The organism is Phyllobacterium trifolii (genome assembly GCF_014192095.1).
In the GTDB taxonomy this organism is placed as follows: domain Bacteria; phylum Pseudomonadota; class Alphaproteobacteria; order Rhizobiales; family Rhizobiaceae; genus Phyllobacterium; species Phyllobacterium trifolii.
In genome coordinates this window covers 57,672-115,342 of sequence record NZ_JACHXN010000006.1, presented here as the reverse complement: position 1 = coordinate 115,342, position 57,671 = coordinate 57,672, and the positions used below count along the sequence as shown (strand labels likewise).

The 57,671-nt window shown below is 56.9% G+C and carries 52 protein-coding genes, 1 tRNA gene and 2 pseudogenes (2 of these 55 cut by a window edge); 22 read left to right on the top strand and 33 right to left on the bottom strand.

What is annotated here, in order from left to right; all coding sequences use genetic code 11:
* The 5 genes from FHS21_RS11095 to FHS21_RS11075 form a co-directional block, all read right to left on the bottom strand.
* On the bottom strand, window positions 1–79 hold the 5' portion of the coding sequence (locus FHS21_RS11095) for a hypothetical protein (RefSeq protein WP_112531114.1). 191 nt of this gene lie to the left of the window's left edge; only the first 79 of its 270 coding nucleotides appear in the window; it begins with the start codon at window positions 77–79; its stop codon lies beyond the left edge, outside the window.
* 2 nt (window positions 80–81) lie between these two features.
* On the bottom strand, window positions 82–2,370 hold the full coding sequence (locus FHS21_RS11090; protein ID WP_112531115.1) for a molybdopterin cofactor-binding domain-containing protein: 2,289 nt from the start codon (window positions 2,368–2,370) through the stop codon (window positions 82–84).
* A gap of 8 nt (window positions 2,371–2,378) precedes the next feature.
* On the bottom strand, window positions 2,379–3,365 hold the full coding sequence (locus FHS21_RS11085) for an FAD binding domain-containing protein (RefSeq protein WP_112531116.1): 987 nt from the start codon (window positions 3,363–3,365) through the stop codon (window positions 2,379–2,381).
* Between the two features lie 3 nt (window positions 3,366–3,368).
* Window positions 3,369–3,923 (bottom strand): 2Fe-2S iron-sulfur cluster-binding protein, encoded by a 555-nt coding sequence (locus tag FHS21_RS11080; RefSeq protein ID WP_376772094.1) that lies wholly within the window; start codon window positions 3,921–3,923, stop codon window positions 3,369–3,371.
* A 204-nt stretch (window positions 3,924–4,127) separates the two neighbouring features.
* The gene (locus FHS21_RS11075; protein WP_162701993.1) at window positions 4,128–4,283 is read right to left on the bottom strand and encodes a hypothetical protein; all 156 of its coding nucleotides are present in this window, start codon (window positions 4,281–4,283) and stop codon (window positions 4,128–4,130) included.
* Window positions 4,284–4,561: 278 nt separating this feature from the next.
* Between FHS21_RS11075 and FHS21_RS11070 the strand changes: the two genes are divergently transcribed.
* The 3 genes from FHS21_RS11070 (at window position 4,562) to FHS21_RS11060 (ending at window position 7,517) form a co-directional block, all read left to right on the top strand.
* Entirely contained in the window at window positions 4,562–5,281 is a 720-nt protein-coding gene (locus FHS21_RS11070; RefSeq protein WP_112531118.1) for a response regulator, read from the top strand.
* A complete protein-coding gene (locus FHS21_RS11065) occupies window positions 5,278–6,720 on the top strand; it encodes a sensor histidine kinase (RefSeq protein WP_112531119.1) in 1,443 nt (480 codons plus the stop codon). The genes FHS21_RS11070 and FHS21_RS11065 overlap by 4 nt, the downstream gene beginning before the upstream one ends.
* A 155-nt stretch (window positions 6,721–6,875) precedes the next feature.
* Window positions 6,876–7,517 carry an adenylate/guanylate cyclase domain-containing protein gene (locus FHS21_RS11060; protein ID WP_162701995.1) on the top strand — a complete coding sequence of 214 codons (642 nt, stop codon included), beginning with the start codon at window positions 6,876–6,878 and terminating at the stop codon, window positions 7,515–7,517.
* A gap of 34 nt (window positions 7,518–7,551) precedes the next feature.
* Here FHS21_RS11060 and FHS21_RS11055 read toward each other — a convergent pair whose 3' ends face one another.
* On the bottom strand, window positions 7,552–8,499 hold the full coding sequence (locus FHS21_RS11055; protein ID WP_183661920.1) for a DUF930 domain-containing protein: 948 nt from the start codon (window positions 8,497–8,499) through the stop codon (window positions 7,552–7,554).
* Window positions 8,500–8,616: 117 nt separating this feature from the next.
* Window positions 8,617–9,270 carry a TerC family protein gene (locus FHS21_RS11050; protein ID WP_112531122.1) on the bottom strand — a complete coding sequence of 218 codons (654 nt, stop codon included), beginning with the start codon at window positions 9,268–9,270 and terminating at the stop codon, window positions 8,617–8,619.
* A 386-nt stretch (window positions 9,271–9,656) separates the two neighbouring features.
* Here FHS21_RS11050 and fae point away from each other — a divergent pair, with 386 nt between their 5' ends.
* Entirely contained in the window at window positions 9,657–10,196 is a 540-nt protein-coding gene (gene fae / locus FHS21_RS11045) for a formaldehyde-activating enzyme (RefSeq protein WP_183661918.1), read from the top strand.
* Between the two features lie 39 nt (window positions 10,197–10,235).
* Here the strand turns inward: fae and FHS21_RS11040 are convergent, their stop codons facing one another.
* Window positions 10,236–10,799, bottom strand: coding sequence for a methylated-DNA--[protein]-cysteine S-methyltransferase (locus FHS21_RS11040; protein ID WP_183661916.1), 564 nt, complete (start codon window positions 10,797–10,799; stop codon window positions 10,236–10,238).
* 284 nt (window positions 10,800–11,083) lie between these two features.
* Between FHS21_RS11040 and FHS21_RS11035 the strand changes: the two genes are divergently transcribed.
* Window positions 11,084–11,602 carry a sigma-70 family RNA polymerase sigma factor gene (locus FHS21_RS11035; RefSeq protein WP_183661914.1) on the top strand — a complete coding sequence of 173 codons (519 nt, stop codon included), beginning with the start codon at window positions 11,084–11,086 and terminating at the stop codon, window positions 11,600–11,602.
* Here FHS21_RS11035 and fhuB read toward each other — a convergent pair.
* The 7 genes from fhuB to FHS21_RS11000 form a co-directional block, all read right to left on the bottom strand.
* Window positions 11,589–13,583 (bottom strand): Fe(3+)-hydroxamate ABC transporter permease FhuB, encoded by a 1,995-nt coding sequence (gene fhuB / locus FHS21_RS11030; RefSeq protein WP_183661912.1) that lies wholly within the window; start codon window positions 13,581–13,583, stop codon window positions 11,589–11,591. The genes FHS21_RS11035 and fhuB overlap by 14 nt on opposite strands.
* Window positions 13,580–14,443 (bottom strand): iron-siderophore ABC transporter substrate-binding protein, encoded by an 864-nt coding sequence (locus FHS21_RS11025; RefSeq protein ID WP_183661910.1) that lies wholly within the window; start codon window positions 14,441–14,443, stop codon window positions 13,580–13,582. The genes fhuB and FHS21_RS11025 overlap by 4 nt, the downstream gene beginning before the upstream one ends.
* Before the next feature lie 4 nt (window positions 14,444–14,447).
* A complete protein-coding gene (locus tag FHS21_RS11020) occupies window positions 14,448–15,227 on the bottom strand; it encodes an ATP-binding cassette domain-containing protein (protein WP_112531128.1) in 780 nt (259 codons plus the stop codon).
* 10 nt (window positions 15,228–15,237) lie between these two features.
* A complete protein-coding gene (locus tag FHS21_RS11015; RefSeq protein ID WP_162701998.1) occupies window positions 15,238–17,394 on the bottom strand; it encodes a TonB-dependent siderophore receptor in 2,157 nt (718 codons plus the stop codon).
* Window positions 17,395–17,580: 186 nt separating this feature from the next.
* Complete coding sequence (locus FHS21_RS11010) at window positions 17,581–18,765, bottom strand: PLP-dependent transferase (protein ID WP_112531130.1); 1,185 nt, start codon at window positions 18,763–18,765, stop codon at window positions 17,581–17,583.
* The gene (locus FHS21_RS11005; protein ID WP_112531131.1) at window positions 18,762–20,174 is read right to left on the bottom strand and encodes an MATE family efflux transporter; all 1,413 of its coding nucleotides are present in this window, start codon (window positions 20,172–20,174) and stop codon (window positions 18,762–18,764) included. The genes FHS21_RS11010 and FHS21_RS11005 overlap by 4 nt, the downstream gene beginning before the upstream one ends.
* Entirely contained in the window at window positions 20,171–21,193 is a 1,023-nt protein-coding gene (locus FHS21_RS11000; RefSeq protein WP_112531132.1) for a GNAT family N-acetyltransferase, read from the bottom strand. Before FHS21_RS11000 ends, FHS21_RS11005 begins: the two co-directional genes overlap by 4 nt.
* Window positions 21,194–21,366: 173 nt before the next feature.
* On the opposite strand from FHS21_RS11000, the gene FHS21_RS10995 reads away from it, so the two are divergent.
* Genes FHS21_RS10995 through FHS21_RS10985 form a run of 3 tightly spaced genes read left to right on the top strand, consistent with a single transcriptional unit; the run spans window position 21,367 to window position 26,978 of the window.
* The gene (locus FHS21_RS10995) at window positions 21,367–21,570 is read left to right on the top strand and encodes an MbtH family NRPS accessory protein (RefSeq protein ID WP_112531133.1); all 204 of its coding nucleotides are present in this window, start codon (window positions 21,367–21,369) and stop codon (window positions 21,568–21,570) included.
* A gap of 39 nt (window positions 21,571–21,609) precedes the next feature.
* Window positions 21,610–25,605, top strand: coding sequence for a non-ribosomal peptide synthetase (locus tag FHS21_RS10990; protein ID WP_112531134.1), 3,996 nt, complete (start codon window positions 21,610–21,612; stop codon window positions 25,603–25,605).
* A 26-nt stretch (window positions 25,606–25,631) separates the two neighbouring features.
* Window positions 25,632–26,978: a lysine N(6)-hydroxylase/L-ornithine N(5)-oxygenase family protein gene (locus FHS21_RS10985; protein WP_376772092.1), complete on the top strand. Its 1,347-nt coding sequence runs from the start codon at window positions 25,632–25,634 to the stop codon at window positions 26,976–26,978.
* A gap of 3 nt (window positions 26,979–26,981) precedes the next feature.
* Here the strand turns inward: FHS21_RS10985 and FHS21_RS10980 are convergent, their stop codons facing one another.
* The 5 genes and pseudogenes from FHS21_RS10980 to FHS21_RS10960 form a co-directional block, all read right to left on the bottom strand.
* Entirely contained in the window at window positions 26,982–27,746 is a 765-nt protein-coding gene (locus FHS21_RS10980; RefSeq protein ID WP_183661908.1) for a 4'-phosphopantetheinyl transferase family protein, read from the bottom strand.
* A complete protein-coding gene (locus FHS21_RS10975) occupies window positions 27,746–28,633 on the bottom strand; it encodes an alpha/beta hydrolase (RefSeq protein WP_112531136.1) in 888 nt (295 codons plus the stop codon). Before FHS21_RS10975 ends, FHS21_RS10980 begins: the two co-directional genes overlap by 1 nt.
* A gap of 166 nt (window positions 28,634–28,799) precedes the next feature.
* Complete coding sequence (gene msrA, locus FHS21_RS10970; RefSeq protein WP_112531137.1) at window positions 28,800–29,309, bottom strand: peptide-methionine (S)-S-oxide reductase MsrA; 510 nt, start codon at window positions 29,307–29,309, stop codon at window positions 28,800–28,802.
* A gap of 62 nt (window positions 29,310–29,371) precedes the next feature.
* Window positions 29,372–29,557, bottom strand: a complete 186-nt coding sequence (locus tag FHS21_RS10965; protein WP_112531138.1) for a hypothetical protein — start codon at window positions 29,555–29,557, stop codon at window positions 29,372–29,374.
* A gap of 69 nt (window positions 29,558–29,626) precedes the next feature.
* Window positions 29,627–30,922, bottom strand: a pseudogene (locus FHS21_RS10960) (cytochrome c biogenesis protein DipZ); the annotation flags it as partial.
* A gap of 239 nt (window positions 30,923–31,161) precedes the next feature.
* Between FHS21_RS10960 and FHS21_RS10955 the strand changes: the two are divergent.
* The 4 genes from FHS21_RS10955 to FHS21_RS10940 all read left to right on the top strand — a co-directional run bounded on the left by FHS21_RS10955 (window position 31,162) and on the right by FHS21_RS10940 (window position 34,966).
* Window positions 31,162–31,902, top strand: a complete 741-nt coding sequence (locus FHS21_RS10955; protein WP_112531140.1) for a response regulator — start codon at window positions 31,162–31,164, stop codon at window positions 31,900–31,902.
* Window positions 31,899–33,245, top strand: coding sequence for an ATP-binding protein (locus FHS21_RS10950; protein ID WP_112531141.1), 1,347 nt, complete (start codon window positions 31,899–31,901; stop codon window positions 33,243–33,245). The genes FHS21_RS10955 and FHS21_RS10950 overlap by 4 nt, the downstream gene beginning before the upstream one ends.
* A 168-nt stretch (window positions 33,246–33,413) precedes the next feature.
* Entirely contained in the window at window positions 33,414–33,833 is a 420-nt protein-coding gene (locus FHS21_RS10945) for an organic hydroperoxide resistance protein (protein ID WP_112531142.1), read from the top strand.
* Window positions 33,834–33,916: 83 nt separating this feature from the next.
* Window positions 33,917–34,966: an alpha/beta fold hydrolase gene (locus tag FHS21_RS10940; RefSeq protein WP_112531143.1), complete on the top strand. Its 1,050-nt coding sequence runs from the start codon at window positions 33,917–33,919 to the stop codon at window positions 34,964–34,966.
* A 57-nt stretch (window positions 34,967–35,023) separates the two neighbouring features.
* Here the strand turns inward: FHS21_RS10940 and FHS21_RS10935 are convergent, their stop codons facing one another.
* Window positions 35,024–35,668: a CDP-alcohol phosphatidyltransferase family protein gene (locus FHS21_RS10935; RefSeq protein WP_112531144.1), complete on the bottom strand. Its 645-nt coding sequence runs from the start codon at window positions 35,666–35,668 to the stop codon at window positions 35,024–35,026.
* Between the two features lie 200 nt (window positions 35,669–35,868).
* On the opposite strand from FHS21_RS10935, the gene FHS21_RS10930 reads away from it, so the two are divergent.
* The 3 genes from FHS21_RS10930 (at window position 35,869) to FHS21_RS10920 (ending at window position 37,666) form a co-directional block, all read left to right on the top strand.
* Entirely contained in the window at window positions 35,869–36,369 is a 501-nt protein-coding gene (locus FHS21_RS10930; RefSeq protein ID WP_112531206.1) for a hypothetical protein, read from the top strand.
* Between the two features lie 77 nt (window positions 36,370–36,446).
* The gene (locus FHS21_RS10925) at window positions 36,447–37,088 is read left to right on the top strand and encodes an alpha/beta hydrolase family protein (RefSeq protein ID WP_183661905.1); all 642 of its coding nucleotides are present in this window, start codon (window positions 36,447–36,449) and stop codon (window positions 37,086–37,088) included.
* A gap of 215 nt (window positions 37,089–37,303) precedes the next feature.
* Window positions 37,304–37,666 (top strand): DUF2147 domain-containing protein, encoded by a 363-nt coding sequence (locus FHS21_RS10920; protein WP_112531207.1) that lies wholly within the window; start codon window positions 37,304–37,306, stop codon window positions 37,664–37,666.
* Between the two features lie 47 nt (window positions 37,667–37,713).
* Here FHS21_RS10920 and FHS21_RS10915 read toward each other — a convergent pair whose 3' ends face one another.
* Complete coding sequence (locus tag FHS21_RS10915) at window positions 37,714–38,754, bottom strand: glutamine synthetase beta-grasp domain-containing protein (RefSeq protein WP_112531208.1); 1,041 nt, start codon at window positions 38,752–38,754, stop codon at window positions 37,714–37,716.
* Window positions 38,755–39,252: 498 nt separating this feature from the next.
* Here FHS21_RS10915 and FHS21_RS10910 point away from each other — a divergent pair, with 498 nt between their 5' ends.
* Window positions 39,253–39,951: a DUF899 family protein gene (locus FHS21_RS10910; protein WP_112531146.1), complete on the top strand. Its 699-nt coding sequence runs from the start codon at window positions 39,253–39,255 to the stop codon at window positions 39,949–39,951.
* Window positions 39,952–40,016: 65 nt separating this feature from the next.
* On the opposite strand, the gene FHS21_RS10905 is transcribed toward FHS21_RS10910, so the two are convergent.
* The 10 genes and pseudogenes from FHS21_RS10905 to fdnG form a co-directional block, all read right to left on the bottom strand.
* The gene (locus FHS21_RS10905) at window positions 40,017–40,643 is read right to left on the bottom strand and encodes a hypothetical protein (protein WP_112551808.1); all 627 of its coding nucleotides are present in this window, start codon (window positions 40,641–40,643) and stop codon (window positions 40,017–40,019) included.
* 35 nt (window positions 40,644–40,678) lie between these two features.
* Window positions 40,679–42,073 carry a selenium-binding family protein gene (locus FHS21_RS10900; RefSeq protein ID WP_183661903.1) on the bottom strand — a complete coding sequence of 465 codons (1,395 nt, stop codon included), beginning with the start codon at window positions 42,071–42,073 and terminating at the stop codon, window positions 40,679–40,681.
* 263 nt (window positions 42,074–42,336) lie between these two features.
* Entirely contained in the window at window positions 42,337–42,825 is a 489-nt protein-coding gene (locus tag FHS21_RS10895) for a hypothetical protein (RefSeq protein WP_112531148.1), read from the bottom strand.
* Between the two features lie 26 nt (window positions 42,826–42,851).
* A tRNA-Sec gene (locus tag FHS21_RS10890) sits at window positions 42,852–42,947 on the bottom strand.
* A 129-nt stretch (window positions 42,948–43,076) separates the two neighbouring features.
* A pseudogene (gene selB, locus FHS21_RS10885) lies at window positions 43,077–44,906 on the bottom strand (selenocysteine-specific translation elongation factor); the annotation flags it as partial.
* Window positions 44,903–46,354 (bottom strand): L-seryl-tRNA(Sec) selenium transferase, encoded by a 1,452-nt coding sequence (selA, locus tag FHS21_RS10880; protein ID WP_112531150.1) that lies wholly within the window; start codon window positions 46,352–46,354, stop codon window positions 44,903–44,905. The pseudogene selB and the gene selA, both read right to left, overlap by 4 nt.
* Window positions 46,355–46,362: 8 nt before the next feature.
* Window positions 46,363–47,280, bottom strand: a complete 918-nt coding sequence (gene fdhE, locus FHS21_RS10875) for a formate dehydrogenase accessory protein FdhE (RefSeq protein ID WP_112531151.1) — start codon at window positions 47,278–47,280, stop codon at window positions 46,363–46,365.
* A gap of 50 nt (window positions 47,281–47,330) precedes the next feature.
* Complete coding sequence (locus tag FHS21_RS10870; RefSeq protein ID WP_112531152.1) at window positions 47,331–48,026, bottom strand: formate dehydrogenase subunit gamma; 696 nt, start codon at window positions 48,024–48,026, stop codon at window positions 47,331–47,333.
* Window positions 48,023–48,967 (bottom strand): formate dehydrogenase subunit beta, encoded by a 945-nt coding sequence (fdxH, locus tag FHS21_RS10865; RefSeq protein WP_112531153.1) that lies wholly within the window; start codon window positions 48,965–48,967, stop codon window positions 48,023–48,025. Before fdxH ends, FHS21_RS10870 begins: the two co-directional genes overlap by 4 nt.
* A gap of 9 nt (window positions 48,968–48,976) precedes the next feature.
* Window positions 48,977–52,063, bottom strand: a complete 3,087-nt coding sequence (gene fdnG, locus FHS21_RS10860; protein WP_112531154.1) for a formate dehydrogenase-N subunit alpha — start codon at window positions 52,061–52,063, stop codon at window positions 48,977–48,979.
* 131 nt (window positions 52,064–52,194) lie between these two features.
* Between fdnG and FHS21_RS10855 the strand changes: the two genes are divergently transcribed.
* The 6 genes from FHS21_RS10855 to FHS21_RS10830 all read left to right on the top strand — a co-directional run bounded on the left by FHS21_RS10855 (window position 52,195) and on the right by FHS21_RS10830 (window position 56,813).
* Entirely contained in the window at window positions 52,195–52,353 is a 159-nt protein-coding gene (locus FHS21_RS10855) for a hypothetical protein (RefSeq protein WP_162701999.1), read from the top strand.
* A gap of 190 nt (window positions 52,354–52,543) precedes the next feature.
* Entirely contained in the window at window positions 52,544–53,641 is a 1,098-nt protein-coding gene (locus FHS21_RS10850) for a transglutaminase-like domain-containing protein (RefSeq protein WP_376772099.1), read from the top strand.
* A gap of 38 nt (window positions 53,642–53,679) precedes the next feature.
* Window positions 53,680–54,741 (top strand): selenide, water dikinase SelD, encoded by a 1,062-nt coding sequence (selD, locus tag FHS21_RS10845; RefSeq protein ID WP_112531156.1) that lies wholly within the window; start codon window positions 53,680–53,682, stop codon window positions 54,739–54,741.
* Between the two features lie 85 nt (window positions 54,742–54,826).
* The gene (locus FHS21_RS10840) at window positions 54,827–55,117 is read left to right on the top strand and encodes a DUF1236 domain-containing protein (protein ID WP_112531157.1); all 291 of its coding nucleotides are present in this window, start codon (window positions 54,827–54,829) and stop codon (window positions 55,115–55,117) included.
* Between the two features lie 427 nt (window positions 55,118–55,544).
* Window positions 55,545–55,913, top strand: a complete 369-nt coding sequence (locus tag FHS21_RS10835) for a hypothetical protein (RefSeq protein ID WP_112531158.1) — start codon at window positions 55,545–55,547, stop codon at window positions 55,911–55,913.
* A gap of 459 nt (window positions 55,914–56,372) precedes the next feature.
* The gene (locus FHS21_RS10830; protein WP_112531159.1) at window positions 56,373–56,813 is read left to right on the top strand and encodes a hypothetical protein; all 441 of its coding nucleotides are present in this window, start codon (window positions 56,373–56,375) and stop codon (window positions 56,811–56,813) included.
* 417 nt (window positions 56,814–57,230) lie between these two features.
* Here the strand turns inward: FHS21_RS10830 and repC are convergent, their stop codons facing one another.
* Window positions 57,231–57,671 carry the final stretch of a plasmid replication protein RepC gene (gene repC, locus FHS21_RS10825; RefSeq protein WP_112531160.1) on the bottom strand. 858 nt of this gene lie beyond the right edge of the window, so only the last 441 of its 1,299 coding nucleotides appear in the window; its start codon lies beyond the right edge, outside the window; it ends in the stop codon at window positions 57,231–57,233.

Genomic DNA, 57,671 nt, shown 5'->3' with positions numbered 1-57,671 from the left:
CCAAATATTTATGCCCGAGATTGTTCGTCCTCTCGATCCGGTCGCGGACATATTCAGGAACACCATCAACCTCTCGCATGGTCAACTCCTGTTTGCTCTGGATGTCTGAACCGGCAGCCCGGGCAATACCTTGTCCAAGGTGATCGGAAACTCGCGAACGCGCACTCCGGTCGCATTGAAGATCGCATTGGCGACAGCAGCGCCTGCGCCGCAAACGCCCAATTCTCCTATTCCCTTGCTACCAAAGACATTTGCGTTGTTGTCGGGCTCCTCCAGAAAAACCACGTCAAGGTCCGGGACATCCGCATTTACCGGAACATGGTATTCGGCGAGATCGTGATTGACGAAGTGACCGTATCTCGGATCAAGAACACTCTCTTCCATGAGCGCCGCGCCGATCCCCCAAACCATGCCTCCGATAATTTGCGAGCGCGCCGTTTTCGGATTGAGGATGCGACCTGCACCAATGACGCTTAGCATGCGGCGGATCCGTATCTCGGCTGTATCCAGATCGACTTCTATCTCGACGAAATGTGCACCGTAGGCGTGCTGGGAATAGTTTCGGTAGTTTTCGCCGGCTGCCTCTACGGCCCCTTGAGCATCCAGTCCTTGCGGCGCGACACGATTGATGAGGTTGGCAAGGTTTTCCGAACGATCCCCTATCCTGATTTCTCCGTTCCTGAATTCGGTTCGATCGAGATTCGAACCATAAAACGGTGATCCCGGCACCTCTTTTGCAACCTTTGCTATTTCTTGCTTCAACGCTTCGCAGGCATTGTGGACGGCGGAGCCGGCGCTCGCCGCTCCCCACGACCCGCCGGATCCCGCCGTGCGCGGAAAATGGCTGTCGCCGAGTTGGACATCAATTGCGGAAAGGGGAAGACCGAGGCTGGTAGCAGCGATCTGTGCCAGGATGGTATAAGTGCCCGTGCCGATATCGGTCATATCGAGCTGAACTTTTACCTGACCGTTCCCGTCGATGCCTATCCGGGCTGCCGACGCGCCAAGGTAGTTGGGCCGGATCGCAGCCGCCATGCCAAGACCGATCAGCTTGCGTCCTTCTCGCACCGTACCCGGCTTCGCCTGTCTTTGCTCCCATCCAAAGCGACGCGCGCCCTCTTGCATACAGGCGACGAGGTTGCGTGTGGAAAACGGAACGTTGCGCTCCGGATCTACCTCGGGCTCATTGCGGATACGCAATTCGATCGGATCAATACCGATCTGATCAGCCAACTCGTCCATGGCAGATTCAAACGCGAGCATGCCTGGCGCTTCGCCCGGCGACCGCATCCACTCACCGCGGTTTGTGTCCAGACCAACCAAACGATGCCTCGTGATCCGATTTGGAGCCGCATAAAGGGATCGCGCAAACACGGCCGTCTGTTCGCAGAATTCTTCGAACCGGGAGGTTGCCGAACAGACCTCATGGGCAATGCCGGTTAGCTTGCCACCACGGTCGGCGCTCAGCCGGACCGACTGGATCATTTTTGCGCGGTGACCCGCATTTGCAAACATCTGTTGCCGCGTCAGCGCAATCTTGACCGGGCGTTGGAGTTCCCTAGCGGCGAGCGCGGCAAGAATAGTATCGGCATGCACGATCAATTTCGAGCCAAATCCGCCTCCGATAAAGCGACTGACGAGATGCACCTTGTCAGGCGGGATTTGCAACGTATTGGCGATACCGGCCTGGAAATTCGCAAGGGTCTGGGCACTCGTGTAAATTGTCACTTCATCGCCGGACCAAGCTGCGAGTGTGGCATGCGGTTCCATCGGATTGTGATGTTCGTAGGGTGTCGTATAGATTGTATCGACCTTGACGTCGCTATCAGCAAACGCTGCCTCAAAGTCGCCAATAAGTGAATCCGTTTGAAAACCTGCATTGGTGCGCTGCGGCGCATAGGCATCCGCAAGGTGCCTGCTTAGATCATACGCACCGCGCTCGTCTTCATATTCGATCGCAATAAGTCCGGCGGCACCTCGTGCAGCCTCAAACGTTTCTGCCACGACCAGGGCAACAGGCTCGTCATAGTAGCGAACGCGGTCAGTCGAGAGGAAGGGTCGCGGACGGGTAAAGACCTCACGCACCGCTGGCGTGACAGCCGGACCAAATGCAGGTTGTGCCGGTGCATTCTTATGAGTCATCACACGGAGGACACCCGGCATTGCCTCGGCCTGCGCAGTATCGATCGCAGAGATGCGGCCGCGCGCGATGCCGGCCCCAAGAATATAACCATAGGCAACCGGATCATCTGCCTTATGCTCATAAGCGTAGACGGCCTGTCCCGTCACCTTAAGCGCGCCATCGACGCGATCGACCGGCTGGCCGATCCAGGTCTTTCCGGTATTCGCTATTGGTGTCGAATCGGACATGATCTTCCTCATCCGCGTTGTGAAGCAGCAGCAAGCGCGTGTTGTATCGTCCGCTTTGCCAAGGGGATTTTGAAGTCGTTTTCGCCACGACCAACGGCATTTGCCAATGCAATCTCCGCCGCCTGCTCAAACACTTCGGTCGAAACCTTCTCGCCGAGCAGGATTGTTTCGGCTTCGGGAGTGCGCCATGGTTTGGCGGCAACGCCGCCCAGTGCAAACCGCGCGCCTGTAATTGTCTCGCCTGCAACGTCGACAATTGCTGCGACCGATACGAGTGCGAAGGCATAGGATGCCCGGTCACGAACCTTGCGGTAGATATGCCTCCCGGGTTGGACCGGCGGCAGGATAACCGCCGTTATCATTTCCCCAAGCTTGAGCGGTGTTTCGATATCGGGCGTTGTTCCGGGCAGTCGGTGCAGATCGCCGATAGGGATTTGTCTTGTCACGCCTTCGGTATCGATCGTCTCGACAGATGCGTCGAGGACCAGCATGGCAACCGCCATATCCGACGGATGTACCGCAATACAGGCTTCACTTGATCCAAGCACAGCGTGCATGCGGTTGAAGCCATGGAGCGCTGCACACCCGGAACCAGGCTTGCGCTTGTTGCAAGGCATATCGCGATCATAGAAGTAGTAACAACGCGTCCTCTGCAGCAGGTTGCCACCTGTCGACGCTTTGTTGCGGATTTGCGCGGAAGCGCCCGCAAGCAGCGCTTGTGCCAGGACCGGATAGTTAGATCTTATTCGTGGATCAGCGGCGAGCGTGCTGTTACGCACCTGCGCACCGATACGCAGGCCGCCTTCTGCTGTTTCTTCAATTTTATTGAAGGGCAGATGGTTGATGTCGACCAGATGGGCCGGCCGTTCGATTTCCAGCTTCATGAGGTCGAGTAGATTCGTGCCGCCACTGATGAACTTGGCGATTGGTGTACCAGCGGCACCTGCCAATGCATCGCGCAGTTCGCCTGCCCTTTGATAGGTGAAAGGTTTCATACCTCAAACCTCTCTGGCTACGTCGCGGATCGCAGCGACAATATTGGGGTATGCGGAGCAGCGACAGATATTTCCGCTCATGCGCTCGCGTATCTCCGCATCAGTCAAGGAGACGTTCGGATTGGAAAGCGTCTTGCTGACATGGCTTGGCCAGCCGTCTGCCGCTTCTTGCAACATGCCGACGGCCGAGCAAATCTGGCCGGGTGTGCAGTATCCGCACTGAAATCCATCATGTGCAATGAATGCAGCCTGCATGGGATGGAGATCGGTGCCCTTCGCAAGGCCCTCAATAGTCGTGATAACGTCACCGTCATGCATTACTGCCAGCGTGAGGCAGGAATTGATCCGTTGGCCGTCAACGAGCACTGTGCATGCTCCACACTGTCCATGATCGCAACCTTTCTTGGAACCGGTCAGACCAAGATGATTGCGCAACACATCGAGCAATGTCGTACGGGGATCCACGCCAACAGAATAGTTGCGCAAGTTGATGTTCAGGGTCAATTCCACCGGATCAACGACCCTTATGCCGGCATCGTCATCCCCAGTGGTAGGCATTTGTTGGCTCGTCGCTGGCAATCCAGTTGCAAGCAAGAATCCAGCCGCTGCACCGGATTCCAGAACGGTTCGGCGTGTCGGACCCGTTTTTTGAGACTCTTCATTCATTGCTTCCACTCCTTGGAGACGACAACGGTCAAGGGAAACGTACCGGCAGACCGATGGCCCGCCGGCACGAGCTTCTGAGCGTTCGGGACTAAATCATCAGCTCGGCTGCTGGTTCGTATCGGAGCTTGATGGCGTTTGCGGAGCCTGCTCTGTCTGCGTATTGGCGGAGTTGAGCTTCTGGCACGCAAGCGCAGTTCCGGCTGAGAACGCAATACCCACTGTTGCGATGGCGGCGATCAGATATTTATTCATGACGATCTCGCTTTCTGATTAGTCGATGGACTGTTTCATTGACATCAGACAGCGTATTTGCGGTTTGTCGCAGAGTTGTGCCGTACCAAGGGCAGAGTTGTCGCAAAGTATCGCAGGATTGCGTGACGGGACATTTCGCTACAAATTACCAGCATCAACGCGACGGCCAGGTAGCCAACCCGATATTGCTTGACAAACTTTGATACAATTTTCCGGATACCGGAAAACTACTTCGAGTGATATTTCACGCGTGTGCATTAAAGTCAGGGACGTGCCCGATGGAATCCGTACCCCATATCGCAGTAGTCGACGATCACCGGGATATCCGCGACCTTGTTGGCAAATATCTCACTCAGCAAGGATATCGCATCAGCGTCGCTGAAAGCGGGTCCGCACTGAGACGACTGCTCGAACGCAACGCTCCGGACCTTATCATTCTTGATATCATGATGCCCGGGGAAGACGGCCTGTCGGTTTGCCGGCAGCTACGCCGTTCGACCGAGCTGCCGATCATTTTCCTGACTGCCATGGCCGATGATACGGACCGCATTATTGGTCTGGAGCTTGGAGCCGACGACTATCTCATCAAGCCCTTTAATCCACGTGAGCTGCTCGCGCGGATCAGGGCAGTCTTACGGCGGGTCAATAGCCTGCCGCCACAGCGCGAAATGCCCAAGGCAAAGACGATCAGTTTCGAGCGCTGGAGTCTGGATGTCGGACGCCGGGAATTACTGGGGGGCGACGGCGTTGGCGTCCCGCTCAGTACGGCAGAATTTCGGTTACTCAAGGCCTTTCTCGAACATCCCGGAATGGTGCTCAGCCGCGATCAGCTTATGGACCTGACCGTCGGTCGCAGTGCCGATTCATTCGACCGGAGCATAGACAACCAGGTCAGCCGGTTACGCAAGAAAGTCGAGGTCGATCCTAAGAATCCCTCAATTATCAAGACACACTGGGGCGGTGGCTATAGTCTTTGCGCAGAGGTGGAGCGGGCATGAAACGGTGGTGGAAGCGCAGTCTGGCGGCACAATTCATAGGCTTGATGCTGCTCGCGCTCGCGCTCTCCCAGGCACTCAGCTTCTTCGTTTCCTGGGACGAGCGGGGTAAAGCACTGCAGGCGGCCGCGAAGGCAGAGTTTTTCAGCCGAACGGCTTCCCTTGCAACGCTGCTCGAAACCATACCAGCGGCGTTTCGCAACGATGTCCTGGATGCAACCGGCACCGGCTACAGCCGGTTCTGGCTATCCTCTCAAGCGCCGGTGGACGCGGACGCGTGGCGTCGCGAGGCATGGGTGCAATTGTCAAAACCCATGCCAAATCTAAAAGCCCTGAAGTTCAAGATGCCTGGAGCAGCTACATCAACCGCCGCAGAAACTGCGCGGCCTGAACCTTCGCCCTTCCAGGCGCTGGCTGCACAATCTGATTCATGGACTACACTTGGTCCGCATGTCTGGACGATACCGCAGCCAGCAAAATTTCTCTATCTCGGCCATTCAAACGGAATGGGGCTAGCCGTTGAATTAAGCGATGGTACCTGGCTGAACACGGCCTATGCCAAATCAGTTCCAAATTCCATCTGGAACGTCCAGTCTCTATCGTCCCTTGGTATAACTGCTGCAATTCTTTCGCTGATCGGTGTCATCGTGGCCAGGCAGATCGCAAGTCCGATGCGTCGCCTTGCCATGGCAGCTGAAGCCTTGGGGCGCGGTGAAAGTGTAGAACCGCTTCCGGAAGCAGGACCTGACGATATCCGTCAGACTGCCGAAGCATTTAATCGCATGCAATGCCGGTTGCATCGCTTTGTCGAGGACCGAACCCGGATGCTGGCCGCCATTGGTCATGATCTGCGAACGCCACTTACATCGCTCCGCCTGAGGGCGGAATTTGTCACAGAACCGGACGTGCAACAGCGAATGCTCGCGACCATAGACGAGATACAAACGATGACGGAAGCGGCCTTGGCGTTTGCGCGAGAGGAAGGCACGGTTGAGAACACACGTGCCATGAATATCTCTGCGCTGGTCGAGAGCATTTGCGACGACATGGCGGAGCTCGGTCAGGACGTCAAGTTTCTTGAAGGCGAAAAGATAGTCTACCGATGCCGACCCGATGCTTTGCGACGCGCCTTCCGCAATTTAATCGAAAATGCGGTCCGCTATGGCGAAAGGGCGCGCGTCAGCGTCGGGAAGCGGCATGAGGGCATCGACATCATCGTCGAGGATGATGGACCAGGCATACCGGAAACCGCATTCGAGGACGTATTCGCTCCGTTTTTCCGGCTGGAGCAATCCCGCAACCGGGAAACCGGCGGGGTCGGTCTCGGTCTGTCGATTGCGCGGGCAATCATTCATCATCACGGGGGGGAGATCGCTCTTCACAATAGCGGTAGCGGCTTGAGGGTGGTGGTTGCGCTTCCTGCTGCTCAACGAATTTCCTGAAATATATGTATCGAAATGTAGCAAGGTACCCAATCGTTACGGGTGGGGTCAAAAACGCGTGCCTCCCGGCAAACCTCTGCGACATCTCGCGCGCAATATACGCCTCATAACTGAATATGCAGGTCTCTTGCACATTCACAAATGAGGATGTCAAAATGTTACGCGTTGAAAATCACGCTGGCCGCAGCAGTTTTTCTATCCCTTTCGAAATGGATAACCGCGATGCGAAATTGGTTTTCGCCTCTGTGCTTTTTGCAGATATCAAAGGCTTCACACGTTTTTGCCAGGCCGTCGATCTATCCTCGGCATTCCACGCTCTTTCAGCATTTCATCGGCGGATGGCACAGGTAGTCTCACGATTTTCTGCGACTGTAATCACGAACACCGGCGATGAAGTCATGGCAGCGTGGTGTGGCACACCGTCCGCTGTATCGTCGAAAGCGCTCCGATGCGGGTTTGCTATGCTTGAGTCTGTGGAGGCCTGGAACCGCGAAGATCGTTCCCATAGACCGAGTTTGAATATTGGTGTGGGCCTTCATGCTGGACCAGTTGTTCTGGGTGAGATCCCCGGTTTGTCTGAACGACGAATGAGTGTGTTCGGCGATACGGTGAATACTGCAAGCCGCCTCGAACAGATGACGAGAGCCTATTCAACTGATCTGATCGCCTCCGACGAACTGGTGCGGCTGGCATCCGCAATCACACCAGTGGAAAGTGACGCCAATCGGCTTCACTCAGCGATAACCGCAAAGGTTCGCGATCGGGCTGGATTGCTTTCAATCCGCATCTCTGCGTGAGGCCCCAAGTCGCCTCACCCACCGTCGCCGACAACTAGTCTGCGGGCAGTTTGCGTGCGGGCCAATCGTTTCTTGGTACCGCGTTGCCAATCGTGAAACTGAAGGAAACGACTTCCATCGCTGCCGCATCGACCTGGCATTTGAAGTCCAGATTGTACCAGTTGGACCTGTTTCGAAATGCCCCCACCCGGGAATTCAATCCACCGCTCGCGATGGTTCGGCCGGACGGGCTATATGCCAGCAAGTCGGCATCAGGCCTTTGGTTGCGAACCTGTTCCAATGCCTCATTGCCGCATAATTGCAAGATGCGCTGGTTTCGGGGCAGATTTCCTATCGCCTGTCTCACCCTCGGGTCCGACAAGACATTGGGTGAAAACAGTTTCTTCGCTTGGGTAAGTCTGGGCGGCTTTTGCTTGCTGCTCTGGGGCTCTGCCGGCTTCTTCTGTGCAGGTGCCTTCTGACTTTGCGCGAGTGCTTTTGCATCCGCCGCTTGTTGTGCAGTAGGAGCTTCGTCCTTGCGCGGTACGTCGCCCCTATCCGTCACGGGAAGATCAAGCTTGGGCAGGTCCGTCTTGGTGCTGGCCGTTGGCTTTTCTGCAGGCGGCTGCGTCTCTGGCTTTGCCGGAGAGGCATCCTCAGACGTTGAATCGGCGCTTTGAGGCGCCTCCTGCTCCTCGGGGGGTAGTTGCGGCTCAGTCACCTTCTGGTCAGTTTTGGCTGGAGCCGACTCAAACACTTGTGGTGGCGGCGGAGCTGGAGGTGGTGGCGCTGCTTGTGGTTTGCTCTTGGCAGGTTTGCTTGGTGCCGTCGCCGCCGGCGGCTTGAGCGGCGCCGGAGGCACGACCTCGACTTTGATAGCTTCTTCCGGTGGCTTCGGCAGCGCCTCGGACAGCCGGAACAGCAGCAGAAATGCCACCGACAGATGCAGGGCAACAGACGCTAGTGCGCCCCATCCGCTCCACGGCTTCTTATAGTGTTGCATTGCTCAGACGATACCGGACCCGCATCTTTGAAACCTAGGCTCTAGCAGGGTCGGCAACAAGGGGCCGTAATCCAATAGTCGAATTGCCGGCGGCGCATTGCGCCACCGGCAAATCAATCAGACGCTGGCGTATGCGAAGACCTCATTGGCTCCGCGATAGATCATCTCCAACGACACGTAGAGAATAATCAGCAGACCGACATAGGCGATCCAGCGGTGACGCTGGAGCAGGCGCGCAATGAAGCTTGCGGCAATACCCATAAGGGCGATCGACAGGATCAAGCCAAAGACAAGTATTTCAATGTGATCACGCGCTGCGCCGGCTACAGCCAGCACATTGTCGAGCGACATCGAAACATCGGCGATGACGATCTGCCATGCAGCTTGCGCGAAAGTCTTGCGCGGAGCCCCCGCAGCAATTTTCCCGTCACCATCAATATCCCCCCGTAGCAGTGCCTCATTGGCTTCGGTCTCTTCAGCATGGGTGGTGCGAAGCTCCCGCCACATTTTCCAGCAAACCCAAAGCAGGAGGATACCGCCCGCAAGCAACAGACCAATGATCTGCAGCAGTTGGGTGGTGGCGATCGCAAAAATGATACGAAGCACCGTGGCTGCGATAATACCGAGGAGAATGGCTTTGGCACGCTGATCCTTTGGTAGACCAGCGGCGGCAAGGCCGATGACGATTGCATTGTCGCCAGCCAGGACCAGATCCATCATGATGACCTGGAGTAGGGCTGAAAGTGCGCTGGCACTGAGAAGTTCGCTCATGTGGTACCCGTTTTCCATAATTGGGGGCGCCCAAATTCCGTGAAATATCCGAAATCACAAAGCAACGGCAATCTGCACTTTCGTTTGGAATGCGGACTGAACTGTGAAAAAATTACGGTCGATTGTATTCCAGGAAACCAGGCCATCCAGTTGAACACTCAGTCCGACATCGCAGCTCCAAGAACTGCCAGAGGGGCCCGGCCTGATGTGCCATTCCTATTCGAATCGCGCCGCGAACTCAAGGGGGCAATATCCGGAATCGAAATGTGGCTGAGGTTTGATCCGACTCACACGCAGTATTGCCGCGGCGCAATGAGCGACTTTTCGTCCGCTGGACCGGTACCGAGGATGCCGATAGGTTCTGCCTGCAATCGAGAGGGAAGCACATGACTGATATTTGGTTTCGTACGGGTGTAGCAACGGTTCTGGCTGCGGAGGGTCAGGTGACCGACGCCATGCCGGAGGTTGTCATCGGCTCGGTCAGGGGTCCGGTCGGGCAGGCATTTGCGTCGATGATGGGACAGGTCAAGGGTCATACACGCATGTTCGTGGTGCGGGATCTCAACCAAGCGGTACGGCCGGCCACAATGATGACCACCAAGGTCACGATCAAGAACATGGCATATGCGGAACTGCTTGGCGGGGTCGTCCAGGCGGCGATGGGCGATGCGATCGTCGACTGTCTGATCGAAGACATTCTCCCCCGCGATCAAGCCGATGACCTCTGCATGATCATTACCGTTTGGCTCGATCCCCGCTGCGTCGAGGACGAAAATCTCGACCACAAGGATCTTTACCGTACCAATTACGAAGCAACAAAGCTCGCAATTTCCCGGGCAATGACCGGCAGACCCACGGTCGAAGAACTCATCGCCAACCGCAAGACGGTCAAACATTACGCGCTGGAAGGCATCATCGATTATTGATCGGCCAGGGGCGCCCGCGGACTGCCTGGCTCCGATTACTTAGAACCCAAACGATTTCTGCGCTGGTTGCGGTGTTTCGAAACGAACACCCTCCAGCTCGAGCATGCGGGCCTTGGCGACGGAGCCTCCGGGCGCGGAAAAACCGCCGACTTTGCCACCGGCCGCCAATACGCGATGGCAGGGAATAATCAACGGCACCGGGTTCTTGGCCATGGCCTGGCCAACATCACGCGCGGCTTCCGGTCCTGCGCCAAGCTGCTTGGCCAAGGCACCGTAGGTCGTCGTATGGCCCCAACCCAACTCCCGTGCAGCAGCATAGATTTGCTCGAAAAATCCGTCCTGCTCGCCCAAATCGAGCTTGAAGTCGAAAAAATCAATCTCTTCGCCCTCGAAATAGCGCTTTGCCGCGGCCACGGCTTGAAGCACTTGCTCAGAGGGTTGGCCAGGTTCAGCGCCAGGTAGCCTGCGGAGCAGCAACCGTTCTGCTGCGTCAGCACTTTTTGTCGGCAACTGAAAGCGTGTGATCCCGATATCGCTCCAGGCGATACCGCAGAAGCCACCCGCGGTTTCGAAGATAAGATAATGCTGCACTGTCTGGCCCATCGCACCGCCCTCGCGTTTCAACTGCCATAAAAATCGTGCAATCGGTGTGCGAATTCAACCCGATTCCTGCTTCGTGCGAGTCCCAGGTTGTTGGAGGTCGTCGAAAAGATGTGCGAGAGCAGTATCTAACTATTTTGACTTAATAACTTGACTCGTTTTATCATATTATTTTATAGCTATCCCCGCAACATCGCTGGCAATTTTACTCGGGCATTTTAAATAAAAATGCGCGGACGAAAGCCATTTTATTCCTCATTGCAATCGTCTATCAAGAAGATATCAAAATGAGAAAAGAAATAAATCTATATGACGACAATATTCTTGTCGATGTATTGATACGATATAAGCCAAAGCTCTTGAAAATCGCTGAAGGCGTTCTGCATTCCCGCACGCAATCAGAAGATATATTTCATGATGCTGTCATAAAGGCATGCACCATGCAGTCCAGTTGCGTCCGTTGTCCGGTCGGCTATGCTTGCCGCATGGTCTACAATCTGGCTTTGGACGAGGCCCGCAAACGGTCCTATGAAAAGCTCAACATGACACCCGTCGACGGTATGGATTCCATCCCTGCCCCGAGTGTCAGCGCGCTTGACTGTCTGGTGAGCACTGAAACTCTGTGGGAAGTACTGAACTCATTAAACACTCTGCCGAAGCGCACCCAGGACGCATTTGTCCGCCATCGCGTCGACGGCATTCCGCAGAAAGATATTGCGGACGAATTGGGCGTATCCAGAACGCTCGTCAACTTCATGATCAAAGACGCGCACCGCGCTTGTCAGCAAACCCTTAATGCCGCTTAGACAAACGGCGGCCGCGGATAAGTAGCAACGCAAACACTGGTCCGCCCAGCAGCGTAGCGACAAGCCCCGTCGGCAATTGCCACGGGAAATAGGCGGTGCGGCCGATGAAGTCGGCCGTTGCCATTAGCATCGCTCCGCATAGTGCCGAGCCTATCAGGTGCAGCAGGCCGCGCGTTAGCCCAAGCCGCTGTGCGAGATGCGGAGCCATCAGGCCGACGAAGCTCAACGGACCCACTATCAGGGTAGCCAAGGCTGTCAGCAGCGCGGCTACGGCAAGGATCAGGATCTGCAGCTTCTTCACATCAACGCCGTGTGAATGGGCCGATAAATCACCCAAAGCGAATTGTTGCAGCGGGCGAACGAGGAGCATAACCGTGATGACGCCAACGATTGCCAGTGCCGATATTATCAATGACATGGCACTACTCACCCCGTAGGTCGAGCCCGCCATCCAGCTGATCAGCGACAGGGCCCGCGGGTCGCCTGAGGCGAGGACGACGGAGATCAACGCCGTCAGAAATGCTCCCAGCGATACACCGAACATCAGGAACTGGTTACCGGAATGCGCCGCGCGGCTCATCGCGAAGAGGATAGCGAGAACTGTCCCGGCACCCAAAAAACCGCCGACAAGTCGATGGCTAATGGTCGGTTCTGATACAACGAACAAGATACAAAGTAATCCGAACGCCGTTCCGGCACTGACACCCAGAACCTCCGGACTTGCCATGGCGTTGCCGGTCAGACGCTGCAACAGGCTGCCGGCAAGCGCCAGCATGATACCCGCGGAAGTTGCGGCTACGAGTCGAGGAAGCCGCCATGGCAACAGGAATTTCAGTGTCGCGCCAGTGCTGCTTATCCACGATCCGTCGACGCCCCTTCCGACAAATATCGCGACCATTGCAACGGCCAAGACAAGACCGGCAAGCGTCGCTATCAGTATCAGGGGCCGACTGCTTGCGGCGGGGGACGATCCGCTTTGAACCGCCGTTTGCAGCGAACCGCCACGCTTCAACATCACGAACAGAAGTACCGGCACTCCGATCAGCGCAGTCGCCGCACCAGTCGGAACATAACTTCCTGTTTTTGCGGTATAAATTTGCATGATCTGATCAACGATGATCAGCAATGCAGCGCCGATGAGCGGAGCAACAATGAGCCGGGTATTGATCCGCCGGGCGCCAACCGCCCTCGCGATCGCAGGTGCAGCGAGGCCCAGAAAGCCGATCACACCCACAGCGCTTACCGTGAACGTTGTCAGTGCCACGGCGACAAACAGTGCAGCGGCCCGGACGAATTGCAGTTTGACTCCAAGACCTTGCGCTGCCTCACCAAGCGTCAGGACACTCAACTGCCGGACCAGCAGCAGCGCAAGTACGGTGCAGCCGACAACTTGCGGGAAAAGTCCGGCAACCGAGCGCCAGTCGTTCTGGTTCAACGATCCGCCACCCCAGACGAACAGACCTGACAGATAATGGTCGTTCATCAGCGTCAGCAGCGTAACGATTGCCGTACAGTATAGGCCCGTAACCAGGCCTGTCAGGATGACGGCAATCGGCTGAAACTTGAATCGCCATGCGACGGCGAAGACGACGGCCATTGCGGCGAAGCCACCAAAAGCCGTTGCCGTGTCGCGGCTCCAGCCGAGAAGCGCCGGAAACCAAAGCATCGCGACACCGAGTGCGAGCTGGGCCCCTGCCTCCACGCCCAAGGTCGAAGGTGAAGCGAGCGGGTTGCGCAACACATGCTGGAAAAGAACACCGGATAACCCTAGTGCGAAGCCGCAGACGCAAGACATCACCAGCCGTGGCAATACACTATAGTGCAGAAGGACTGCCTGGCTGTCACCGACTGACGGCAGCGAAAAGACAGCACGTACTCCGGTGCTGCCGATCAACGGACCGAGGTTGAATGCAGCGATGGCGGCGGCGATGCACCACAACAAGCCGGTGGCGAACCATGGACGGGCAGCAATATGTTTCATGCGCTGCCTTCGACGAGCAATCGGGCAAAACGGGTTGCCGCAGGCAGTGTGCCGAACATCAGAACGCTCGCCATGCGCTGGGCATGTCCTGACTGCGCAAACGGCATGCTTTGCCAAAGGGGACTACCCGGCAAGTCTGCAAGCACATCCGGTGGTACTGGATCCATGTAAAAAAGCCGCGCGTCGCCAATATCAAACAGATCGGCCATACCGATATCGCCGAATCCCCATTCATTGGTTGGCCGCGTCCAGGCATTCTCCAGCTCAAGACGATCGAACACATCCTGAAAAATGCCGCCGGGCCCATATATCCGGATATTGCGTTCATCGATAAACGTGATGACTGCGACCTTTCCGAGATGGCTGGTCGCCGCCCGTGCTGCACGCAATTTTACCTCCGAGCTATCGATCAGCGCTTCCGCCTCTGTCGCGCGCCCGAGCACACGGCCGAGTTCCCGCGTCGCGTCAATGATATGGGGAAACGGTGATGACCCGAGTGCGTGTATCGGGAACGATTTGACCGGCGCGATCTGCTCCAGCTGGGGCCTGACCCATTCAAGATACGGCGTCGACACAATCAGATCGGGTCTCAACAGCTGCAACAGCTCCATGTTGATCTCATGGGAGGAGCCGAGATTGGCCACGTTCGGCGGCAAAGCTGGTTCCACCGTCCAGTTCGCCCATCCCGTCGTGTCAATCAGTCCGATTGGTGGCACGCCAAGCTCAATCAATGTCTGCGCCAGACCATAGTCCAGCGAAACAACTCTCGGAGCAGAACTTGCGCCCTGCGCCTTTGCCGGCAAACAACCAAGCGTTGCCGCCACACCAAACAGAAAGTCGCGTCTGCGTATCGGGGACATTGGCTTAGAGGACGTAACTGATGGGCGCTTGCGTTTCCGGATGCCGGAATATCCCCATGCGCACGCCATAGATCGCATCGAGCCTGTCCGCAGTAATAAGCGTCTCGGTCTCGTCGTGAGCCACGAGCTTGCCGCCGGAAAGTGCAATCAACCGGTCGCAATAGCGCGCTGCCATGTTGATGTCATGCAGAACGATGAGCACGGACCGACCGTGGTCGTGCGCCAGCTTCTGAATCAGGCGCATCACCTCGATCTGATGATTGATGTCGAGAGCCGAGATCGGCTCGTCAAGAAGCAGGCACTCGGTGTCCTGGGCGACCAGCATCGCCAGGAAGGCACGTTGGCGTTCACCGCCGGACAGAGTATCGACAATACGATCAGCCATCGCCGTCATGGATGTCAGCTCCAGTGCTTCCCCAACTTTGGCCCTGTCGTTGCTGGAGAAACGTCCAAGCGCTCCGTGCCAGGGGTAGCGGCCAAGAGCAACGACTTCCCTTACGGTCATGCCGTCGGTGTCGGGAGTCTGTTGCGGCAGATAGGCAACCTTCCTGGCATATTCCTTGGACCGGAACGATCCCAGCGCCTGCCCCAGACATTCGACGCTGCCGTGCGTTGGCGACTGAAAACGCGCCAGTATCTTCAGCAGCGTGGATTTTCCGGACCCGTTATGGCCAAGGATACCGACCACCTCGCCCTGTGGAATGTCCAGCGTCAATGGATGGAGCAGTGTCCGTCCATCAACGTCGTAACCGATACCATTCAACGAAAAGGCGGATCCGTTCATTACATGCTCGCTAGAACTTGGCCGAAAGCGTCGCTTTGATGGCCCGCCCTTCGCCATAGATGCAACTGGTATTGCTACTGTCACCAGCGCAGGTCGAATAATACTCTTTGTCGAACACATTGTTCGCCTTCAGCGACCCCTTCCAGCCGTTCTTCTCATAGCTGATAGCTGCATCGACCAGAGTATAGGACCCGACCTCGATCTGATTGGCGTTATCACCGAAGGAGCTACCGACATAGCGAACGCCGGAACCAATATTCAGGCCTTCGAATGCCCCGCTCTCGAAGGTGTACTTCGCCCAGAGTGACGCTTGATGTTCCGGCACGAGCGCCGGCCGATTACCAAGTTCACCGTCGACGTTGCTGGATGTGATTTCCGCATCAAGATAAGTATAGCTGCCCGTGAGGCTGACACCGTGGAAGAGGTTCACGACGGTCTCGAGCTCGAAGCCGCGATGGCGCACCTCGCCCGTCTGAACGTCGAATCCTAGATTATCGGGGTCTGGCGTCAGCACGTTGGACTTGGTGATCTCGAAAACCGAGCCGGTGACCGTTCCCGGGAAATAGTCCGGCTCATACTTCACGCCTGCTTCGTACTGCTGACCCTCGGAAGGCGAGAATGACTGACCGGAGAAGCCTTGACCGATGGTTGGTGTGAAGGATTCGGAATAGCTGATGTAAGGCGTCAGGCCGTTATCGAACAAGTATCCGAGACCTACCTTTCCAGAGAAGGCACTGTCAGATTGCTCGCTGGTTGAATTGCTCAAGCGATCAAAGGTCTTGTCTTCCACCCAGGACTGGCGTCCACCCAAAGTGAGCAACCAGTGATCGTCAAATTTGGTTTGGGTTTGAGCGTAGAGTCCGATCTGATCGACGGTCTGGCGACGATCGACATAAATTGGGGGAGAGGGAACATCGATACCATATATCGGATCGTTGATATTGAGGCTTGGTCCTTCCGCCTCGAACCCGTTCTGACCGTCAACAGTCTGGCGGTCGTATGAAAAACCCATCAGCAAGGTGTTCGTGATGCGCTTGCCTTCATAATCATACTGAACTCCATTATCGACGCTGAAGAGTGTTGCCGTTTCGTCAACCGTAAAGGCCGTACGACCCATCGTGTCATCGTCGATCATGTTCGAATAGTAGAGGTGCCTGTAATCTGTGTTCTGCTGCGAGTAGCGGAGATTTTGCCAGATTTTCCATTCTTCATTGAAGCTGTGCTCGAACTCATAGCCGATGGAGCCGTGGTCTGCATCGAAGCGGTCGAAATTCGGATCAGATGTGGTGAAGCTACGAGAGAATTTCGGAATATTCGGGAAGTCCGGACTTGCGATTGGCAGGAACGTATTCGGCGTCAGTTTATCCCACTGGTAGTTGGCGAGGATTGTCAGCGACGTGTCGGCGCTGGGTGACCAGGTGATTGCGGGTGCGATGAACACCCGGTTGTTCTTGGAAAAATCCGTTTGGGTCTGCCCATCGCGGAAAAGACCCGTCAGGCGATAGGTCCACACGCCTTCCTTGTCGAGCGGACCGCCCAAATCAATCCCCGTCTCATAGGTGTTGAAGGATCCGTAGCTGGCATAGGCGCTGTAAAGCGGGTCCTGGGTCGGCCGCTTGGTCACGAGGTTGACAATGCCGCCAACCTCATTCGAGCCATAGAGGACGGATGCCGGTCCCTTGAGCACCTCCACTCGTTCCAGGCCGTATGGCTCGGCTTTGAAACCAGAGAAGTCGATGGCCTTTTGCGGCAGACCGTCGCGATAAACAGCGTATGGACCAATGTCAAAGCCACGGATCAGGAATTGATCGAAGCGATCATCAACGCCCCAGGGCGAGGCCGTGACGCCGGAAGTGTAGGCAATCGTATCCTCGATTTGCTCTGAAAACCGATCATCCATCTGCTCTCGGGTAACAACAGAAATGGATTGGGGGATTTCACGGATCGGCGTGTCGGTCTTGGCACCTGTCATCGTATTTTTGGCGATATAGCCTTTGTCAGGGCCAACAGGACTGGTATCGCCATCGATGACAATGGTGTTCAGCTGGATTGAGGGCGCTTCCTGGGCAACGGCGATATTTGCCATCATCAACCCGGCAATCGACGTCGTCACCAGCAATCGGGCACGACGCTGCCGCCTTGATGAACTGGCTTCGGTCCAAATCACTGCCCTGCATCCCCGCATGACACACCCCTTGTAAAAGCTTGACTCTGCTTGATAATTTACATGAGTTCTGTACTCATGTTTAAAGATGACTACATTTGTCATCTTATGTGAGTCAAGGCGCGATCGGTAAAATGCCGATTTTTTTGACGCGCCCTGCCCAATCGGCAAGAGGCTGTGGCCTCAATGCTACAGACGCGCAGCATGCAGCGCTTGCTGGATATCGCTCCAGATCACTTCCGGCTCCTCGAGACCGACCGCAAAACGTATGGTTTGCGGATTGACGCCGAAACGAACGAACGAGGTAATGCGATCGGGAATTTGCAACGCAGCCTTTGCAGGGACCACAAGTGTTTCCGGTCCGCCCCAGCTGACACCAAGCCGGATATGGCGCAAAGCGTTGACGAAACGCGCCACATCAATATCGGGGCTCAGATCGAAGGCGAACAGACCGGAAAAACCTGTCAGCGTCTTCTTGCCCGGATGGTCGGAAAAAGCCGGATGACGGACGAGCGCAATGTCCGGATGTTGCTGAAGATGCTTGGCGAGCACGAGCCCGTTATGCATATGTTCCTTCAGCCGCACCTTCAATGTCCGCATACCGCGCAGGAGCAGCCAGGCTTCGAAGGGCGAGAGCTTTGCACCGATATACGGGTAGGTCGAGCTGTTGATCTTGGCGATCAAATCACGCGGACCTACAACCACGCCGGCAACCGTATCGCTGTGGCCGCCAAGATATTTCGACGCAGCGTGAATGACGATATCGACGCCATGCTGGATCGGCTTTTGAAACAGCGGGGTTGCCCAGGAATTGTCGATGACAGTCGTAACGCCGTATTCCTTCGCCATCGTCGTCAAAGCTTCGATGTCCTGCAGTTCGAAAACCATCGATGTCGGGTTTTCCAGGTAGAGCAGTTTCGCGCCGGGCAAGGCAGCACGGACTTCGTCATGATTGGACGGATCGACAAAGTATACCGTGACGCCAAAACGCGCGAGCAGCTTGACGAAAAGCCGGTAGATATCATTGTAGAGATGCTGGACAGCAACGACCCGATCGCCAGCTTCGACAAGGCTCAAGATCGTGGCCGTGATTGCTGCCGTTCCACTCGAGAAACCACGTCCATCCTCGGCACCTTCCAGCCGGGCCGTAAGCAGTTCGAACTCCCGCACGGTAGGATTATCGCCGCGCGAGTAGATATAGTTGCGGGACCGCCCGGCAAAGACATCTTCCATGGCCTCATAGGTGTCATAGGTGAACAGGGAGGTCTGGAATATCGGCGGCGAAACCGCATTGAACGCAGCATCGTCGGCAGGCGAAAACAGATCGTCCGGCATTTCGGCATTGAATTCTTGCGGTGGCATGGCTTTGTTCATGAGGCCCTCTCAGACACGATGCTGTTGAAACTGGTGATCGGATTGGATGACGAATGGTTACGGAGCTGGCGCAGGGTCATGACAAGGATGCCCAATGACATGAGTGCAGTTAGCGCTGGCGCAAGAAAGAGGCTGGCCAGGACTCCCTCAAATTCAAACCAGTGCGGGAGGATGAAGAGCAGCGGCAGGAGGAAATAGCCGTTCTGCGCAACGCTGATAAATCCCGCCAGACGCGCCCGGCCTTGGGCCTGCAGGAGTACTAGCAGTATCTGCCTTGCGCCGAAGAAAACGAACGGAATGTGCGTGAGGACGAGCGTCTGTGCCGCAATATTTGCGATTTCGACGTCATTCGTGAAAATCGCGGCGACCGGATAGCGCAGCAGTACGGCGCCAAGACCGTATATGACGGCAAACATGGACGTGAGCACAAGCAGCGTTCCAGATGCCGAGAGCAACCGAGCGGGATTTTTCGAGCCGCTGGCGAAGCTCAACACCGCCTGCCCGCCGAGCGAGAGGCCAACAATCGGCAGCATGCCGAGGGTCAGGACGCGCATTGCAATACCGACCCCGGCAATGCCGTCGTCCCCGCGATAGAATCCGGCGAAAGTGAAGAGCAGAGCGAAGCTGATACTGCTCAACATGCTTGTGAGCGTTACCGGCAATCCGATGAGAAGGACCGGCTTGAGAACATCAACGCGGAGTGCCATGAACCGCGCAGCTATGTGCAAGGTCCCGATTCGCCTGCGGAAGTAGAGGAAATAGGCACCGAGCGCTGCAATCTGCGATATGATGGTCGCGACTGCCGCACCCGCCAGCCCGAAATCGAACCAGAAGATCATGATTGGATCGAGGACGATGTTGAGGGCGAAACAGCCCATCAGCGTCCACATGCTGAATCGCGTGTTGCCCTCTGAAATGGCGATAAAATCCGAAAGTATCTGCAGCATGGTCAGCGTCACCGAAAAGGCGACGATCGCAAGATAGTGCTCGGCCAATGGCAGGATGGCTTCGCTGGCGCCAAAGAGGACGAGCAGCTCCCGCTTGAAGAGGAGAATTGCTACCGTCAGCACGAGCCCGAGCGGTATCGCCAGCATGACGAGCGTTGACGCCGTAATGCTGGCCCGCTGCGGATCGCCGCCACCAAGCGCACGGCCGACGGCTGTGGCGACGCCAACGCCAAGCCCCTCGCCGATTGCTCCGACCATCATCAGGATTGGCAGGACAACGGTGATCGCTGCGATCTCATGGCTACCGATCATGCCGACGAAGACCATATTGATCGTGTGATGGACGGCATTGATCGACAGGCCTGCAACCGCAGGCATGCCAAGCCGGAAGATCAGACGGGTCAGTGCCGGATCATTCAGATCATCAGGTGCGAAATAGGCCCGCTTTGACTTCACCCTCATGGTGCCGGAACCCAGAAACGATCATCAAAGAAACGCTCCCGCGTCAACATTACCAGCAATGCTCGCTTATGGGGGAAGTCGAAGTGCTTGACCTTGGCAAAGCCCGAGCGGTCAAGATTGCGGATCTGCTGCTCGTGGCTGGCGCGCGGCTCGCCGACAATGCGCTGCGTCCGTGGATCATCGAGAAAGATGAAATGCATCAATGACGGGAGCCACGCGGTGATCCATTTCTTGCCGCGATAGGCCGGTTCGCCGATAGCGACATGCCAGCCGCGATCATAGTCCTGCGCATCATAATAGGGCCCGAGGCGGTTTTCCTTGGCCCAGTAGACCTCGAAATAACCGAATGGCACACCGTCGAAACAGCCGATCAGCGCCAGCATGTGCGGATCGCTCAGGCGCTCTTCGAGGATAGCCGCGTGCTTCTGCCTGTCACCGCCATCCTCCCAGATCACATTGACCTGTTCGTCGTTCATCCAGCGATGGAAATGCTCGAGATCTGCGTTGGGGTCGGCGATTCGAAACGACAGGCTCTGGTCGAGCCATGGAATATAACGGTCGTAGACAACGCCTGCTGGCTTTCGCGGCCGTTTCGGATGGTATTGTCCATTGCTCAAGACATGCACTTGGGGATTTGGATAAGCCGGCTTTGCAATCCATGGCGCCGGCCATTGCCAGAATGATCGCGGATCGATCAGCAGGCGATCACCGTCAAATGTGCCGAGCGGGAAGTCGGATGCCGGCATATTGCCGACCTCGATCATCCCGGTATCGCGTGACTGCGCGGTCATGAATTCGATGGCCGACGACAAAACCGGGATTGCGTCGGACACCTTGATCTCCCGCAGACCAAGCCTCAACCCTTCCGGTGTCGTCTGCACCGAGATCGTATAGACGCCGCTGGCGGTCGAAACCTGCAATGTCTCCGGCGTTGGCTGTGCGGCCGTTTTCAGGAAACGGAATGACGGGGGAAACCGCTCGACGCGTGTTTCTTTGGCAAGGTTGGATATGAGGGTCATGGCACACTCCGCAGCATCACGCCGCGGTTGTTACGCGCGGCTTTTGCTACAGAGACGTAATGAGCCGGCATCGATTTAGCCCAATCTTTGAAAAATTTTTCTCCATTCTCGCTTAAATTGCAGGCGACCTCGTCCGTCTCTTGATCATGTTTGTCTATTCAGGAGCCTGCACGATGTCGGCAGAAAATCTATTGCCAGAAACCTGGAGTGTCGTTCGCGACCGGGAAGACCGCTATTCCGTCTGGGCTGACGACAAGGCGCTGCCTGTCGGTTGGAGCAAGGAACCGGTCAGCGGCACGCGTGACGAGTGCCTGCAAAAGATCAAGGAAATCTGGATCGATCCAAGGCCGCTCGGCTTGCAGCGGGCCATGACCTGAGCCCTACGCTCACAATTCAGATAATGGACCGGTGAAAATATGAACAAGCTATTCGCACCAAATCAGGCGAACGATACCGTCGTGGTGGATGACGTTTCTCGTAGTGCCTCTGACAGCTTTCCTTTAAGCCTTGCGCAAAAGCGCATCTGGTCGCTCGAGCAGATCGGCAACAGCACCGTTTTCCCTTTGCAGGTTCTCACCCTGCGCTGGCATTCCACCGTTACACTCGATCAGCTGCAGCACGCCCTGGCGCAACTGGCAAAACGTCATAGCGCTTTGCGCACACGTTTTTGCCGTTTCGCCGGCGGGCGTATCGAACAATTTTCAGACGTGAGCGAGGTTCCTCCGGTAGAGACCCTTGGAAGCGATAGCAATCCTCTGACAGCAGTTGAAGCCGAAGAACACGAGGCCGAGTTTATCTCCCGGCCCTTCGATTTGCTCAGCGGCGTGTCATCCCGCTGCCAGCTGATCGTGACGGCGCAAGGCACGCTTAATTCGACCATCGTCCTGCATCCGATTGTCTGCGACGATGCCGCTCTCTCGATCCTGCAACGGGATCTGATCGCGCTCATCAATAATGAGGCACTGGCCCCGGTCATTGACGACAACCTGTTGCACGGTGCCCGCGAAGAAGAGTGGCTTGAGACGAACGATTTCACCACTGCGCTCGCGCATTGGCGCAATCTGATCGGCGAGGAATATACCGCAACGACTTTGCCGACACGTTTCAACGCGATCGGCTATGCGGGTGCCAAGCGCCAACACCGCCCGTTCCAACTCGATTCAACGCTATGGACCAGCGTCAAGCTTTACGCGAAGCAGCACGAGCTGAAGGCAGATCTCGTGCTGTCCGCAGCATTTGCAGTTCTCCTCGCCCGCTACAGCGGCAACTACAGCTTGCAGCACGGTGCCCTTTTATCAAACCGGGACGCAGATGGACGCGGGCAAATCGTCTGCCGCGTTGAACAGATTTTGCCGCTCAAGCTCGAGCTGACCTCCAGGGCACGCGTACTCGATGTTTGCCGTGCGGTGGATTCCGCAATTGTAACTGGTACGCGCAATCTGGTTCCGTTTGAGCGACTGGTGCAGGAAATCCAGACACACGAGGAGCGGGAGCAGGATGCGATAGTAAAATCGCTGTTCGAGTTCCGCGAATCCCGCATCCAATCCGGTCTCGCGCCGGGTTCGTCGTTTACCCTCGCCCCACGTTCCGATATCGAGCTTGCGCTCGTTGTTTCACCTAATGAATCGGGTGGGTTGGATGCGCTGTTCGACTATGCGGAGGATATCTACGAACCGGGCTTGATCGAGCGGGCCTCTATCCATTTTGGCCGGATCCTGGCCCAAGCCATCGGTGGGACGGACATCCGGATCAAGGATATCCAGTTCATTGCCAAGGACGAACTCGACATCCTGTCCGCTCCCTATGAGGATACCGGCGTCAATGACGATCGTCCCGTGCATGAACACATTGCTGCCCATGCGGCACGCACGCCGGACAAGACAGCCATCATCTATGCCGACGAAGTCTGGAGCCATGACCGACTCGACCAGAGCGCCAACAGACTTGCACACCGTTTGGTCAAGCTCGGTGTTGGTGCTGACATAAGCGTTGCCATCGCGGTTAAGCGCTCGCCGGAGGCCATTGTCGGCATACTCGCAACGCTGAAAGCGGGCGGTGCGTATATTCCGGTCGAGCCCGATCATCCCACAACGCGCAATCACCATATCCTGCACGATGGCGGGGTGAAGGTAATTCTGACGAACAGCTGGCTGCTCGATCGCATCCCCGATGGACTTGATGCCATCATTCTGGAGCTGGACAAACTTGACCTGAGCCAGGAACCCCACACAGCCCCTGATGTGCAGGTTCACAAGGACCAGCTCGCCTATATTATGTACACGTCCGGTTCGACCGGACTTCCCAAGGGAGTGGCCGTCGAACACGGCCCCCTGACGCACCACATGCAGAATACTTCCCGTGTCTATGGCATGAGCGAGCTATCGCGCGAATTGCCATTTCTGCCCTTCAGTTCCGATGGCGGGCACGAACGATGGATGAATCCGCTCATGGAGGGCGGCAGTATTATCCTTCCCGACCAGCCACTATGGACCCCGGAAGAAACGTTGACAGCGATGCGCAAGCATGGTGCCAACAATGCCAGCATTCCAACAACCTACCTCCAGCAGCTGGCCGAATGGGCTGATCTCACCGACAGCGCGCCCCCGATGCGGCTCTATTCATTCGGCGGCGAGGGTCTCGCCCAGCAGACTTTCGATCTTTTGTCGAAAGCGTTGAAGTCGGAATGGCTGATCAACGGCTATGGCCCCACCGAAACCATCATGACGCCGATGGTCTGGAAAGTGCGGGCTGGTCAGAAGTTCGAAGGGACTTACGCGCCAATCGGTCGCGCGGTTGGCAATCGCCGTGTCTATGTGCTCGACCCTGATTTGAACCCCTGCCCTATCGGAGTGACAGGGGAGCTTTACATCGCCGGCGAAGGCATGGCCCGTGGCTATATCGGCAAGCCCGACGTTACCGCCGACCGCTTCATTCCCGACCCGTTTTCAAAGGAAGGCGGGCGCCTTTATCGTTCCGGCGATCTCACTCGCTGGCGCGAGGATGGCACGGTGGAATTTGTCGGCCGCGTTGACCATCAGGTGAAACTGCGGGGCTATCGCATCGAACTCGGCGAGATCGAAGCTGGCCTGCTGCAACAAGAAGGCGTTGGCGAAGCGCTCGTCGTTCTGCGCGATGACGAAGCGACCAAGCAGAAGATGCTCGTCGCCTATGTCGTGCCGAAACAGGGACGGGAACTGGAGATCGCCGATATTCATTCGGCACTCGAGCGTGCCTTGCCCGCCTATATGGTTCCCTCTGCGATCGTTTCTCTCACGAGCATGCCGATCAATCCGAACAGCAAGCTCGATCGCTTCGCACTCCCTGCGCCAACGCCCCTCAAGCGAACGATCATCGAGCCTCAGAACGCGATGGAAGCAGAAGTTCTCGATATCTGGCAACAGATCCTGAACATCAGCCCAATCAGCGTCGAGGACAATTTCTTTGCCATCGGCGGCAATTCGCTGGGCGCCATCCGGATCCTTTCCGCGTTACGTCAACGCCAGCCGCAGAACCGCACGACAATTGCCGATCTCTTCAACAATCCGACAATCCGCTCCTTCGCCAAAGTCATCGAAGCGGGCAACGATCAGGCCGGAAGCGAGGTGATTGTGCTGCGCGCTTCGGGCACAAAGCCCATGCTCTATTGCTTCCCGGGTCTGCTGGTCAGCACGCGCGAATATGTCAAGCTGGTCGACTATCTCGGAGCGGACCAGCCCGCGACCGGCTTCATCTGCTATTCGCTCTCCGAGCAGAAGCAGATTGGTGCCTCGGTCGATGAGATCATAGAGAGTTATGTCGACTACATCAGAAGCCACAGCAAAGGCCAACCTTGCTATTTCCTCGGCTGGTCATGGGGCGGCTTGCTGGCCTATGAGGCGGCGCGCAGGCTCGGCGATGAGATCGATCTGCGTCTGATCACCATGGTCGACGTTTGCGACCTCGGAACTGAATTCGCCATTGGCTCAACGCCCCGATTCAAGCCGGGTGAGCGCGACCAGTTGCACCAGATGGTGCAGGAGTGGCTATCGCAGACCGCGATGCGCGCAGAATGGGACCGGCTGCTTGGTGTCATGGACTCGGATACTTATGACCAGTTCCTGCGTTTCGTCGGCGACGAGAAGGATGAACTTCCAACCGATGGTCCCGATATCAGCAGTCGCGAACACACATTCTGGATCCTGATCGACAATGCCCTGATCTTCCGGCGTCATCAACTGCAGCCTCACAATGTGCCCATCCACTCCTGGGCGGCCGATGACAGTCTGAACCGGGGCCTCAATCTCATCGACTGGCGCCGCTATTCCCCCCGAGCCAACCCTGCGGAAATCATCTCCGGCACCAACCATCTGCACGTGATCGGCTCCCAGGCGTTTCACAGCCGGCTGGCACACCGGCTGAATGAAGCTCTTTGACCAACGCGTCACCGAAAGGAATTCTGATGACTGCGATGTTTGCAAACAATGATCGGACCAGTCCCGCAAGCGATACCCTGGATCTGGCCGGTATCGGTATCGGACCTTCGAATCTCAGCCTGGCATCGCTCCTCGATGGCATCGGGAATGTCAGGGCGCATTTTTACGAAAGCCGCGCAAGTTTCGATTGGCATCCGGGCATGATGCTGCCGGATGTCGAACTGCAATCTTCCTATCTGAAAGACCTCGTCACGCCGGTCATGCCGACCAGCCCATGGTCGTTCATTTCCTACCTCGTCGCGCATAAGAGGCTCTATGCCTTCCTCAACGCCCATTACGATGCAGTGCCGCGTCGCGAGTTTGCCCGGTATCTCGAGTGGGTAGCTCGCCGGTTAAAAAACCTCAGTTTCAACTCTACCGTGCGAGAGGTTCAATTCGACAAGGACAAATTTCATGTCCAATTTGATAGCGGTGCGGTAACCGCCAGAAATCTCGTGCTCGGTACTGGTACTACACCATCGGTACCGTCCTGGGCGACACCCTTCCTCGGTGAAAGATGTTTCCACAATTCGGAGGCAAAACACCGCCTGCCTGGCCTCAATGCGTCGCGCATCGCGGTGATTGGCGGTGGACAGAGCGGCGGTGAAGTCGTGGAAGCGCTGCTGAACTCAAAATCGACGCTGAAGGAACTCAACTGGTTCAGCCGCCGGCATAATTTCGAGCCGATCAACGATACGGCGTTTTCCAATCAGGTCTTCTCGCCGGAATATGTCTACGCCTATCTCAATCTCAATAGCGACCAGAAGCTGGACGCACTGAAAGCTTCGATCCTGACGAGTGACGGGCTATCTATTTCGACAATCAACGCTATCTACCGGCGACTTTACAGTCTGCGCTATCTGGAAAACCGGAACATCGAGGCGAAACTCTCGCCCAACCGCGATGTCATCCAGGTGGAAGGTGACAAGGATGGCTATCGCCTGATCGTACGCAATCGTTTCGATGGTGGTGTTGAGGTCGCCCATGCCGATGCAATTGTCCTGGCAACGGGATATCAATTCAGACTTCCCGACGCATTTGCCGGTTTACAGGACCGCATTCAGCTCGACCGTCATAATCGGCCCGTTCTGGACGACAGATACTGCCTCAACTGGAGCGGCCCAAAACAGAACCGGATCTTTGCGCAGAACGCCGGGCGGTACAGTCACGGGATTGCCGACTCGCAGCTGAGCCTTATGGCGTGGCGCAGCGCACACATCATCAATTCGCTGGTGGGCCGGCCGCACTTCGATCTGGAGCCGCACGACTCGCAGGTGAACTGGCTTTCGGGCGGACACGACACTCTGGGGCAGAACATCGCCGTCGATTACTGAGCATCAAGCAGGATGGACCAGTTCACGTTGATGAAAGAGCAATTCCTCTCCCCCCGACTGTGTTGAAACAGCAATCAAATGACCGGAAGGTGCGAGAAAAAGGCGGTGATGCCACAAGGCGTCATCGTCGCTCGGCACCTTATCCATGCGAATAGCGTTCGTCTCGCGATCCAGCCGGATGTTCAGTTGTTCCGGCGCTGCAGTCAGGCCGGTGCCTGTCGCCTTGAGGTAACTCTCCTTCAAGGTCCAATAGCTCAGAAGCCTCGATTGACGCGCCTGGCCGCGCAGCACCGAGAGCATCTCGGACTCTGCCGCCGAGCAAAATAATGAAGATGTCTCGGGTTCAATCACCGTCGTGAGGGCTTCGACGTCGATACCCAGTGCCACGGCGTCCCCGCTGATCGCGAAGGCCGCGAACCCTTCCGTATTGGACAAGTTGAAGGCAATTCCGTCGGACTGCCCGGCGAGAGCTGGTTTGCCGTGCAGTCCGGCGACGATGTTCAGATCGGCAATCGGCGCGGCCGTATAAAGCGAGAGGACCGATCGCTGCAAGTAGCGCCCCGCCATGAAGGCTCGGGCATCTTTTTCAAAATGGAAGCTCGCAGCTCGTGCCCGTTCGTCGGGGACCAACGCGACACTTATTCTGGTCCAGTCCGTGTCAGGCCCATGGGCCCACCACCAGATATCGACGCCGGATCCCCCTTGGTCGACGCGCGAGGCTGGAACAACCGGCAAGTCCGACAGCGGATCGCACGGCAGCGTCATCATCACAGTGTTCTGACGGCGAATGCATTCTGGATCGCACGATTGACGGCAACCGGCAGCAATGACATGTGATTCTCACCGAGATGGATTTCAAATTGTGCACGTATCGGCTGGCCCGGCAGACCGTTCAGCCGCTCCACCAGTTCCACGGCATTCACATCGTTCAGTGTGACTTTTTTCTGCTCGAGCCGCTCAGCCTCATCCGACGCACCAAGCTGAAACGGCGCCAGTTTGTCGGTTTCATACTCGCCGCAGGAGAGGAACAGCCTCGCGTTATCCCTCGTCTTCGGAACGGCAGCAAATGACGGATAGAATTGATCGATGACACGGTCTTCCCAATAGATCGATGGACTGGCGGCGATCCAGGTCGTAAAGGCCGAAGGCGAAGTGAAAAAGCTGTAGAGCACGAAAAGACCGCCGAAGGAGTGGCCGAAGAGCGCTTGACGGCTCCGGTCAATCGGATGTGTTGCCTCGACGAGCGGCTTTATCTGTTCCTCGATAAATCCCAGGAACTCTTCGGCACCGCCGGTTTTCACTACCGGACTGTTTTCGTAGAATGGCGGATAGGTCTGACCGGGCGGCGGGCTAAGATCCCAGGAGCGGCGCAGGGGATCATATGCAGCGTCGAGAGGGTAGCCGATGGTCACGACGACCCCATATCCGACATTGGTACCACTCGGATAGCTCGCCTGCGCTCGCATTACATCGACTGCCGTGCCGATCACCGCATTGCCGTCGGTCATGTAGAGGACCGGCCAACCCTGCTCAGGTGCATCGCCGGGTGGGCAATAGATAAATATCCGGTAGACCGCGCCGTTTCGACCGGAAATCACATCGTGAAATGTTGTGTGTCCGACCAAAGCGGGCGATGTATTCGGAAATGCTTGCATAGATCCATCGCTGTGGGATTTCGGTGCAGGTCTGCTCTTGGAGCAGCCCTTGCCGCGTCAGTTATAAAACATGACTAATTTAGTCAATATTTAATTTCGTCGTGAAAGCTATGCGCAATAAAAAGGCCGGTGTGAACACCGGCCTCTGTTTGTTGGTCGCAATGGCTCAGGCTATCTTCTCTCGAACCGGGAGTTTCCAACCGGGCCGGATGAAGTGGCACGTATAGCCGTTCGGAATGCGCTCGAGATAATCCTGATGCTCGGGTTCCGCTTCCCAGAAATCTCCGGCTGGCGCAACTTCAGTCACCACCTTGGCAGGCCACAGGCCGGAAGCGTCGACATCCTCAATGGTGTCTTTTGCAATCCGCTCCTGCTCTTCCGACGTGTAGAAGATCGCCGAACGATAACTCAGTCCAACGTCGTTGCCTTGACGGTTACGCGTGCTTGGATCGTGGATCTGAAAGAAGAACTCGAGAATTTGCCGGTAGCTGATCCGGTCGGGATCAAAGACGATCTCGATGGCCTCCGCATGGGTTCCGTGGTTACGGTATGTCGCATTGGGCACGTCACCGCCGGAATAGCCGACACGTGTCGATATCACGCCGTCGTAGCGCCGGAAGAGATCTTGCATCCCCCAGAAACAGCCGCCGGCCAGCACTGCCCGTTCTTTTGTCATTGGATGTCCTCCATTCATTGTGATGGAATTTGCAGTACTTTATGCCTTCAAAGCACACTCTGTCACTGCATTGTTTCGGTAGAGATGTCGGGATTGCGGCTCGAGAAGTCAATCCCGGGTGCCGCAAGTTGGGGATCGCCTTGCGCAATCAACGCGGCCAAAGGCGACGGTTCCCGAGGGTCGGTGTCATAGACGCATGGCGAGATCAGCACTGCCACGCCGATCAGGGATAAAATGGCAAATCGCATGATATGTCTCCTTGAAGGTTTTAGCCTCGGGCTTTTAGCCCGAAGCATTTTCATCTTCGGTCAGCCCTGCTTTGCAGTCGGAGCCGGCACAGTCTTGGCCGCCTGTTGGCCTTTCGCCTCGGCCAGCAGATCCTGAATGACCTTCTCGGACTCCTCATAGTCGCCTTCGCCGAAATGGTGGTACCTGATCTGGCCCTTGGCATCGATGAAGTAGTGGGCTGGCCAATAGCTGTTGTCGAACGCTTTCCAGATGGCAAAATTGTTGTCGATCGCGACCGGGTAACCGATCTTGAATTCGTCTATGGCCTTTTTGACGTTTTCGATCTTGCGTTCGAAGGCGAATTCCGGCGCGTGCACGCCAATTACCACCAAGCCCTGATCCTTGTACTTTTCCGCCCAGGCCCGAACATAGGGCACGGTGTGGATGCAGTTGATACAAGCGAACGTCCAGAAATCGACGAGCACCACCTTGCCGCGCAGCTGCTCTGTCGTGAGCGGTGGCGAGTTCAGCCACTCGACAGCTCCATCGAGTGAAGGAAACTGGCCCTCAACCGGCAGATCGCTGCGGAATGCTTCGCTGGCGTTGAGCGCGAGCTGAGGACCGTCAGTCGTGATCGCTGCACTAGCTGATAACGGCTCCTTGGTATGCAATCCGTCTAGAAGTGCCTGTTCTATCTTGCTCGTTCCGACGGTTGAAAGCCGCGCAAGCAAACCTGTATCGGCACCAAAACCAATGGCGACGACACCTGCAAGTACCGCAATGCCCAAGCCGCGGCGCACCCACTCACCCGCTCCAAGCGCTTGCTTCATGGCCGTGAACACGCGCCCGCCAATGAGCAGGGCCAAGCCCAGTGACGTTGCGGCACCCGCCGAATAGGCAAGCAGAAGCAAGGTTGTCTGGACATTCGCACCCTGAAGCGCGGCTCCCGTCAAAACCAGACCGAGGATCGGGCCTGCACAGGGCGCCCACAGCAGGCCCGTTGCAACACCGAGAACCAGCGAACCACCGGCCGTCGGCGTCGAGCGTGGTCCACCCGTCGCGTTCAACAGCCTGTTGGCAAATGCAACGACGGGCCGTGTCAGGATTGTTGCTAGCTGCGGCGAGACAAGCGTCAAGCCGAAGATCGCAAGCAGCCCGATTGCAGCGTAGCGGCCATATTCATTGGCGTGAACAGCCCAGCTGCCGCCGACCGCCGCCAGTGTCGCGACAAGAGCGAAAGTGATCGCCATGCCTGCGAGCATCGGCAGAGTGCTCTTCACGAACGGCTGTTCGGCACGCGCAAAAACGAATGGCAGGACAGGCAGGATGCATGGGCTGAGGATTGTCAGCACGCCTGCAAGGTAAGCAATAACCGGAAGGGTCATCTTCGTATCCTTTGGATAGTTGAAGGAGCGCCGAAGCGCAGCGGACGGAGTTCAGCCGTTGCCGGGGACAAGGCGCCGGCGACGTATCGCGCATGTGTCTCAACCAGCCAAAATTGTGGGCCAATGTATCCAGGCGCAACGCGGATACATTGGCTTACAATTTTTCCGAAAGGCCCTCGCCCGCGCGCGAAAAATGCCTGCTAAAGTACTGCCACGATATCAATGGAAGGCATTGCGCGATGGATCACATCGACCACATTCTGATCGTCGATGACGATCGCGAAATAAGGGAACTTGTTTCGGGTTACCTCAAGAAGAATGGCCTGCGCGTCACCGTGGCGGTAGACGGACGGCATATGCGGTCATTTCTTGAGACAGACTCCGTCGATCTCATCGTTCTCGATATAATGATGCCCGGCGATGATGGTCTGGTCCTGTGCCGCGAACTTCGCGCCGGCAAGCACAAGGCAACACCAATTCTGATGCTGACCGCCCGGACCGACGAAACCGACCGCATCGTTGGCCTGGAAATGGGTGCAGACGACTATCTCGCAAAACCATTTGCCGCGCGGGAGTTATTGGCGCGCATCAAGGCAATCCTGCGCCGTACGCGCATGCTCCCGCCCAATCTCCAGATAACCGAGGTCGGCCAGCTTCTGACCTTTGGTGATTGGCAACTCGACACCACCGGCCGGCATCTGCTCGACCGCGAGGGAACGGCTATAGCACTTAGCGGTGCCGAATACCGCCTGCTTCGCGTGTTTGTCGATCATCCGCAGCGCGTGCTTAATCGGGATCAACTGTTGAACCTCACGCAAGGACGCGAGGCTGAATTGTTCGACAGGTCCATCGATCTACTGGTAAGCCGGCTTCGCCAGCGCCTTGGTGATGACGCACGCGAACCCGCCTACATCAAAACCGTTCGCAGCGAGGGCTACGTCCTGGCAATGCCGGTCGAGATTTCCGAGCTTCGCCAATGAGCATCGGTGCCGCACTTCGGCCGTTGCGCTTATGGCCGCGCACTCTGGGATCGAGGCTTTTCCTGATACTGCTTGCTGGTTTGCTGCTTGCGCAAGGACTCACCTTCAGCGTCCAGTTTCTCGAGCGTTACATGGCCGCCAAGGCTGTGATGCTCAACACACTTGAGAACGATGTCGCGACGTCGGTTGCGATTTTCGATCGCCTGCCAGCGTCTGAGCGAGCCGATTGGCTTAAGCGCCTCGACCGGGGAACCTATCGATTTGAGTTGGGCGCCGGACTTCCCGGCATCGACACCCTGACCGACCAGGGCGCCGGTATCGCGGCGAAGATCAGGCAGGCCGTCGATCCGCGTTTCCCGATAAGATTTCAGTCGATCCCAGGCGATGGCAAACGCCTGCAAGCTCATCTGACCCTGAGCGATGGGAATCCGCTGACAATCGATGTAAATCCGGCACCGATCATGCCGTTGGCACAATGGCTGCCATATGTTCTCATCGCGCAGCTGCTTCTCCTCATTCTTTGCACATGGTTTGCCGTTCAGCAGGCCATCCGCCCCCTCATAAATCTTGCAAATGCTGCCAACACGCTCGACCCGAACAAGAAAACGCCGAGGTTGAGCGAGACGGGCCCGCGCGAGGTCGCCTATGCCGCAACGGCATTCAACGCCATGCGAGATCGTATCGCACTCTACCTTGAAGAGCGGGTACAGATCCTTGCGGCTATCTCGCACGATCTTCAAACGCCGATAACCCGCATGAAACTTCGTGCGGAGTTTGCCGAAGAGTCCGTTGAAAAGGACAAATTGGTTCAGGATCTGGCGGAGATCGAGCGTTTGGTACACGAAGGCGTTGCCTATGCGCGCAGCGCTCATGGAAATACAGAAAAAGCCTCCCGTCTTGACGTGGATTCTTTTATGGAAAGTCTCGTCTATGACTATCAAGATACCGGCAAGGCTGTGACCCTGAGCGGAAAGATTGAAACTGCAATCGTCACCCGGCCCCACGCCCTGCGCCGCATCTTCACCAACCTGATCGACAATGCTCTGAAATTCGGCGGAAGCGCCGAAGTTTCTCTTGAGAAAGACTCTCAAGGGACAGTCATCATAAAAGTGCTCGATCGTGGCCCGGGCATTCCGGAGGATCAGCTCAAGGCAGTCCTCCAGCCATTTTTCAGGCTGGAACAGTCCCGGAATAGAGGAACCGGCGGCACAGGGCTGGGATTGGCAATCACGCAGGAACTCACTCTCGCCATTGACGGGACGCTTAACCTGGCAAACAGACCCAGTGGAGGTCTTTCCGCAGAGATAACATTGCCTCAAAAGCCGGTAAACTCATCGCAATAGTTGGACCGCTCATTTGTATCTCAATGTACCGGCCTCGCCTCCTTACACAATTCGTTTCAATTCCCGCCAACCCTGACACATGAGGGATACGTCTCTAGCGCCTTATGCGGGCAATGACTGGCTGCAGTCATTGCCCGAAGCAAATCAACCGTTCAAAGGACCAATACAATGACCCAAGTCGAAAAAGTGCTCTACACAGCCAAAACCCACACCACCGGCGGTCGGGACGGTGGCTCTGGCCGCAGCGACGATGGCCATCTTGACGTCAAATTCTCGACCCCAGGCAGCGCTGGCAGCGGCACCAATCCGGAACAGATGTTTGCTGCCGGCTGGTCGGCATGCTTCATCGGCGCCATGGGCCTTGCAGCACGCAAGATGAAGGTGACCCTGCCGGCAGACACGGCCGTCGATGCCGAAGTGGATTTGTGCAACGTCGATGGCGCCTATTTCCTTCAAGCGCGCCTCAACGTCAGCCTGCCGGGCCTGGAGCGCGACGTTGCGCAAGCGATTGTCGACGGTGCACATCAGACATGCCCGTACTCCAAAGCCACACGTGGCAACGTCGATGTAGTGCTCAACGTCGTCTAGAGCACAAAGGCTTGGCCACGTTGAACGGGCGGGCCATTTTGCTAGCATCAGTCTGAATCAACTTCAGCAATGGATACGATGAAATGTCGCAAGAAATCAACCATCGCCGCCGAGGGCTTCTCGGCATAGCGGCCGCGACTTTTGCTGCCGCAACACTCCTCCAGTCCGTCAGGGCGAACGCCCAGACCGGCACGAAATCGGCGGCGCTGCCCACCATCAAGCCGGGGACGAATACCTCCCTGGGTCCAATCAAACAGATCGACGCCGGCGTCCTCAACGTCGGATATGCCGAAGCTGGTCCAGCCGATGGCTACCCGGTTATTCTTCTGCATGGATGGCCATATGATATCTATAGTTTCGCCGACGTCGCTCCTTTGCTTGCCGGCGCAGGCTACCGCGTGATCATGCCGTATCTGCGCGGCTACGGCACCACGCAGTTCCTTTCGGGCGATACGGTCCGGAATGGCCAGCAGGCCGTTGTTGCTGTCGACATCATCGCGTTGATGGATGCACTGAAGATACAAAAGGCAATCATTGCCGGCTTTGACTGGGGTGCGCGCACGGCCAACGTTATTGCGGCCCTATGGCCAGAGCGCTGCAAAGCTCTGGTCTCGGTAAGCGGCTATCTGATCGGCAGCCAGGAGGCGAACAAGAAACCGTTGCCACCGAAGGCCGAGCTCGCCTGGTGGTATCAGTACTACTTTGCAACCGAACGCGGACGCCAGGGCTACGATAGCAACCGGCACGATTTCTCCAAGCTCATCTGGCAACTCGCATCGCCGAAATGGAACTTCGACGACGCAACGTTCGACCGGTCGGCCGAAGCGTTCAACAACCCGGATCATGTCGCAATCGTCATTCATAACTATCGCTGGCGCTTGAGCCTCGTCGAAGGTGAGCCGCAATATGACGATCTGGAAAAACGGCTGGCAACATTTCCGGTGATTGCAGTCCCCACGATAACACTTGAAGGTGACGCCAACGGCGCGCCGCACCCGGATCCAGCGGCGTACCGCAACAAGTTCTCAGGGAAATACGAGCACCGGACCAGTAGCGGCGGTATTGGCCACAATCTGCCACAGGAAGCACCGCACGACTTCGCTCAAGCCGTCCTCGACGTCGATACCTTTTAGGAGCTACTGCGGGTCCGCAGAGACGCGGGTCCGCAGTACTTTCATTGTGATATCAAGTCACTCGGGGCCAGAACGGACTGCTAATCCCCGGGAAATGCTGACTGTTCGCATGACACAGGTCACAAGACTGCCGATCGTTATAATGGCCAATGCCACAAGAAGTGACCAGTGGCTCCCGAAGAGCCACGTTTCCACGCACTGGACAACGAGACCCGCCGTGAGAACTGCCATGCGGCGCTGTTTCGCCATGATGCCGCTGAAATCCTGAGCCAATCCCAACGATCCACCGAAAACCCTGATGTAGGCGGTCAGGGCAGCGAGCAGCGCGCATAGCCAGCCAAGCCAAGGGTAGCCCACAGCATATCCAACCGGAACAAGAAACAGCGTATCGCAGATCCGGTCGGGAAATTCGTTGTAGAGAGGCCCGCTCGGTGTTTTCTTGCCGCCTTCGATCGCGACCATTCCGTCGAGAAGGTTGCAGATCAGTCTCAACTGCACGCACGCAGCCGCGCAAAGCCACGCAATTGGATGGACCACAAACGCGATAAGCGCGCCCCCGACGACCGCAAACACAATCGACAGCAGTGAAATGCTGTTGGCAGTGATGCCGGCTTGCGCCATGTATTTGCTGAGCCTGATGGCCCAGGGAGACGACCGGCTGGAAATAGGGCGGCGCGCGACTTCCTCTTGCAGTTTACTCATTCACTTCCCCCACCTGGCGACCACCCTCGCCGAGATTGCCCTTCCGCAATCGAAATTGAAAGTGGATGCCGGTATTTTTACTGCGCCAATGCGTTGCCAGTTGTACAGTATCCGGCGGCGGGCCGTTTTCCTAAGCGGAACCCACCCTTGAGATGGCGCGTTGGAACATCAGCTTTGCTCAAGCTTTGAAGGATGCCGCTATGATACAGATTCTTGCGGGACTGATTTTGGTTTTGACGATGGCGGAAGCTGCACGTGCCGACGAAGCGGCGTTTCTCCAATCTCTCGAAGGCAAATGGGCGGGTAACGGCGCGGTGCGCATACGCACGAACGTACCGTCGATGACGGTTTCTTGTACCTTCGACTCGTCAACCACACCTTCATCGCTGGCGCTGGAGGGCAATTGCACCGGCTTGATGGTCATGTCCCGCGCTGTTGCGGTCAACTTGACATCGAGTGGCGGCAGATACACCGGCTCCTACACTGGATCAGCCACCGGCGTAGCTCGCCTTTCTGGAACGCGGCGCGGAAACGCCATTAACCTCGGCATTCTCTGGGCCAAAAATGTCAATGGCGACCGCAAAGCACAGATAACCATGCGGAAAGTCGGCAATAACGGCATGGTGCTGACAACAACCGACATGGATCCTCGATCACGTACGTCCGTTGTCACCAGTGAAATAAATCTCGTGCGCAATTAGCCTGGAGAAATATTCCTCATTCCACGACTGCAGCATACCGTGTCACAATAATCGCGGGTCAAAAACGACAGGTTGTAATGCACGATAAGTTTCTGTTCGACGGACCGGACGATGCGCCGGTCACCATCCTTCTTGCGCACGGTGCAGGAGCACCGATGGATTCAGCGTCGATGGAAGCCACGGCCAAGGCTCTTGCCGCGGCGGGCTTTCGCGTTGCGCGTTTCGAGTTCGGCTATATGGCGTCTCGTCGTACGTCAGGCGTGCGAAAGCCTCCGCCTCGCGCTGAAAAACTCAACCCGGAGTACATGGTGGCGATAACCGAACTCGGCGCAACCGGTCCGCTGATCATTGGTGGCAAGTCGATGGGTGGACGGGTCGCCAGCATGATCGCTGACGATCTCCATTCTGCCGGAAAAGTTGCCGGTCTCCTTTGCCTTGGCTATCCGTTTCATCCACCGGGCAAGCCGGACCAACTTCGTACGAAGCATCTCGCCGGGTTGATGACGCCTGCATTGATTTGTCAGGGCACACGCGACGAGTTCGGCACGCGAGACGAGGTTCAGGATTATTCTCTCTCACACAAGATCGACCTTCTCTGGCTGGAGGACGGCGACCACGATCTCAAGCCTCGCAAGAGCGTATCCGGCTTCACGGCCGCCGATCATTTGAAGACTCTGGCCACGGCGGTCACGGAGTGGACGGGTCGCCTGGCGCTATGATCGCGCTTGTCATACGGGGCGCTCCAGATTCACCCTTGATCATTAGTCACGAAACTTGCTTTGTCCCTATTCCTGTCCAATTTCTGCTGTAACAACTGCCACAAACTATAGCCATCCGCGCAAAGAGCGCATCGATTTTCCACCACAATGTAACACGGAGCCACGATTTGTTCGGTACTCAGAAAGCTATTCTCTCTCTCGTTTTGGCAGGCAGCATGACAACTGCCGTAATGGCGCAGGAACCAAAGATTGTTGGAACCTATGTCAACGAGTCTGGCGGCACGAAAGTCAAACTGAGCGAATGTGACGCCGGCGTTTGCGGGACGATCGTATGGATGAAGAATCCGGTCAACGACGTCAACAATCCCGATGCTTCCAAACACGACCGTCCGGTGGTGGGTCTTCAGGCAGTCACCCTGAAGTCAAACGGTTCTGGATCGTATACGGGCTCTCTTTACGATACCGAGAGCGGCAAGACCTATGCGGGCAAGGCAAAATTTTCCGAAGCGAGTGTTCAACTCTCCGGTTGCGTCCTAGGCGGCCTTCTATGCAAAACCCAGACCTGGCAGCGCGAATAGGTGACAGGGCGGCAAAGATCAGTGATCTTTGCCGCCCTTTGCGTCCTTTAGGCAGCGACCGAGATGTCGCTTTCGAGAGGAACGGATGCGATGGTCTTGAGAATTTGGGACGCTATCTGATAGGGGTCGCCCTGTGAGTTCGGGCGGCGGTCCTCGAGATATCCACGGTAACCATTGTTTACAAAGCTATGCGGTACCCGGATGGATGCGCCGCGATCAGCCACGCCGTAGCTGAACGTATGAATGGACTGCGTTTCGTGCTTGCCAGTCAGGCGCAGATGATTGTCGGGGCCATAGACGGCGATATGATCGGCCGTCGCACTCTGGAAGGCACTCATCAACTGCTCGAAATACTCTTTGCCGCCGATTTCCCGCATGTACTGTGTGGAGAAATTGGCGTGCATGCCCGAACCATTCCAATCGGTATCGCCGAGCGGCTTGCAATGATATTCAACGTCGATGCCATACTTTTCGGTCAAACGCTGCAATAGATAGCGCGCCAGCCAGATCTCGTCGGCGGCCTTTCTGGAACCCTTTCCGAATATCTGGAACTCCCACTGGCCTTTGGCCACTTCGGCGTTGATGCCTTCGTGGTTGAGGCCCGCTGCCAGGCAAACATCGAGATGTTCTTCGACGATCTTGCGGGCAATATCGCCGACGCTGCTATAGCCAACGCCCGTGTAATACGGGCCCTGCGGAGCAGGATATCCGGCTTCCGGGAAGCCGAGTGGACGGCCATTTTTATAGAAGAAATATTCCTGTTCAAATCCGAACCAAGCATTCTCGTCATCGAGGATCGATGCGCGCTTGTTCGAAGGGTGCGGCGTAACGCCATCCGGCATCATGACTTCGCACATGACAAGAGCACCGTTCTTGCGCTCGCTATCAGGATAGATGGCCACTGGCTTCAACACGCAATCCGAACTTCTGCCTTCCGCTTGCATCGTGGAGCTGCCGTCGAAACCCCACATCGGCAAATCCTCAAGTGCAGGAAAACTATCGAACTCCTTGACCTGCGTCTTGCCGCGAAGATTCGGCACCGGGGTGTATCCATCCAGCCAAATATACTCGAGCTTGTATTTTGTCATTTTTTTACCTTCCTTGTCTGAAGGCGTAGCGATCCAGGATATTCCGATGATCGAGTAACGCCAGCTTGCACCATGAGAAGACAAAGCATGTTCCATGCCAATTCATCTGGCCGTCTCGAATTTCTTCAAAAATTGCAGCGTCCAGAGGGCCGACCGTCGAAATAAGAACGATTCATGACAGGCGGGGCAGACGCAGATATCCCCCCTTCTTGCGAGTGATCGCGACGTTAGCCAGTGAACCAACAATATGCTCGGAAAAATCGCCTCAGATTTCGGCGCTGGGTGAAACGAACCGCATTAAAAAGCATCAGAGTGATTTTAATTTGAGCATCGCAAAATCGAATTTGCCCTCAGCGAGAGCACGCGGAAGCCGAATTGGAACATCTAACAATATGATACGTTGATATCAACGTTATAATGCCATAGACTTCGCTATGGCAGGCTCATCCCTGCGACTGGGCCGCCGGATCGAATACACAACCACCCAAAGGATCGATCATGAACACTACCCATCCACTGACACCCGCAGCGGAGCTCGTGAAACAGAGCGAAGTGCACTTTCCGAATGAGAGCAACGAATACCGACAGGCGCGTAGTGCGCTGTTGGCGGAAGAGATCGAATTGAGGCGCCACATCGAGCGCGTTGCCGAGCAACGCCGGGCATTGCCACCCGGCGGCGAAGTCGACAGGAACTATCGATTTGAAAGCGAGCACGGACCTGTGAGTTTCGCCGATCTGTTCAATGGCAAACAGACACTCGTGGCTTACAGTTACATGTTCGGACCACAGCGCAACCGGCCGTGTCCGATGTGCACCTCGCAGCTCAGCGCCTGGGATGGCGAGGCTCAAGATGTCGAACAGCGCGTAGCCCTGGCGGTGATCGCGCGCTCGCCGATCGAGCGGCTTGTCGCTTTCAAAAAGGAACGTGGCTGGCACGGCCTCAAGCTCTATTCCGACATGAGCGGCGATTATACTCGCGACTATGTAAGTTCCGAGGACGAAGATAGAGCCGCATTCAACGTCTTCACCCGTCGCGATGGCACAATCCGCCACTTCTGGAGCGAGGAAATGGGCGTAGCGACCGCCGATCCCGGGCAGGACCCGCGCGGCGCACCGGACCCCATGCCACTGTGGACCATTTTCGATGCAACGCCCGAAGGTCGCGGCAAGGATTGGTATCCGAAGCTTGAGTATTAAACAGAACCAGCTCTGAGTAGACAAAACTCGCTCTAGGGGCCGTTGAGATTCACGCTATGACGGCCTCAAGCAATCAGGACAATACCCGTGATCGCAAGCGCCGCGATCCAGATGGCATCAAAGTTGATCCATCCGCGGCGCAAGAATGCGAGGCCAAACCAATCGTAAACCGCGATTGCTACCAGCAGGATCACCGCGAGCATCGCTGCCATGTGCGTGCCGATAGCTGCCAGGGCTATCGGCAATGAACCCGCCGCTGTCAGCTCTTTGGCGGGGCTGGCCGAGAGGCAAAGCGGGATGACAACCGGCACCAGCATGAGGCCTGCCCCATGGGCGGTCGCCATCAGGAATGACCACAACCCAAGCCCTGTCATTCCGGTGGTCATGCCGACCCTGACACGGTGGCGATGGCCATATGTGGCGTAGTAGACAGCCCATGCGAGCAACACCGCGCCCGCGATAATTTCGAGAACGCGCTGATCGATGATGAGGCCGAGCAATACGGCCAAAAATGCAACGACAGCGATCGAAATCGCGTGTCCTATGGCGATGGGAATTACCGACAGGAAAACTGTTTTGCGGCTCCTTCTGTGCAGACCGAGCGCCACGGCAAAAAGCCAGCCCGTTGCGGGATTGAGACCGTGAAAAACGCCAAGGCCAGCAAGCACCAGCCACGGTGACATGGCTACCATTTACGCTGCCATTCGTTTCGCGGCTGCCGGCCTCATCAAGGGTAGCAATACGAGTCCGATGAGCAGTCGCCCCCTTCCAGCCGCACCTGATGCGGACGATGACCTTTCGGCCAGTCAACGAAGAAATTCTCGTCGAATGTGATCCCGCCGTTCTCCCCGACGTCAAGCTTCACCATCCAGCCGTCGATGCCGTCCGGATAGAACTGCGGATCAATGGCGCCATAGAGCGAGTTGGTGAAATAGACACGCTTTCCATCCCGACTGATTTCCACCATTTGCGGCCCGCCATTGAGCGCACGATTGTTGGCCTTTGGATGGGTAGCCCGGGAAACAATGCCGCCAATCCTGACCCGGCCGGTTTCTTTCGGGTGGAAAGGATCCGATACGTCATACTGGATCATATCGCCCGTGCCCCAGCATGAAACATAGAGGAACCGATCATCCATCGACAGATCGATATCGGTGACGAGCGGGGCAACCGCCTGGAAGCCCTGCAGCACAGGCGGTAGCAATGAAGCATCGGCAGGCTCGGCGGGAATTTCGATGATCTTTTTGACAGCCCATTTGTTACCGTCGCGATACCACGTCCAGATCGATGCGGAGAGGTCCTTCAGGCTGATGACGCAGCCAACGAAACCATAGGCCTTGGTCGGATCATGCGCAGGGCGTAACTCGAACACGAGCTGGTGCTCTTCACCGAAATCGATCTCCTGCAGATGCTTGCGCTTGTGGAGGTCCCAGAAATGCAGTCTGCGTCCATATTTGCTGCCGAGCAGAATCTCCGGGACAAGCCCATCCTCGAATGTATCGGGCGTACCCCATTCGCTTGTGATCATCGTGTCATGGCCGAGGTGCCACCAGAAATCATAGGCGAGCTTTTGCGGCCCGCGATCCATCTCCCATTGGCCAAGCACATTGAAACTTTCAGGATCGAGCAGGAATATGCCACCTGGCGCCTTGCCCTCGGCGTTTCCAAGCGCATTGACATAAATCCCCTCGGGTCCGCAGTGAATGGTATGCAACCGCGAGTACCCTGCCTTTTCCGCAATTTCTTCGGGCTCGATAACCTTGATGATCATCGGATTTCGAGGATCGGGCTTGGTGTCTATGATGTGCAGCCTCGACGACCGCAGGCCCGGCACGACGAGATAACGCCTTTCCATATGAGGATGCGGCGCATTGGGGCAAAGGCAGGACGAGCACGCATTCCAGCCAAAATGATGCAGTTCGTCTCCCGCATTCGGCATGTCGACCTGGCCGACGATACGGGAATAGGAAGGCGATGTCGGATCAACATCGACGACGGCGATTGCATCGGGTTTCTTGCGATCCGGATCGAAGGCGGCCACATAGGCCAGCTTTTCTGCCGGCGCTTTGGCGGCCATTCTCGGCGAGGGATAGAATGAGGGATCGGGTTGCCAGGTTGCCATGATGGAACTTCCTCTTGATCAAAACGAAGTCTTGCGCAGCGGTTCCTAAAATGAATGTGACGGGTGATCTTCGCACTTGGAAGAAGCGGTGTCCAATCAGATCATTTGATAACGGATGCGGGACCCGTCTGTTGAAAGTCGCTGAGGCGAGACATATGGCGTGGTTTTCGAGAACCGGCGCGGAGCGTACTTAAGGTACGTGAGCACCGGAAGCGCAGAAAACAGCGTCAGATGACCGCCGCAGTGACTTTCAAGGCGGGGTCTCAGAAGTCGACACGCGGCGTATCTTGCATCGGATTTTCAAAAAGCATCCAGAACGAAACGCCGTGAGCCTTCTCATACCAGGCCTCGAAGTGCCCAAGCGCATCATCGATACCTGACGTCTCATCAGGCATCTCCGCGCCGCCTGAAGCAAGGTGAAGTGCAATGACTACAGGTGCGAAATGCGCGAGCGTTGCATCCCGCGTTTCACTATCTGACGACCAGCCCAGCCTCACCCGCAACAGCGCAAGGGCGCGCGCGACGGCGATTTCCTCACCGCTCCGCTCGGCCGGATCGCTATCGTCCGCCATTTGCGGCTTTGCCGCCTCCGCGACCGACCGCATCAGATTCATTCGGCGAAAGGCGAAAGCACGTTCGCGTTCGAGTGCCGCTATGCGGGTTGCCGCCTCCCGCCGATAGGCGGTCTCGGCCGATTGCGCCTTGTCGGCTGCTTGCTGCAGGCGCTCGATATAAGTGGTTACGGTCGTCATCGGGAGCTTCCGGAGTGACCGGGCGATGGCGGAAGAGAGTGGGAGTCGAACCCACCAAAGACCGTCTCTCGGCCCCTCCCGGATTTGAAGTCCGGACGCCCCACCGGGGACGATTCTCCTCCAGAAACAGTATCTTCGCCCGTCGCACCATCTGTCGGACCCGCAAAGAGATCCAGACGGTTCCGGTTAACGCGGCGAAGGTCGCCACAGCGCAATGTGATGCTATGATGATCGAAGAAATCAAGGATCTGGATTGCAACCTTGCGACCATTTTCGACCCGGTCGCGAAATTGCGCGGCGGTAAACCAGCCCTCTTCGGAGGCTGTGCTGATCTCGACGATGATAGCAACCATTTCTGCAACCGTGCCTCGCAGGAAGAAATGGTCGTGTGCCACCTCATGTACCTTACCAATGCGGCTGCCCAGCTTCAGTAGCCGGCGCACCTGCGGCTCCGGCACAGCAAACAATGCGGCAATATCGCGGACGCGCGGCGGGCGGAAACGTTCGGCTCCGCCGAGTAGCGGCTCAATCGCATTCCATAGTCGCTCGTCAGCCGGAGCCATCGTCACTTCGTGCCCGGAAAGCCGCACCCAGGCTCCATCAAGCGCGATTTCCCCGCCGCGGGCAAGACTTTGCAAGGCTGCACGGAACGCAGGTACAGGCATGCGTAATTCAAGCTGCGTCCGTAGCCGTTCAATGCCGATCCCCAACAAATCCGGATTGTCAGCATGGAAAGTTTCGAGCCGATCCAGAAGATCTCGCTGGAATTTCTTCCACTGCCCAAACGATATGGCGACAACCGAAGCATCAACAGGCAACTGCACCGCATCTACCAGTTCTGCCAACGCACTGACATCTGCCGTCGCCAAGGCCCAGTCACGGGCAAAGGTCGTGACGTCCAGATAAAATGGCGGCACTGCAAGCAATGCTTCCAACGCCCCGTCCGGCTCGATCAATTCGTGTGCATCGAGCTGTGCCCTTCGCTCTGGAGTCCGGCGTTTGCGGGCCGGACCACGCAAATCCAGGAAGCGGCCGCCACCAAGCGTGCGCCGCGCAGACGTGTCGCGGATGACGTAACGATCACCAACCGCTGCAGCGATCGGCCGGTCGAGCACAAGTTGTACACGGGTGCGTGCCCCGGGGGCTACTGGCTCATCAGCCAGCAAAGCGATGCGAGCGCCGACCTCGGTCGAAGCATGATGCAGCCGTACCGGGAACCAGTGACCGATCGGCTTGCGTTCGGAGCCAAGCACACGCAATGTCGCGTCAATCCGGCTCGTCGGCGCATGCAGACTGGCGTCAAGCACCACGTCGCCGCGATTGATCGCCGCCTTCGTGATGTCTGGGCCGACGAGATTGAGAGCACAGCGATCACCGGCTCTGCCAACCTTGCTCGGCCGGTTCTGCGCATGGATGGAACGGATGCGGGCGGAAAGGCCAGAAGGGCTCACCGTCACATGATCATCGACGGAAGTCATTCCCGAAAGGATAGTTCCGGTTACAACGGTACCCGCCCCCTGTATTGTGAATGACCGGTCGACCGCCAGCCGGAAGCGGCCAGTTGCCCGGCGGCGGGCGAATGTCCGGGCGGCATCAACGATTTCATCGCGCAAAGCCGCGATGCCGCGACCCGAAACCGTTGAAACGGCAATGATCGGGGCATCGCAAAGCGCCGTACCGGCAAGTTCGTTTCGTGTCGCGGTTTCTACCTCGATGAGCCGTTCTTCCTGCACCAGATCAGCCTTGGTGAGAGCCACGACACCGCGTTCGATACCGAGGAGGTCGATGATGGCGAGGTGTTCGTGTGTTTGCGGCATGACTCCGTCATCGGCGGCAACGACCAGCAGGGCAAAATCGATGCCGCTGGCCCCGGCAAGCATGGTGTGGATGAACTTCTCGTGCCCCGGCACATCGACAAAGCCAAGTATCTCTGTGCCTTCTACAGGCATATATGCAAAGCCGAGATCGATCGAAATACCGCGTGCCTTTTCCTCTTTCAGCCGATCGGTGTCGACATTGGTCAGCGCTTTGACCAGTGATGTCTTGCCGTGATCGATATGCCCTGCGGTACCGACGATCATGGCTTGCCCACCTCGTCGATTTCCGCCCCCGTCGCGACACTCTTCTTGCCCATATCCAAATTTGCGATGGCGGCAAAATTGGCCGCAAAACCGGCCTCGTCCTCAAGGCAGCGTAAATCCAGCACCAGCGCTCCGCGCTCGATACGGCCGATGACCGGCAGCGGAAGTCGCCTGAACGCAGCTGCCAGTTCAGCGAGCATGCTTCCACTGCCCTCGATCGGCGTCAGTGCCAAGCCGGCGCTCGGCACGGTGGACAGCGGCAAAGCTCCGGAGCCGATCTGGCTTTCGCACGCAATAACGGCAACGGCGAAAGCGCCCTTCAGCGCACGCTCCACGATCGGCGCCAATCGTTGCGCCTGTGCGTCGATGGCGTCCTGCGAACGGGTAAGCAGCCGCATGGTTGGCAGCCGCTCACTCAGGCGGTCCGGATCGCGATAGAGCTGCAATGTGGCAATGAGCGCCGCAAGGCGGATTTTGTCGACGCGCAGCGCCCGTTTCATCGGGTTCTTGTTGATCGTCTCGATGAGTGACTTTCGACCGACGATGAACCCGGCTTGCGGGCCGCCCAGGAGCTTGTCACCGGAAAAGGTCACGATGTCGGCACCCTCATCGATCGCTTCGCGCACGGTCGGCTCGTGCGCAAGCCCGAAACGGGTGAGATCCGTCAGGGTACCGGAACCGAGATCATTGACCAGCGGAACGTCCTTGCTGCGGGCGATGCCAGCCAGTTCGCGCGCGCCCACCTCCTTGGTGAAGCCTTCGACGCGATAGTTGGAGGTATGAACTTTCAGTATCAGACCCGTATCGGGACCGATGGCATCGCGATAATCCCGGGCATGGGTGCGGTTCGTGGTACCGACCTCGACTAGACGCGTACCGGCGCGCGCCATAATATCCGGCATGCGGAAAGCCCCGCCGATTTCAATCAGCTCACCGCGCGAGACGATGGCTTCCCTGCCCGCCGCCAGACTGTTGAGGACCAGAAGGACAGCCGCGGCATTGTTGTTGACAATGGTCGCCTCTTCCGCCCCGGTGAGTTCGCAGATCAGGGAACGCAGATGATCATCGCGTTCACCGCGCTTGCCGCTCTCAAGATCGAATTCAAGTGCAACGGCCTCGCGCATGGCCGCCGTTGCAGCCTCGATCGCCGCTTGCGCAAGCAATGCACGACCGAGATTCGTGTGCAGTACCGTACCCGTCAGATTGAACAGTGGCCGGAGCGATGACTGGTCAGCCGCCTCGAGGCTAACTAGCGCGGCAGCCATGATGGTTTCCCCGGAGGGCGCGTTAAGTCCATTACGTACGTCAGCACGTGTCTGCGCCAATGCACTTCGCAAGGCTTCAGTGAGGGCCGGACGACCAAAACGCTCGATGATGCCCGCTGCCGACGCCGACTTCAGAAGCTGATCGACTGAAGGAATACGGCGCAAGCTGGTATTGCTGTCCATTTCACCTCCTAAAAGCCGGCTAACAGCGGAGAAAACCCGCCGCGGTGATAAGGCCCATCCCGCATCAGGAGATCGAGGTCGAGGCTCGCCACATCATCGGCAGCGGGATCGGCCGCGGGCTCCTTGTCCTGATGCAGTATCTTCGACCAGCCATGGCATTCATCGCAGGTCTCCGCCTTCACGATCCCGCCTCGTCCATCGATCTCCTGATAGCCGATCCCCTTGGTGGAACCGCAGAGCACGCATTTGACCCGGACATAGTGCCAGAGCGTGCCGCACAGGGAACATGAGCAAAACCGCGCGCCGTGCGAACCGGGCCAGCCGACCACCATCGATGACATCGGCGCGCCGCCACAAACGGGACAAACGCCATCGGCGACCGGCGCCAGCGCGGCCACATCAAGAACGGATGCAAGACGGGCGAAATATACCTGTAGCCCCGCCCATACAAAAACATGCTCGGCAATCGCATCGCCGGGCAATGTGTTGGAGAATACGGTCTGTGCCATGGCAAGACGTTCGGCAGGATCGGCTGCTGTCACGCGAGCCAGCGCCTTGGCCGCGGCAACCGGCTTCTCGATAGTGGCAACCGCGGCGAACAGGCGATCAAATATCGTGCCAATCGCCGGATCGCCCTCGATCAGGCTTCGGTCGAGCGGCGGCATTTCAAACTCGCGTGCACGCGCAATCGTTGCCGCGCCGGGGCTGTGCGGCAGGGGGAGATCCGGCTGGATATCGTTTTGGGCCTGGGCAAGTTCGGCAAGGAAATTCAGATAGGGTGCGAGATCGCTTGTTTCAGCCAACTGGCGCAGACGCCTCGATCTGGCAGGAAAAAGCGAAGCGGGATCGGGCAGACGCGCAAAGGGCGGTGACGCAATATTCCCAATCGCTGTTGGATCCGGTACGACCGCGCTTTTGCGACTCATAAAACTCCCTCACGAACCCGCCGGGCCACGTGGACCGATGTTGAACCCTGTTATTCGGCGGGCGTCGATTTGCCTTTTGATGCTTTGCCGACCAGCTCACGCAACCATTTGCGATGATGCCTCCACGCCCAACCGCCGGTCACGGAACCGCGCGTCATTGCCCTTATGGTACCGCGCACCCAGATCGCTGCATAGACATGGATGATCCAGACACTGATCGCACAAATAGCAGCAATCGCGTGAATGAGCACGGCCCATCGTTTCTGCTCTATTGTGGTGAACACGGAGAAATACTGATCCCAGATTATCAGACCCGTTGTAATCAGAACAATGATCAGAGCCGACATCGACCAGAAGACAAATTTCTGTCCGGCATTGTATTTACCCACCTCCGGCAAGCGTTCTTCATGTCCCGTCAGTACATCCCGAATGCGCGCGAGCCAGGTGCCATCCTCACGCTTCCAGAGATTGGCTTTCCAGAAGCGGAGAAACAGACCGAAAAAGCTGAAAAACAGAAGAACGCCGATCCACGGATGGATGATCCGCGTCAACGGGCCTCCCCCAAAGAGCCCCGTCAGGAAAAAGAGGCGGGGATGGAACAGGGCAAGGCCGGACAGCGCCAGGAGCACAAGGCTTATCGCCGTGATCCAATGATTGACGCGCGCACCCGCCGTGTAGCGGTCGACGGTAACGGGCTTGCCCGGATGAACGCTATCGCCCTTCTCCACGTCATAATCCGTGCTCATGGGCGAGGTTCCTCTCCGGTCAGCTTTTCAGCGGCCTCTTCATCCTCTTCGGAAACCCGGTTCGGACCGGCAACCAGATAGTGCATGAACCCGGCTGCCGCAGCAAATCCGATCACCGCGAGCCCGGCATATTTCGTGACACCCTTCCAGGCCTCTACGATCGGGCTGATGCGCGGATTGTTCGGCAGACCGGCATAAATCTCCGGCTTGTCCGCATGATGCAGCACATACATGACATGTGTGCCGCCGACGCCCGGCGGATCGTAAAGTCCCGCATTGGCAAAACCGCGCGATTTCAAATCGGTGATGCGGCCCGCCGCGTGCTCCTTCATCTCATCCTTGGTACCAAAAACGATCGCTTGCGTCGGACATGCCTTGGCACAGGCCGGTCCCTGCCCGACGGCGATGCGGTCGGAGCAGAGCGTGCATTTGTAGGCGGTATGAGTGACCTGCGAGATGCGCGGAATGTTGAACGGGCATCCCTTGATGCAATAGCCGCAGCCAATACAGTTCTCGTGGATGAAATCGACGATGCCATTCGAATATTGCACGATCGCACCCGGCGCCGGGCAAGCCTTGAGGCAGCCCGGATCCTCGCAATGCATGCAGCCATCCTTGCGGATGAGCCACTCGAGATTGTTCGTTTCCGGGTTTTCCCACTCGGTGAACCGCATCAGCGTAAACATATCCGGCGTCAGATCATGCGGGTTATCGTAGACGCCGGTGTTGATTCCGATTTCCGGATGGGTGTCGTTCCACTCGATGCAGGCCGACTGGCAAGCCTTGCAGCCGATGCACTTGGAGACATCGATGAGCTTTGCCACCTCCGTCTGCCGTTGCGCGGGCGGCGTCACCGTTGACGCCGACCGGCGGATCAAATCCTGATCGCCGAATTTCGGGGGTACAGGCTGGGTCGTCGGGTTTGGGACAGGCGGGAACATAGTAACCTCCTATGCCACCGGCCCGGCGATGGGCTCGATATTGACCAGGAACGCCTTGTATTCAGGCGTCTCGATATTGGCGTCACCGACGAAAGGTGTAAGCGAATTGGGGCCAAAGCCCTTCTTCGCTGCCCCCGTGAAACCCCAGTGCAGCGGAATACCCACCACATGAACCGGCTTGCCGTCGCAGATCAAAGGTTTGATCCGCTTCGTGACCACTGCCTTGGCCTTGATCGATCCGCGCTTGGACCACACCCGTACCCAGCCGCCTTTGACGATGCCTTTCTCCTTCGCGAGTTCTTCCGATATCTCGACGAAGAATTCCGGCTGCAGGACGGCATTCACCCAGACATGCTTGGTCCAATAGTGGAAGTGTTCGGTAAGACGGTAGGACGTTGCCGCATAAGGAAATTCCTGCGAAGCCGGTTCGGCAAACTGCGCGAAATCGCCCTTGAACACCCGCGCCACCGGATTGCCACGGATTTTCGGGGCGATGAGGTTTGTGACTGGCGACTCGAACGGTTCGTAGTGCGACGGGAACGGTCCATCGCGCATCATGCCGACAACGAAGAAGCGCGAAACGCCCTCCGCGTTCATGATGAATGGACCGACGTCCTGCGGCTTGGCTGTCGGTGCAATATCCGGCACGTCGTAGCCTGACCATTTCTGGCCGTCCCACTCGATCAGCTTGCGGCTGGGGTCCCAGGCCTTGCCATTCAGGTCCGCCGAAGCCCGATTGTAGAGGATACGGCGGTTGACGGGCCACGAAAAGGCCCATTTCAAGTAGGCGCCGGTCTCGTCAGGGTCCGACGTATCGCGCCGGGCCATGTTGTTGCCGTTTTCATTGAAGCAGCCGGAATAAATCCAGCAACCGCTCGTCGTGGAGCCATCATCACGCAACGCGGCGAAGCTTGGCACCAGCTTGCCGGCTTCAACCACCACCTTGGTAGGATCTGTCGGATCCATCACCGGGGCCAGCGCTTTGCCGTTCAGTTCCTTGGCAAGTTCTTCGGCAGTCGGCTCACCCGGATCGGCATAGGACCAGTCGAGATTGACGATCGGATCGGGGAACGCTCCACCCTCCTTGCGGTAAAGGTCCCGCAGACGCGTATAGATCTGCGCCATGATCCAGTTATCCGTCTTCGCTTCACCAGGAGCAGTACCGCCAGGCCAATGCCACTGCAGCCAACGCCCGGAATTGGTGAGTGAGCCCTCGTCTTCAGCAAAGCAGGTCGAAGGCAGCTGATAGACTTCCGTCTGGATCTGCGAAGAATCAACGTCGTTGAACTCGCCGTGATTTTCCCAGAACCGCGATGTTTCCGTGTCGAGGGGATCCATCGTCACGAGGAACTTGAGCTTCGACAGGGATGCGGTCAGCTTCGTTCTGTTTGGAGCAGCAAGCAGAGGATTGAACCCCTGGCAGATGTATCCCGTCATCTTGCCCTGGTTCATGAGTTCAAACGCGCGCAGCACATCGTAGCCCGGCACGTCGAGCTTGGGCAGCCAGTCATAGGCGAAATGGTTTTCCGGCGTCGCCGCCGCGCCCCACATCGTCTTGAGGAAACTGACGAAGAACTTCCTGTAGTTCTGCCAGTAGCTCATCTGGTTCGGTCGGAGTGGCTTGAAGCCGCGTGTCGACATGTAGGTGTCGAAATCCACCTCTTTTTCGTTGGGCAGCGTCATATAGCCCGGAAGCAGGTTCGACATCAGGCCTACATCGGTCAGCCCCTGGATATTGGAGTGCCCGCGCAGTGCGTTCATGCCACCACCGCGTACGCCGATATTGCCGAGGACGAGTTGTAGCATCGCCATCGAGCGGATGTTCTGCGACCCCTTTGAATGCTGGGTCCAGCCAAGCGCATACATGGACGTCATCGTCTTGGTCGGCGTCGAGCATTCGGAGATCATCTCGGCAACCTTGAGGAACTTCTCCTTAGGTGTACCGCAGATGCGCTCGACCATTTCAGGCGTATAGACAGAGATATGGGCTTTCAACAGGTTCCACACGCACCGTGGGTTGGTCAGCGTGTCATCAATTACGGCGAAACCGTCATCGCCGATCACATAATTCCAGGTCGATTTGTCATAGTCGCGCTTTGTCTCATCGTAACCGGTAAACAGGCCGTCCTTGTATTCAAAGCCGTCCTTGACGATGAAGGCGGCGTTGGTGAATGCCTTCACATAATCCCACTGCACCTTGTCGTTCTTGATGCAGTAATTCATCACACCAAGCAGGAAGGCTATGTCCGACCCCTGACGGATGGGCGCATAGAAATCAGCCACCGACGCAGAGCGCGTGAAGCGGGGATCAACGACGATAAGCTTGGCACCACGGTTGGCCTTGGCCTCCGTGACCCATTTGAAACCACAAGGGTGCGCTTCGGCGGCATTGCCGCCCATGATGACAACTAGATCCGTATTCCTGATATCAGTCCAGGAATTGGTCATTGCACCACGGCCAAATGTTGGGCCCAAACTGGACACCGTTGGGCCGTGTCAGACACGTGCCTGGTTATCGAATACCAGCATTCCGGCGCTGCGCACGACCTTATAGGTGGCAAACGCTGTTTCGTTCGTTGTTGCGGAGGCAGCCAGGAAGCCGGTCGTCGTCCATCGATTGACAGTTACGCCGTCATTGTTCTTCTGGACGAAATTACCGTCGCGATCGTCCTTCATCAACCGGGCGATGCGATCAAGCGCGTCATTCCAGGAGATGCGTTCGAACTTGTCCGAGCCGGGCTTGCGTACCATCGGATACTTCAGCCGCGTCTCGGCCTTGACGAAGTCGAGCAAAGCCGCGCCCTTCGGGCATAGCGTTCCGCGATTTGTCGGATGGTCGGTGTCGCCCTCGATATGGACGATCTCGGCCTTTTCGCCCTTTTTCAGGTCGCCCTTCGAGTACATGATGATACCGCAAGCGACCGAGCAGTAGGGACAGGTGTTCCGGGTTTCGGTGGTGTTTACGAGTTTGAAAGCGCGGATCGCTTCGGCATGGGCGGCTTCGATCTCGCCGAAGCCAAAGGCGCCAAGCGCCGTACTCGCAACACCCGCGCCGGTCGCCGCAAGAAACTGGCGCCGCGAGAGTTCCATGTTCATAGCATGTTATCTCCCTTTAGACCGGCTCTGCCGATAAAAGCATGCCGGAGATCAGACACAAACCATTGGCATTTCAAGTAAAATCCTACCTGACCGTATTTTATTGTCAAATCAATAAGGAGACATCAAACATGAATGTAATAATCAAATTAAAATCCGCTGTCACTGTCCCGGCCAATGTCGTCGATATTACAGTACTCACCGCCTTTACTGCTCAATTCGGCGGGCACGCGAACGTCAGCAATGACGAATTGACGTTCGGCCTCAAATGGACAAGAATAAAAGCGTGAGCTTACTTGTCGCTCCCGAGTTTCGGGGCAGTTGTGATGGTGCTTTTGACGCAGAATGCTCCCGGGTAACGGCGGGCTTTTTCTGGCGCGTGTCCACCTGTCTTCCGCAAAACTCGAAAAGCTTTCACCACGTACAGTTTAGCTATCTGCCAATGCCGTTGATGTCATCAAATCGGGAGGGCATGAAATGATCGATCGTCGCGAATTTCTGAAAATCGGCGTCGCAACGGCTGTGATGGCCGCAATACCACAACGGGTGTTTGCGGGCAGTGCTTTTGCGCCAAAGTCTGCTGCTTGGCGGACCTTCGAAATCACAACCCGTATTGAACCGTCAGGCACCGAAGGCACCGGGCTCGCATGGATTCCATTGCCTGGTTTCAGCGCCAGCGATTGGAACCGGCCTGAGACAAGCACCTGGACGACCAATGCGACCGGCGCCAGGATCGTGCACAGCCCGGCCAATGACGCTGACATGCTGCTTGTTGAGTGGAAAGCCGGCAGCGTAGCACCTGCCGTCGAGATCATCAGCCGTGTCGCCACGCGCGATCGCGCCATCGATCTTTCAAAGCCAGTGGGTCCCACGCCGCTTAGTAGTGACGAGCGCGCACGATATCTGGCGGGCAGCCGACTTGTCCCCACTGATGGTATCGTCAAGGAAACATCCGACAGGATCGTCGGCGATACCGCAAACGAGATCGAAAAGGCGAAGCTGATCTACGATTGGGTGGTTGAGAACACGTACCGTAATGCCGCGACGCGCGGCTGCGGTTCCGGTGATGTCGTGGCCATGTTGAAAAGCGGCAACCTTGGCGGCAAGTGTGCCGATCTGAATGCTCTCTATGTCGGCCTTGCCCGAGCCGCTGGTCTGCCTGCGCGCGATATTTACGGTCTCCGGGTTGCGCCATCCAACTTCGGCTACAAGAGCCTCGGCGCAAAGAACGAGATCATCACCAAAGCACAGCATTGCCGGGCGGAAGTCTATCTTTCTGACTTTGGCTGGGTGCCCGTCGACCCGGCGGATGTTCGAAAGGTCATGCTTGAGGAGGCGGAAGTCGGCCTTCCGGCTGACAACCCCAAGGTGGCTGCGGCGCGCGAGACGCTGTTTGGCGCCTGGGAAGGCAATTGGATCGCCTATAATGACGCCCGCGACGTGATATTGCCCGGTTCGAGCGGAGCGGCGCTCGGTTTCCTGATGTACCCGCAGGCGGAAGTAGCGTCGGTCAGGCTCGATTGCCTTGAACCCGACGCGTTCAGATATACGATCCGGTCACGAGAGATCACGATCTGACCTGATCTCGATTTCGCAAAATCGTATGGAGCCGCATCATGGATGATCGAACCTCGTCGTCGCCGATCCGCCTGACCTCTCTGTCCCATGGGGGCGGATGCGGATGCAAGCTGGCACCCTCTGTCTTGCAGCAATTGCTTGTGGATCAACCCGTCACCGGACCGTTTGCCCGGCTGCTTGTCGGAACCGAAACCGGTGACGATGCCGCAGTCTGGCAGCTCGATGACGAAACCTGCGTGATCGCGACGACGGATTTCTTCATGCCGATGGTCGACAATCCTTTCGATTTCGGCCGGATAGCAGCAACCAATGCGATCTCGGATGTCTATGCCATGGGCGGAAAACCGATCATGGCACTCGCCATTCTTGGCATGCCGATCGACAAGCTGTCAGCCGAGATGGTGCGCGAGATACTGAAGGGCGGAAGCACCATCTGCACCGAGGCAGGTATCCCTGTTGCCGGCGGCCATTCGATCGATTCTCCCGAGCCGATCTACGGCCTGGCGGTCATCGGCACCTGCCCCATTGCCAGTTTGCGGCGCAATAGCGGCGCCAAGCCCGGTGACGCGCTGATTCTGACCAAGGCGCTTGGTGTCGGAATCTACTCGGCGGCGTTCAAGAAAGGCATGTTGCCGGCGGATGCCTATGCCGAACTCATCGCATCGACGACGCTCCTCAACCGCATCGGCAGCGAACTCGCCAAGGATGCGGATGTGCATGCCATTACCGACGTCACCGGCTTCGGCATTCTCGGCCATGCCCTTGAGATGGCAAGAGGGTCGAATGTGCACATCTCGGTGCGCGCGGACGATATCGCCGTTTTCAACCACGGGACCGAACTTGCAAAGGAAGGTTTCGTCACCGGCGCCTCGCATCGCAATTGGGCAAGCTACGATGCAGACATCGTCTTGCCCGCCGATTTCCCTATATGGCGGCGGCACCTGCTGACCGATCCCCAGACCTCTGGCGGGCTACTCGTTTCCTGCAACGCAGAGCGTGCAGCGGACCTGCTCAAGGAGATCACCGCTGCGGGCTATCCCGCAGCCCGCATCATTGGTTCGGTTGAGACGGGCAAGCCTGGATTGCTCGTCGTCGCCTGACGATCGCCTGATCTCGCATTCGGAACCAAATCGCTTACCGTTGATTACCCATGCTGAAGGGAAGGGTAAACAAGGGAGCGAACCCATGAAACGCATGCTTCTCCTAACCGCTGCATTGATGTTTGCGGGAGCCGGCCAGGTGCTGGCACAGGATACTGTCATTGTGGAAGTGCCGCAGCCGGCGCGGGACTATGTGATCGCCAATCCGTCTGAGGACATCATAGTCGATGAGGACATTGCCGTCGGTACAGCCATACCCGAGGATGTCGAGTTGGTGCCCATACCGGACAGCCCGGACTACAGTTACGTCTATGTAAAGAAGCAGCCGGTCATCGTTTCGACGAAAGATCGAAAAGTTGTCTATCTGTCCAATTAGAACTTTGCCTATCTGACGAATGGGGAGAGAAAGCCCGCTACCTTGCGTAGCGGGCTTCGGTATCCTGGCGGCTTGCGCAGCGATGATCCAGGCCAATTTGCTGTTATCGACAGACGGCAAGAGCCCGGATTCTTTGTCAACATGGATGTCCTGCGGCTTCCGTCAAACAAAAAAGACGGCGAGTTTGCAAGCTCGCCGCCGAGTTGGTGAGCCCTGAATATTGGCGGCGTAGCTTCATCAAGGGCTCAGCTGACCTGGAAAATCAGCGACCAAAAAACACCTGAAATCTAGATTGGTTCCGCCTCCGTCTCCTGTTGAACAAAAAAGCCTGGATTGGCCGCAACCAAACCGCTCTATCTGCATCCCTTAGGAACAATTGCCGCGGATATCGGTTTAACAAACTTGTCAACCAAGGAGGACGATCGAAATGAAAAAGATTGCATCAGCTCTGATCGCCATAGGGGCGATCGCCTTTGCATCCAGTACCGCTTTCGCTGCATGTCCGGAAACCACAGGGTCAGTGAAAGCTGAGACCCAAAAGGGTATCGCCAAGGATGGCAGCAAGGCGCCCCTGGAAAGTGACGCCAACAGCCAGACTCAAACCGGAGCAGCAAGCACTGGGACGACAACCAGTAGCAGTGAGGGTCAGACTGCCAAAAAAGATGGTCAGACCATGCCGCTAGCTGACAAGGAAGGTGGCGGCGACCCTAATCTTGCTACATCGCAGCAGGATGTTAACGCCCAACAAAAAGGCGATCAAACCGCCATGGCCAAAGCAGAGGATTGTAAGGATTGAACAAAATGAAGAGGGGAGATCAATTGACCTCCCCTCCGTACTAGGACCTGCTTAAAATTGATGATTTTTAAAGCCGGTTCATTTTTTTATGCGCAGCTGCAATCTAGTACCAGCGTCCGCGGCCGTACCAGCCGCCTCCGCCCAGCAGAAGCAGTATAAGCACTATGATAAGAAGTGTGGTGAGATCCATGGTTGGCCTCCTAAGTTGCTTGCGACCGCGCACGCGTTTGGTCTGGCAGAACAACGTTCCTATGCAATCAATTGTTCCACTCCAGGCATTTGAAGGCTGACCCCGCGAGATCGCCAGGCAGAATTTTTTGCTTGGGCGGAGCACGTTTTTGTGAACGCAATAGTCCAGGCCGCAACGTGATTGGACTTCGTGATCCTTTGGAGTCACTTTTGTCGTCGGGGTTTCTATTGCAACGGGCGGACCAACTATTGTCAGAATAGGAGGCCAAAATGAAGCATCATGCCCTTGAACAACTGCAGATCGTCGCCGAGGTCGATCAGGACTACCCTCGCCAAACCTTGTCAAAAAGCCAGCGTCTTGAGCGTTGGGCGGCGCTGCTCGAACAGAATCCTGAGCGGCGCCTCTCGACGTTGCATCAGACCGAGTATCAGCCCGCCAGTCAGCGCTCTGCCATGCGTGGAGAGGGCTCACCGATCTCGGTGGCGTTCGACGATCCTGTCCTGCGCGCTGCCGGGTTGGAAAACGACAGTTATGGGGAAGCCAAACGGTTCTTCCAACTGAGTGACCGCCAGTTGCACAATGTCATTTGCTATTGCCATTTCGGCGCGACAGTAAACGCCGCGACGGCGGCCTATTACATCCGTCGGCTCGTGCCCACAGGGACAAGGCGAGGCATGTTGGCTCGGTTGCGCGAGATGTTTGTCGGTTAAAACCGTCGGCGCTTCAAGGTCTTCTTTTAGAGCGGCCCGCTCTTATCGAGCGGCCGCCAACACGATTGTTTGCGCTACGTATGATCCAGGAAAAAATAGAACGAAACATCCTTGGTGCTGCAAAGCGGCTAATCTATCTCCGACTTTGATCGGCACGCCGCCTGCACTTTCTTAGAGCAAGCGAGTTTTCATTAAGATCCTGTTTAGGTTAATATTTTTCCCCATACCGCATCTAATTACCGATTAAGTTCCGTTCACTGGACTTCCTAATCACCTAAATCTTTTTAGCTATGGCGCTCGCCGTTGGTTTTTCGCCTCATCCATCTTGGACGCCTAACCTTCGTTGCGAGATACACCGCCCGACAAAGCCCTGATATTTGAAGTTATCGTTGCTACTTCGAGATGGCAGATGTTGGTTCATTTCGCGGTGACCAATCGGACGTGCGAGCCGTTGGCTCTAAGTTGCGCCAACACCATCGGCCAGACCGAGAACTCGCCCCTCCCCGCTTTGTCGGTGAGCGCTCTCAAATAGCCGCCGGCGGAATTGATCTGCTCCGCTCTTTCAAGGATGCATGCAATGGCGATGGCCGCATTTTCCTGTCCCAGGATCTCGCAGGCTTCCTCGTATGCTGAGGGGCTGACGCCAAGCATCGAGCGAACGACAACCGCCGCCGCCATCAGATCCGACCAATTTGCGATACCGCTCCTCGCATAGGCTATGATTTGCGGACAAGCTTGGCGCACAAGGCCGAGCGGCACCGGTTTGGCATCAGAGAGCCCGGCGTCTGTACCATCGCCCCCTCCCCTCTCCAATAGGATTGTAATCGCTTCGCTGCCTCGTGTCTCAATAGTCACTTC

Coding starts and splice junctions, on each gene's coding strand:
- FHS21_RS11090 (WP_112531115.1), bottom strand. CDS start 2,370: ATGTCCGATTCGACACCAATAGCGAATACCGGAAAGACCTGGATCGGC.
- FHS21_RS11085 (WP_112531116.1), bottom strand. CDS start 3,365: ATGAAACCTTTCACCTATCAAAGGGCAGGCGAACTGCGCGATGCATTG.
- FHS21_RS11080 (WP_376772094.1), bottom strand. CDS start 3,923: ATGCCTACCACTGGGGATGACGATGCCGGCATAAGGGTCGTTGATCCG.
- FHS21_RS11075 (WP_162701993.1), bottom strand. CDS start 4,283: ATGAATAAATATCTGATCGCCGCCATCGCAACAGTGGGTATTGCGTTC.
- FHS21_RS11070 (WP_112531118.1), top strand. CDS start 4,562: ATGGAATCCGTACCCCATATCGCAGTAGTCGACGATCACCGGGATATC.
- FHS21_RS11065 (WP_112531119.1), top strand. CDS start 5,278: ATGAAACGGTGGTGGAAGCGCAGTCTGGCGGCACAATTCATAGGCTTG.
- FHS21_RS11060 (WP_162701995.1), top strand. CDS start 6,876: ATGTTACGCGTTGAAAATCACGCTGGCCGCAGCAGTTTTTCTATCCCT.
- FHS21_RS11055 (WP_183661920.1), bottom strand. CDS start 8,499: ATGCAACACTATAAGAAGCCGTGGAGCGGATGGGGCGCACTAGCGTCT.
- FHS21_RS11050 (WP_112531122.1), bottom strand. CDS start 9,270: ATGAGCGAACTTCTCAGTGCCAGCGCACTTTCAGCCCTACTCCAGGTC.
- fae (WP_183661918.1), top strand. CDS start 9,657: ATGACTGATATTTGGTTTCGTACGGGTGTAGCAACGGTTCTGGCTGCG.
- FHS21_RS11040 (WP_183661916.1), bottom strand. CDS start 10,799: ATGGGCCAGACAGTGCAGCATTATCTTATCTTCGAAACCGCGGGTGGC.
- FHS21_RS11035 (WP_183661914.1), top strand. CDS start 11,084: ATGAGAAAAGAAATAAATCTATATGACGACAATATTCTTGTCGATGTA.
- fhuB (WP_183661912.1), bottom strand. CDS start 13,583: ATGAAACATATTGCTGCCCGTCCATGGTTCGCCACCGGCTTGTTGTGG.
- FHS21_RS11025 (WP_183661910.1), bottom strand. CDS start 14,443: ATGTCCCCGATACGCAGACGCGACTTTCTGTTTGGTGTGGCGGCAACG.
- FHS21_RS11020 (WP_112531128.1), bottom strand. CDS start 15,227: ATGAACGGATCCGCCTTTTCGTTGAATGGTATCGGTTACGACGTTGAT.
- FHS21_RS11010 (WP_112531130.1), bottom strand. CDS start 18,765: ATGAACAAAGCCATGCCACCGCAAGAATTCAATGCCGAAATGCCGGAC.
- FHS21_RS11005 (WP_112531131.1), bottom strand. CDS start 20,174: ATGAGGGTGAAGTCAAAGCGGGCCTATTTCGCACCTGATGATCTGAAT.
- FHS21_RS11000 (WP_112531132.1), bottom strand. CDS start 21,193: ATGACCCTCATATCCAACCTTGCCAAAGAAACACGCGTCGAGCGGTTT.
- FHS21_RS10995 (WP_112531133.1), top strand. CDS start 21,367: ATGTCGGCAGAAAATCTATTGCCAGAAACCTGGAGTGTCGTTCGCGAC.
- FHS21_RS10990 (WP_112531134.1), top strand. CDS start 21,610: ATGAACAAGCTATTCGCACCAAATCAGGCGAACGATACCGTCGTGGTG.
- FHS21_RS10985 (WP_376772092.1), top strand. CDS start 25,632: ATGACTGCGATGTTTGCAAACAATGATCGGACCAGTCCCGCAAGCGAT.
- FHS21_RS10980 (WP_183661908.1), bottom strand. CDS start 27,746: ATGATGACGCTGCCGTGCGATCCGCTGTCGGACTTGCCGGTTGTTCCA.
- FHS21_RS10975 (WP_112531136.1), bottom strand. CDS start 28,633: ATGCAAGCATTTCCGAATACATCGCCCGCTTTGGTCGGACACACAACA.
- msrA (WP_112531137.1), bottom strand. CDS start 29,309: ATGACAAAAGAACGGGCAGTGCTGGCCGGCGGCTGTTTCTGGGGGATG.
- FHS21_RS10965 (WP_112531138.1), bottom strand. CDS start 29,557: ATGCGATTTGCCATTTTATCCCTGATCGGCGTGGCAGTGCTGATCTCG.
- FHS21_RS10955 (WP_112531140.1), top strand. CDS start 31,162: ATGGATCACATCGACCACATTCTGATCGTCGATGACGATCGCGAAATA.
- FHS21_RS10950 (WP_112531141.1), top strand. CDS start 31,899: ATGAGCATCGGTGCCGCACTTCGGCCGTTGCGCTTATGGCCGCGCACT.
- FHS21_RS10945 (WP_112531142.1), top strand. CDS start 33,414: ATGACCCAAGTCGAAAAAGTGCTCTACACAGCCAAAACCCACACCACC.
- FHS21_RS10940 (WP_112531143.1), top strand. CDS start 33,917: ATGTCGCAAGAAATCAACCATCGCCGCCGAGGGCTTCTCGGCATAGCG.
- FHS21_RS10935 (WP_112531144.1), bottom strand. CDS start 35,668: ATGAGTAAACTGCAAGAGGAAGTCGCGCGCCGCCCTATTTCCAGCCGG.
- FHS21_RS10930 (WP_112531206.1), top strand. CDS start 35,869: ATGATACAGATTCTTGCGGGACTGATTTTGGTTTTGACGATGGCGGAA.
- FHS21_RS10925 (WP_183661905.1), top strand. CDS start 36,447: ATGCACGATAAGTTTCTGTTCGACGGACCGGACGATGCGCCGGTCACC.
- FHS21_RS10920 (WP_112531207.1), top strand. CDS start 37,304: ATGACAACTGCCGTAATGGCGCAGGAACCAAAGATTGTTGGAACCTAT.
- FHS21_RS10915 (WP_112531208.1), bottom strand. CDS start 38,754: ATGACAAAATACAAGCTCGAGTATATTTGGCTGGATGGATACACCCCG.
- FHS21_RS10910 (WP_112531146.1), top strand. CDS start 39,253: ATGAACACTACCCATCCACTGACACCCGCAGCGGAGCTCGTGAAACAG.
- FHS21_RS10905 (WP_112551808.1), bottom strand. CDS start 40,643: ATGGTAGCCATGTCACCGTGGCTGGTGCTTGCTGGCCTTGGCGTTTTT.
- FHS21_RS10900 (WP_183661903.1), bottom strand. CDS start 42,073: ATGGCAACCTGGCAACCCGATCCCTCATTCTATCCCTCGCCGAGAATG.
- FHS21_RS10895 (WP_112531148.1), bottom strand. CDS start 42,825: ATGACGACCGTAACCACTTATATCGAGCGCCTGCAGCAAGCAGCCGAC.
- selA (WP_112531150.1), bottom strand. CDS start 46,354: ATGGACAGCAATACCAGCTTGCGCCGTATTCCTTCAGTCGATCAGCTT.
- fdhE (WP_112531151.1), bottom strand. CDS start 47,280: ATGAGTCGCAAAAGCGCGGTCGTACCGGATCCAACAGCGATTGGGAAT.
- FHS21_RS10870 (WP_112531152.1), bottom strand. CDS start 48,026: ATGAGCACGGATTATGACGTGGAGAAGGGCGATAGCGTTCATCCGGGC.
- fdxH (WP_112531153.1), bottom strand. CDS start 48,967: ATGTTCCCGCCTGTCCCAAACCCGACGACCCAGCCTGTACCCCCGAAA.
- FHS21_RS10855 (WP_162701999.1), top strand. CDS start 52,195: ATGAATGTAATAATCAAATTAAAATCCGCTGTCACTGTCCCGGCCAAT.
- selD (WP_112531156.1), top strand. CDS start 53,680: ATGGATGATCGAACCTCGTCGTCGCCGATCCGCCTGACCTCTCTGTCC.
- FHS21_RS10840 (WP_112531157.1), top strand. CDS start 54,827: ATGAAACGCATGCTTCTCCTAACCGCTGCATTGATGTTTGCGGGAGCC.
- FHS21_RS10835 (WP_112531158.1), top strand. CDS start 55,545: ATGAAAAAGATTGCATCAGCTCTGATCGCCATAGGGGCGATCGCCTTT.
- FHS21_RS10830 (WP_112531159.1), top strand. CDS start 56,373: ATGAAGCATCATGCCCTTGAACAACTGCAGATCGTCGCCGAGGTCGAT.